The following is a 57,671-nucleotide window of genomic DNA, read 5'->3' on the forward strand; positions in this document are numbered from 1 at the left end:
CTTAACTTTTGATGTGGTGGTCGGGAAACCAACTTCATCTTATCAGTTTAGGAGGCTTTTTTACTACCACGCTGGAAGCTCTCAAGAACCCCCAGCATAGCTGGGGGTTTTCAGAACATACAAAAAAAGATTATATTGAAGACCTTTCCTTAACAGGAAACTTCAACATAATCTTTTAAACAAGATAGATAACTGCTGATCTGACCAAATTATAAATTATAATAAAAGATAGTTTATAAATAATGTCCAGCAATAGAAAATTTTAAAATGTTCTGAACCACTCATCCTTTATTCAAGTAATCAACAACAATACTGCCCATTGCTTCCGCACAAACCAGCAATGACTTTTCATTGATATCGAACTTAGGATGGTGATGTGGGTAAGCTGGCTTTCCTTCTACCTGAGCCCCCACATAAATAAATGTACTTGGCACTTTTTCAGCATAATAAGCAAAATCTTCTGAAGGCGGTAACGGCGGAGTCACTTCGACACTATCAACATTATCCATCTGACTGTTCTTCAAGATTTCCGCAACCTGTCTTGTAAATGCCGGATCGTTATATAAAACAGGATAGTCTGTTGTATATTCCAGTACACAGTTTACACTGAATGCTGCTTCCAGTCCCTCACAGATTTTTTTGATTTCTGCATCAATGATACTCCGTGCACCCTCACTCATCGCCCGTACATCTCCATCCAAAACAACTTTATCCTTAATGACATTGAACATTCCTTTAGCATCAAAGGAACCAACTGTCACAACACCCATATCAAAAGGATTGATTCGACGGCTGATAACGGTTTGCAGCATTGTCACAAAATAACTGCCGGCAACAATTGCATCATTTGCTTCATGCGGAGAAGAGCCATGCCCCCCTTTGCCCTCAATTGTCAGCTTGAAGAAGGAACGGGCAGACTGAACTTCGCCTTCTCTATAAAGAATCTTACCAAATGGAAACGTACTCATCACATGTATCCCGACCACATTGTCAACGCCTTCAAGGCATCCTGCTTTGATCATGCCCACAGCACCTCCAGGAGGAGTTTCTTCCGCAGGCTGATGAAGCACTTTGATCTTTCCATTCAGCTGATCTTTCATTTCAGCCAAAGTTTCTGCCAATACAAGCATGTAGGCAGTATGAACGTCATGACCACACGCATGCATAACACCCTCATTTTCAGAAGCAAAGGACAGTCCGGTTTCTTCTTTGATTGGGAGAGCATCAAAGTCTGCTCGAATAGCTAACGTCTTCCCGGGTTTTCCTGAATCAATGGTTACAATCACGCCATGTTCTCCACCAATATTTGTCTCAACTTGAACATCCAAACCCTTACCTTCATAAAAATCAGCAATATATTTTGCGGTTTCTGTTTCGTAAAAAGACAGCTCAGGATGTTGATGCAAGTATCTGCGAATTTCAATCATTCTGCTTTCTTTTTCACGTAATTTTTCAAATAACTGTTCTTTTAAACTCATGTTTTTTCCTCCCTCTACTCCACAGCATTTACGCTGTCAGCTTTTTGAGCACCATCAAAATATCTACGTGAAGTAACATAAGAACCAATCCAACCAAATAGTGTTAATGCAGTGAAAACAATCATAAACAGCCATGCTGTACTGTAAGAACCTGTCATATCTAAAATCCTGGCAACAAACACTGAACCGATAGCTGTCCCGAGAGTTCCTACACTGCTAACCAGACCGAAGGCTTCGGGATAATTTTTTTGACCAAAGACACTCGCTGTAATCAGTGGTGGAGAAACCGTTCCAATCGGAGTACCCAGCCCAAAAGAAAATGCCATTAGATACATTACTCCTAGATTTTGCCCAAAAAGCATCAAAATAAATGCAATAAAAAATGCACCACAGCCAAAGATACTGCTTGCTACCACGCCAAATCGATCATTGATCCAACCAAGAAGCAGTTTTCCGAAAATTCCGACAAATGAGTAAATAGAAATAATATTTGCAGATGTTGTCGGATCATGCATTTCCTGAATCGCTGCAGGAAAGTTGGACAAGGCACCTGTATTAATCAGACCATTAAGGAACATGCCAATCATGACCAGCCAGAAAAAGAATTTTCCATAAGAAGCCTTTACGGTAATCGCAGAGTCCTTACTTTCTTCAATCGCTCCCTCAGATTGCTTAGCTGGTTCAACATCAGCACCATAGGCAACCAACCCTTTTTCAGCCGGAGAGCTTTTAAATACAAAAAGTACAATTGGTAATGAACAAACCAGCGCAATCCCCGCCATCAGCTGATACGTTGTCCTCCAGCCATAATTATCCAGGAAAATAGTAACTACCTGAGAAAATATTGTTCCGCCTAAACCAATCCCTGCCATGGCAATACTCATAGCCAGTCCACGCTTTTCCTTGAACCACATTGTTACCATGTAGCTGATTGGAATAAGTGCAGAAGCCCAGAAGAAGATTCCGATAAAGAAGGAGGAAATATACAAATGCATCGTGTTTTGAGCAAAAGAATAAGTAAAATAACTAATGCAAAATCCAATGATTCCCCCAACCTGCAGCATTTTCATCTGACCTAAAGCAACTCGTTTGGATACAATCGGCGAAAGAAATATCCCAATCATTTGTACAATTGTATTCGCCAGCATAAATTGACTGCGGTTAATGCCCAACTCTTCTGTTACCGCTAAAGCGTACTTTCCTGACAACGACATGACTAAAGGCACGACAGTTGCTGTGATGACAACACATCCTGCAACAATCCACCAGCCATAAAACATTTTCTTTTTATTTTCCATAGTACGTCTCTTCCCTTTCATTGATTACTTCATACTTTGTCTCCAAAAACAAAAACAATGCTCCCCTCTCAATCAATAAAGATTTTTTAATGACTCCTAAATATCCTTTTGCCAATTGCTATTCCTGCTGCTGTTCTGGCTAATCCTCCTTCCGCTGTTTCTTTAAAAATGCTGGTTATCTGTCTCCCAACATTATTCAAGGCTTCAATTACTTCATCAGCTGGAATGACTGATTTTATTCCTGCAAGAGCCATGTCAGCTGAAATAAACGCCTGTGAAGCACTCAATGTTTCGTTGCACAGAGTACCTCCACCAGACCTGCTACAGGGTCGCATATCAACCCTAGCATATTTTTCAGCGTTATGGCAAGAGCATTTGCAGCTTGTTTTGGTGTTCCACCCATTGTTATCACAATTGCTGCGCTGACCATAGCACTGGCAGACCAAATTTTCTCTGTCATTGCCGCTGGATATAAAGCGCTTTCAAATATATCTATGCCTCATTTCTGCTATATTAAAAGAAAAAACTTGCAGAATGGATACCTGAAATAGTTTGAATTTTATTTATCAATTCTGCACTTTTTTCTTGTGAATCTACTTCCAAAACTATAATTGCCTTTTCTCCTTTTGACTCTCTTGTTATCGTCAGCATAGCAATATTAATCTGATATTCAGAAAAAGCACCGGCTGTTTTAGAAATTAAGCCCGGCATATCCCAGTGAGTAACCAGGTATGTCGGAATGGTTATGGATAAATGGCGTTTAAACCCATTGATTTCAGAAATTTGAATACTTTCGCCGCCTATTGAAATACCTGTGGGACTTAATTTGTACTCTCTTTTTTTAAGCTGATTCAAACTGTATTTGGATGATCCGCATGAGCTTTTGCTAGTGTAAGCAAAACCTCCATACCTTGTTCAGGGGCAATTTCCAAAGAGTCTGCCAGCCTACCATCATCCGGCTCCATTCCCAACAAGCCGCCTACCAGTGCACTATCTGTACCGTACCTGCGATATGTTTTAGCAAACGATTCAAACAATTAAAAATCTTGCGAACTACTTTGCCGATCCAAGCGAGATTGTGACAAAGCTTCTCCATGTGACGAGCAAGTTCTAAACTGTGCTAAGCATTTGCACGAGAAAACAAAACATTATGCCTTGATCGCTTATCTCCCTTGAACTGCTCATTTCCAGTATCATTCGACTTATTTCCAAGATGCTGCCTGCGATTACTCGGCACAGTTTAGGACCGACAAGTGCTAGTTCTACTTTGCCGCTTCTGCTTATATTCGTACTTTAGCAGAATGGTATGCGTAGTTTCGATAAGTATTCCTTGAATGAAACTAGCTCACTTGATGTAGTAGAACTGTATGCGTAGCATAGAAGAACAGCTGTCTCTACGAGTCTAACGATTCCCGAGACAAAACATTACGGGTATCCGTTTTTCTGCGTTTTCGGTTCTCACTGCACTACACTACACTTCGTTTCGATTTCATCACTTTCTAAACGGCAGAGCCATTTAGAATTGAAAGACTTCGTTCCGATCCTCGAATCATGAAGGGACTTTGCTTCTACGCTTCTTCGAATGCTCGTCGCATGTCTTAAGGTCGTGCAAGAACTTGCTTCTACGCTTCTTCGAATGCTCGGCGCATGTCTGGGGGTCATGTATGAACTTGCTCCTACGCTTCTTCGAATGCTCGTCGCATGTCTTAAGGTCGTGCAAGGACTTGCCCCAAGGCTTCTTACGAATGCTCGAATCGGAATACCGTTTATTCGGCTTGAGGGGGGCTCAGGCATACTTCTGTCAAAACCTCCTACTATAACAGGACCAATACTATCAAAAACACTTGTATACTGATTTGTCATTCGCTTTCTCCTTCAGAAAAAGTTCTGCTTTTCTGTTTTACTCATAAAGCGGATATCTCTCACATATTTCGGTAACTCCTTTTCGGATTCTCTCTGCGGAATTATCAAAATCAGTAACTGTCTGCTTAATAAAATACGCAATTTTCCGCATATCTTCTTCTTTGAGGCCTCTTGTTGTCACTGCCGGTGTACCAATACGAATTCCGCTGGTTACAAAAGGACTTTTCGGATCATTCGGAACAGCATTTTTATTTACAGTGATATACACATCATCTAATCTTTTTTCCAGCTCTTTCCCCGTAATATCAAAATTTTGGAGATCCACCAGCATCAAATGATTATCTGTTCCTCCTGAAACCAGTTGGAAGCCTTCTGAAACCATTGCTTCACCCAAAGCATTGGCATTTTTTATGACTTGTTGCTGATACACTTTGAATTCCGGTTTAAGAGCTTCACCGAAGCAGACAGCTTTAGCAGCAATAATATGCATTAGCGGTCCGCCCTGAATACCAGGGAAAACGGCTTTGTTAAATTGCCTGCCGAATTCCTCATCCTTTGTCAGTATGATTCCGCCGCGAGGACCCCTTAATGTTTTGTGGGTCGTTGATGTCACTACATCCGCATACTCTACCGGATTTTGATGAAGTCCTGCTGCGACCAGCCCGGCAATATGAGCCATATCAACAAACAAATAGGCATCTACCTCTCTTGCAATCTCAGAAAAACGTTTAAAATCAATTGCCCTTGGATAAGCTGAAGCACCAGCAACAATCATTTTGGGCTTGCATTCCAATGCAGTTTTCCTTACTTTTTCGTAGTCGATAAAACCGCTCGTTTCATCAATAGCATATGGAACAAAATTATAGTATTTACCAGAGATATTTACCGGAGAGCCATGTGTCAAATGTCCGCCATGGGCTAAGTTCATTCCCATAACTGTGTCTCCCGGTTCCAGCAATGCATAATAAACTGCAGTATTTGCCTGTGCTCCTGAATGGGGCTGTACATTTGCATAGCCCGCACCAAATAATTCCTTTAATCGTTCATTCGCAATATCCTCTACGACATCAACATGCTCACAGCCTCCGTAATACCGTTTGCCGGAATACCCTTCAGCGTATTTATTGGCAAGTACAGTGCCCATAGTCAGCATTACTGGTTCAGAAATGATATTTTCTGAAGCAATCAGCTCCAGATTTTGCTGTTGCCTTCCCAGCTCTTCAGCAATTGCCGAACCTACTGCTGAATCATAGTTTTTAATATAGTCATTAATTGTATTAATCATATCCTACCTGCTTCTTTTTAATTTTGTTAACAGCCTTATTTCCGCATCGGCATGACATGAATGGCATTCCCGAACGTATTTTCCAATGCTTCAGCGATCCCTTCACTGAATGTCGGATGCGGATAGATCACTTCAATTGCTTCTGATACCGTCACCTTCTGATGGATCATCTGTGTAAAATGCATAATCATATCCGTTGCCCGATCACACATCATCTGAGCCCCCAATAGTTCGCCTGTTTCCCCATGGCTGATTACTTTAATAAAACCCATATCGCTTTCAGCAATCATGCTTTTCCCATTGCCAGCCATGTTATATTTCCCGATTTTTATTGGAATGCCTGACACTTTTGCAGCTTTTTCATCCATCCCTGCAGAAGCAATCTCCGGTGAGGTGTAGACACAGGAGGGAATTAAAGAAAGGTCATACTCAGCAGCCTGTCCATTGATGGTTAAAACTGCATTCACTCCCTGAGCGGATGCTGCATGAGCCAGCTGAACAGCTCCGCTGACTACATCCCCGATAGCGTAAATAGACGGAATATTGGTCTGGAAATTCTCATTTACAATAATGCCGTCCTCGTCCGTATGACACATGCAGCCCTCGGCAAATAATCCATCCACATATGCTTTTCTTCCTGCAGCAATCAGAACTTTATCACATTCAACCGACTGCTCTTTATTTTTACTGGTAAATAGACACTTTAAAGAACCCGCCTGACTTTGTATTTCAGAGACACTTGCTTTCGTATGAACCGCAATTCCCTTTTTCTTAAGTGAAAGTGCCAGCTTCTTAGATATTTCTTTGTCAAAATTCGGCAACAATGTATCAAAGGCTTCAATGACTGTTACTTCACAACCGAAAGCCCGAAATGCACTTGCGAATTCAACACCTATGACCCCACCGCCCACAATAACCAGCCGCTTAAAATCAGGTACTTCTGCCAAAAGACCATCACTCGTAATAACCTTGGACAGATCGACTCCTTTGATTGGCGGTATCTGTGGAGCTGCACCAGCTGCGATCAGTATATTGTTCGCCTCCAGAATTTCTGTCCCGACAGTCACCTCATGAGGACCGGTTATTTTAGCTGTTCCCACTATTAGGTCAACACCATTAGCGCTCAATAAGTTCTCAATACCCTCTACAAGCTTAGAAACAACAGCATTTTTTCTTTGATACAATTCTTCTAAATTAATATTCGCTTCCCCAAAGCTCACCCCGCTGTTTGAAGACTTTTTCACTGCTTCGATCACCTCTGCAGCATGAAGAAGTGTTTTAGTAGGAATACACCCGCGGTTCAGGCACGTACCTCCCGCCTTCCCTTTTTCGACGACAGCAACCTTCATTCCCAGCTGAGCAGCTTTAATAGCTGACACATAGCCTCCGGGACCAGCACCAATTACAATCAAATCATACATAAACTAAACCTCCTCAGAAAATTCATAACGAATTTTTGGGCTGCGTGCGGCAGTTACTTCATCTACTCGACCAATAATGGTCGTCTTCGGGAAATCATGGAAACTCTCGCCATCCCTATAAGCCAGCTCATGCAAATCTCGATAAATCTGCAGTGCCTCATCCATTGTCTTTTTAGATTCTGTTTCCGTCGGCTCCAGCATCAGCGCCTCGGGAACAATCAGAGGGAAATACATGGTTGGCGGATGCATCCGATGATCAAGGAGTCCTTTTGCCATATCTAGTGCCGATACACCAGTTTCTTTCTTCAGCTTGTCCAAACTCAAAACAAATTCATGCATGCATCGTTCACCATACGGAACCTCAAATTTATCCTTCAATCCATTCAACAGATAATTTGCATGTAAAACAGCTGTTTTTGAAGCAGATGAGATTCCCTCAGAACCAAGGAACAGTACATAAGTTAAGGCACGTGTTAAAATAGAAAAATGTCCATAGAATCCTTTTACAGTCCCAATAGAATTTGCAGGAGTTGAAAATTCAACCCCTTCCTTTGTTTCAACCGGATAAAAATCAGGCAGAAATTCTTTCAGCAGTTCCTTACAACCAACCGGACCCAGTCCCGGTCCGCCCCCGCCATGAGGCGTAGAGAATGTCTTATGAATGTTCAAATGGACAACATCAAAGCCCATATCACCAGGTCGCACCACACCCATAATGGCATTTAAATTGGCACCATCATAATAATTTAAACCACCTGCCTGATGAATTATTTCAGTAATTTCCAGAATATTTTTATCAAAAATACCGATTGTATTTGGATTCGTCAGCATCAAGCCTGCAGTATCCTCTCCCACAGCATTCTTAAGCGCTGCCAAATCAACACAGCCGTATTCATCTGAAACAACATTTACAATCTCAAACCCAGCCATTGCTGCACTTGCCGGATTTGTACCATGCGCTGAGTCCGGAATAATGATCTTATTTCTGTGGCTGTCGCCGTTTTTCTTATGGTATGCTTTCATCATTAAGAGTGCTGTCAACTCACCATGTGCCCCTGCACCCGGCTGGAAGGTAAATGCATCCATTCCATTGATTTCTGAAAACCATTTTTCTGCCAATACATAAGTTTCCAGACAACCTTGGATAGAGTCAACCGGCTGCAGCGGATGGATATCTCTAAATCCGGAAAAATTGGCAACTTCATCATTGATTTTAGGATTATATTTCATCGTACATGAGCCCAGAGGATAGAAGCCATCATTCACACCAAAGGTCGCATTTGCAAGTTCTGTATAATGGCGGCTCAATTCATTTTGAGAAACTGTCGGCAAATTCAGTTTCTTTGTGCGACTCAACTCTTCCGGCAGTTCACATGGAGGAACTTCACTTTGACCGATCCAGTCAGTTTCATATCCCTCAATCGAACGTTCAAATATCAGCTTCATATTGCAGCCTCCTCTCTAATGAGTTCATTTACTATTGAAACGACCTCATCGATTTCTTCTTTGGTATTCATTTCAGTCACACACCACAGGAGACCTCTTTCTGTCGGCAACCCGCCAAGTATTCCTCTTTCTTCCAATCGTTGCAGCAGCTTTTCATCCTCTACCGGGAGCTTTATTACAAATTCGTGAAAAAAATCAGTATCATTTACCAGTTCAACTTCTGAAAGAGCAGAGAGTTTGTCGGCCATATAATGAGCTTTGTCATAGCACTGCATTGCTGCTTTTTTCAACCCTTCAGGTCCAACTGCACTTAAATAAATTGAAACAGTCAGCGCGCAGTGGGCCACATTGGAACAAATATTGGACGCCGCTTTTTCTCTGCGAATATGCTGTTCTCGAGCCTGCAGCGTCAGAACAAAGGAGCGTCTGCCTTTGACATCTGCAGTTTCACCGACAATCCTCCCTGGAAGACGGCGCATCATCTTATTGGTTGTCGCAATAAAACCAATATAGGCTCCGCCAAAATTCAATGGCAGTCCCAAAGGCTGTGCTTCGCCTACAGCAATATCTGCACCCATTTCTCCCGGTGTCTTCAATACTGCCATCGACAGCGGATTCACAGCTACAACTGCCTTGGCTTTGTATTCCTTCGTAACACGAATGATTTCTTCTACCTTTTCAAGGTTTCCAAAATAATTCGGCTGTTGAACCAGCACACATGCTGCAGTTTCATCCATCAATTCTTCAAGCTTATTCAAATCGACTTGACCGTCTTTTTCCGGAATGACAACAATTTCGATTCCTCTCGAATCATAGTAGGTTTTAATCGTTGATAGTGTCATTGGGTGAACAGTTGCTGCAATCAATGCTTTTTTACGTTTCTTTTCTATGCACATATTAATTGCCTCGGCAGCAGCTGTTGCACCATCATATACAGAGGCATTCGTTGCGTCCATTCCAGTCAGTTCACAAATCATTGTCTGATATTCAAAAATTGACTGCAGCAGCCCCTGACTAATCTCTGCCTGATAAGGTGTATATGCAGTAACAAATTCCTCCTTAGCTGCTATCTGATTTACAATAGCTGGAATATAATGTCTGTAAGCACCCGCACCACGGAATATTGTCGAAAACACTTTATTTTTTTCTGCAAGTTCCTGCATCTTCCTTTTAACCTCACGCTCAGAACCGCCCTTTGGAAGATTAAGTTCACTAATCTTCACTTTGTCAGGTATTTCTTCAAACAGCTTATCCAGCGTATTCAGTCCCAACAGTTTTAACATTTCCTGCTGTTCTTTTTCGGTCGTTCCCAAATAATTGCCCATCTGACAACCTCCTCAAAATTTTTGCTTATTACTTCTCTGATTCTTTTTGAACGAATACTTCGTACTCTTCTTTTGTCATCAGTTCTGCTGTCTCACCCAAATCCTTCACTTCCATAATCCAAGAATCATATGGGGCTGAGTTGATAAGCTCTGGGCTGTCTTCAAGCTCTTCATTAACTGCCGACACCGTTCCGCTGATTGGTGAATAAAGCTCTGATGCTGTCTTTACCGATTCGATATCTGCAAATCCTTCTCCTGTTGATACTTCATCATCTATATCAGGAAGATCAATATACACAATATCGCCTAATTCTTCCTGTGCATAATCAGAAATACCCACCTTCGCTGTATCCCCTTCTAGCTTTACCCACTCATGTGATTTTGTAAATTTTACTTCGCTCATTACATTTTCTCCTCTCAAATTAAACCGAATAAAACGGCATTTTTACTATTTTTGCTGGAATTCGCCTATTCCTGACTGCCAACTCAATTTCAGTACCAACAGCTGAATGGTCCTTATCAACAATTGCCATAGCAACTGCCTTTTCAATAAAAGGACAATGGGTTCCCGACGTTGTTTCTCCGATCTTGTCCCCGTCTTTTAAATAGACTTCCACATGCTCTCTTGCAATTCCACGCCCCGTCAATTCAATTCCGACACGGGTTACTGACGGCGCCTCCTTGCCAACCAGTGCTGATTTCCCAATAAAATCATCTTTTCCCATTTTAATACCAAAGTTTAAGCCCGTTTCAAAAGGAGTGATGGTTTCATCCATTTCATGTCCATAAAGAGGCATTGCTGTTTCCAGCCGCAATGTATCCCTTGCCCCTAGACCACAGGGAACCAATCCGAACTCTTCACCCGCTGCCAGTAAAGCCCGCCAAAGTTCCGGCGCCTTTTCTGATGAGCAATATAATTCGTATCCGAAAGAGCCTGTGTAGCCGGTTCGCGAAATGATACAAGAAACACCTGCCACCACTGCATTATCCGTAAATGTATAATATTTTTCCGGTATCATAGCTGCTTCAGTCAATTTCTTAATTATTTCTCTTGATGCAGGGCCCTGCAAGGCAATTTGACCATAGCTGTCTGAGACATCTTCAAAATGTACTTCTCCAAATAAATGCTCCTGCATCCATTGAATATCCTTCTCACGATTGCCTGCATTCACAACCAGCAGATATTTTTCTTCTCCCATTTTATAAACCAGCAAGTCATCCAAAACTCCGCCTTGATCATTGCACATCAGACTATACCGCACCCGTCCAATCGGCATTTTCGAAAAGTCGTTCGTCAAAAGTTTCTGGATATTCGCTGTCGCATCCTTCCCCTCATAAAGAACTTCCCCCATGTGTGAAACATCAAACAGTCCAGCCTCATTTCTTACAGCCAAATGCTCCTTGATTACTCCTGTTTCCTGATACTGTACCGGTAAAAGATAACCGGCAAAGGGAACAATTTTCCCGCCTGCTTCTACATGGCATTCATACAATGACGTCTTTTTCTCCATTCTTCACCCTCACTTTCTTTTAATTATTGCCGTCTAACTTTTTGAGCGCGACAAAAAGAGGATAACAGCAAAAAAATCCTTGCAGTTATCCTCTGTTATTAACCTGAGAGATTCTCCTTTTTCAAGGGTTGCTCCTTCGGTGCATAATGCTCTCCAGAGGTTTGTCAGATTACGGTCCTTTTACCTGAGATCTTCACAGCAAATGCCTGCGAGGTTTGCTGCTTATTCCTTCGGTGACAGATCGCCTGTTCTCTCCCGTAATCCTCAATCAATATTAGTAAGCGCTATCATTTTTTATCTTACCAATATTTTGTGAAATATACAATACAAAATTCAACTATTTTTTTCAGTCTGCCTAAATTGAACAAATTTCACAACAAAATTTAAATTTAAGATTCAAACTGAAAAACAAGAAAAAGACTGGTTTAAAGCTGTTTATCTTACAATTGTTATTGAGGAAAAATAATAAAAGTCGGTAAAAGCTTTTTCTGAAAATAAAGTTGACCCTTATTTTTTCCGAGGAGTTTTTCACAAAATCAGCAGAAATTATATTCAAAGACTCAACAATAACTTCATCAAAGAAGCTATATATCTTTTACTCATAATAAGGATAACAAGAGTACCAAAAGTTACTTATCAGAAAAATTTGAAAAAGCAGGTGCTCATAGATAATGAAAATACTGGCAGTCTTACTACTTATCACATTGTTGCTAACCTCTTGCTTCACATCAAAGGATCTAGAAGGTACTTCTAATTATAGAAAAACCAGCAATAAAGCAAACCACAGGAAATGAGTCTTATTCAAGAATGGAAGCAATCCAATATAGATGAATCAGCACTAATTCATTCCTGCTCTTCAAATGCTCGTCGCATGTCTTAGGGACATACAAGACATGCTATATACGTAGTCTTGATAAATATTCCTTGAATAGAGGCTAGCTCATCATACAAAGAGATAGCTCTGTATACAGACGACAAGCTTTGAATGTGACATATCTATCCTTGAAGTTACTCTCATATCAACCGCACGTTTCTTGGATTAGAAGCATGTCTTAGTTTTAAATCGGTTATGGCATGTCTATAAAGTCGGTGGCATTCGAATTCTTCAGTGATTTTTGTTAAAATCAAGGAAAAAAACACAGCTTATGTGGGTCATAAGCAAGTATTTATGACGATGCGTTCTATAAAAATTATCAAAATATTCGCTGCTTGAGTTTTTAGACACACCCTAATACAATGGTTGAAATTCTATTAAGCAGGATTAGCATTGTATTTTAAACTGATCCTAACCGACCGATTTTTCAGACCATTGAAAAATAATAACCAGCTGATTATATAAACATAAATAATGTACATTATCTAAATAAGATAGGACCGAAATCCATTGATCCCCCCTAACAAGTCAACAGTTTCAGTCCTATTCATTAAGATTCTATGGAGACAGCGGGAATCAATTATATATTATATAGACCCTGGTAAGATTTACTGTCTTTTTCTCGTGCCGTCAATAATGAACATTTGCTTTTTTTCTTCTTATTTGGCTGCCTGAATTGCTTTTTCAGTGATGTTTTTTATGGTCAGTCCGTAAAATTCTTTTAACACTTCCGGCTCACCAGATTGACCAAACTTGTCTTGAATTCCAATTTTGATTACTTTTGTAGGATAATTTTCAGATAAAAATTCGGAAACGGCACTGCCTAAACCGCCAATCACACTATGTTCTTCAACAACGATGAGCCATGGCGTTTCTTGCGCTGCTCGTAATACAAGCTCTTCATCCAGCGGCTTGATCGTGGAGAAATTCAACACTCGTACTTCTATTCCTTGTTGTGCCAGCTGTTCAGCAGCAGCCAGACTCTCTTGTACCATCAAACCAGTTGCAATAATCGTACCATCATTTCCCTGCCTCAGCATTTCTGCTTGCCCGATGATAAATGGCTTCTTCTGTTCATGAATACGCGCAACAGCTAAACGACCCAATCGTAAATAAACCGGCCCTTCTTGTTGCATGATCGCTTCAATCGCCGCTTCGGTTTCTAAATCATCAGACGGATTGATAATTGTCATGCCTGGTATGACTCGCATCAATGCAATATCTTCGATTGCCTGATGAGAACCGCCATCTTCACCTACTGTAATTCCGGCATGCGTCGCAGCAATCGTCACGTTTAATTTTTGGTAAGCGACTGCATTACGAATCTGCTCATAGGCTCGACCTGCCTCAAAAATTGCAAAACTGCTGGCAAATGGACGTTTGCCGCCTAAAGCCAAACCTGCCGCTGTCCCAATCATATCTGCTTCTGCAATCCCCAAATTAAAAAACTTTTCTGGTGCTTCTTTTGAAAATCCATCTGTTTTTGTTGCTGCAGATAAATCCGCATCCAACACGACTAGCTCTTTCTTGTCCTTATACTTTATCAATGTTTCACCATACGCTTGTCTAGTGGCTTTTTTCACTTAAAATACCTCCTTCAACTCAGCCAAAGCTTTTTCAGCTTCTGTCGGAGAAGGGGCTTTGCCGTGCCAGCCCACTTGATTTTCCATAAAGCTGATCCCTTTTCCTTTAACTGTTTGACATACAATAACCGACGGCCCGTCTGTAAACCTTTTTGCTGTAGTAATTGCATGAGTCAAGGAAGTGAAATCATGTCCGTCAGCTTGAATCACATGCCAATTAAACGCAGCAAATTTTTCATCAATTGACTGGACAACCATGACCTCATCGTTGGTGCCATCGATCTGCAAGCCATTGTTATCAATGAAAGCAATCACTCGATCCAATTTATAATGAGCGGCGGTCATTGCTGCTTCCCAGATTTGTCCTTCTTGTAATTCCCCATCGCCGAGCAACACATACGTGTTTTTTTCAATACTATCCAAACGTTTTGCCAAAGCTAAACCATTAGCAATTGAAAGGCCTTGCCCTAAAGAACCGCTGGACGAATCCACCCCTCTTGTTTTGATGCGATCCGGATGACCTTGTAGATGACAACCAAACTTTCTTAAATCAGTTAAATCATCTTTTGGGAAAAATCCTTTATCTGCCAATACAGTATATAAAGCAGGCGCTGCATGCCCTTTCGAAAGAATAAAATGATCCCGATCATTTTGATCATAATTATTTAATGTAATATCCATTTCTTGATAATACAAAATAGTTAAAATATCAATAGCTGAAAGAGAACCTCCGGGATGCCCTGAGCCTGCCTGTGCCAATGATTGGATCACTGCTTTACGCAGTTCATTTGCTTTTTGTTTTAAATCCGTCATGTTTTCATGCCCAATCCCTTCATTTTCTCATTTGTTCCAAGAATACATTCATCAGCATCCACGAGGATTCTGAACCGGGATCTTTATGCCCTATCGCACGTTCGCCTAAACGCATGGCGCGTCCTTTTTTGGCAATCAACGGAATCGTCGATTCGGCTCCCTCTTTCATAATTTCAATCATTTTTTCCATTACTGCCAAATAATCAGTGTCCTCTTTATGTGCTTGTAAATAGTCTATCCCTGGCAAAAGTGCATCCAGCATCGTCTTGTCACCCAACTCAGCCTTTCCCCGAAATTGGATAGCCTCAACACCATTTTTTATCATATCCGCAAACTCTGGAAAAGTGACCGTTTCTTTTCCTATATGATCTTTACCCATTTTTATAAAAAAGCTGCCGTACAATGGACCGGATGCACCCCCAACTTTACTTAATAAAATCATTCCGGATTTTTTTAAGAATGTAGCAGTATCAGGCGATTCTGCCAGTTTCTCAGCCAGCTTTTCTGAAACTTCCCGAAACCCAATGCTTAAGTTGATTCCATGATCACCATCCCCAATATCTGAATCCAGTTTTGTCCAATAGTCACGATTAGCTTCGGTCAGCTCTGCCATTTTTACTAAACTATCCGCAAAAAATTGTTTATCAAATACTTGTTCACTCATAAGTCCACCTCATTATGTTTTAAAAATCACTTTTACTTGAACTTGGCGTTCGTTAGACCCGCTGCTTTCTTGCGAATCAAATGAAAACAAGAAAGCAGCTTTGCAAATTTATCTATAATTTGTAATAAGGGGTATCGCAAGGAGCATCAAGTAATTCTTTGATCTCATCATCTAATTTCATCAGCGTTACGGACATACCTGCCATATCCATTGATGTTGCATAGTTTCCGACATCTGTCCGATGAATCACAATTCCTTTCTCATTCAAAAGTTGATCCACACGACGATAACAGATATATTGATCTAATAAAGGCAGTGCGCCTAACCCATTGACCAAAACGTAGACCTCATCATCCGCTTTTAATTGTGCATCTTCTAAGATGATTGTCATAATCTCATCAATAATCACATCTGCTTTTTCAATTTTTCGCCTTTCAATCCCGGGTTCGCCATGAAGGCCCATACCAATTTCCATATCACCTTCATCCATTTGGAAAATCGCTTCTCCAGTCACAGGTAAAGTAGAGGAAGATAAAGCAACACCTAATGAATACGTATTATCATTGGCTCTTTCCGTCACCGCTTTCACTTGATCTAAATCATACCCTTTCGCAGCAGCACTGCCTGCCACTTTGAAAACAGGCAAGTCGCCGGCTACACCTCGCCGATCTTTTTTATCCTTAGCTGAATAGACATCATCCGTTGTCGTAACTGTTTCTACACGAATGCCCTCTTCCTCCATCGCCATTTCAGCACCCATATCAAAATTCATGACATCTCCAGCATAATTTCCGTAAACGTAAAGACACCCTTTGCCGCTGTCAACAGCTTTAACAGCTTCGTAGCAAGCATCTGGAGCAGGAGACGTATTGATATTTCCAACTACTGCAGCATCGGCAAAATCTTTACCGACATAGCCCAAAAACATTGGTTCATGACCAGATCCGCCGCCAACAATCACACGTACCCGAGGTTCTTCACTCATCAGCTTACTTACAACGATCCGATTTTCTGCGTCCAAAGTAACGTATTTTTTGTTTGCTTTTGCATAGCCTGCCAACATTTCTTCTACTACATCATAGCCATCGTTAATTAATCGTTTCATTTTTTCCAGTCTCCTTTTTTATAAGAATAAAGATAATAAAAGCCCGCCAAGTACACCACCTGATACTGCTGCAATTATATTAGGAAATGATTTTTTTATATTCCCTCCAACCAATGCAGAAGCTACCCAGACACCCACACCAGCCGCAAGTCCCTGATCGACCCACGCAGCACCGGATTGTGTGATCATCGGGGTTGCAATCCCATGATTGATACACCAAATGGTACCAACGATAAATAGTGCTGCCATCCAGCCGCCGACCGGTCCCCATTTTTCAACCATTTTCCCCCAAGCCATTCTGATCACAAAGGGAAATAGAAAGCCGCCGCAAAACGTTGCAATTCCTAAACCAATAGTCACTGTATTTCCTCCTCTTCAGTCATTTGACCGCTGTTTTTTTGATTGTTTCGGTTTACTCTTCAATCGCCAGTTTTTTTAACTCTTTTTCAGTCATTCCTGGTTCTGGTGCTTGTTCTTCTGCTGCTTTTTCAACCGACATGCTTTTTTCAAAAACCGCTGCAGCCAGCCCGCCAAAAGCTGCACCTCCTGCAACTAATGCAATCGTGGGAATTGATGCAGACAGAGCAGAACCGCCATGCATAAATGTGTCTCGAGCAAGACCGCAAATTGCGATTGCCAGCCCCATGTCAACAAATGCTGCGTCCTCTTCATTACCAGTCAAATTAAGATAATGATTCATAAACCACATTGGACCAATAATAATTCCTGCTGCTAAATATCCGCCAAAAATACCAAAACTTCCCAGTTCTCCCCAAACTGCCATAACAATAATTCCAGCAATCATATAACCAACTATGCTTCTCAGAAATTTCATGTCTTTATTCCTCATTTCTTTTTATAATTAGTGTTGCTAAAAAATCATAATTGAGCTAATTCTTGTAGAATTGCTTCTTTTTCCTGGCATACTGTTGCTTGTACAGCAGCCGCAAACGCTCCCTCCACTAAAGGACAATCCATTAATTCTATCTTTCTCATCAAGTACTCGTCTTCAATCAATTCAATGGCTGTTTCAGAACTAAGTATAGCGCTTCCAATATCGCAGAAAACTAAAATATGATTACAAGCCGCCAAAGATTCGATGGCTTCCATAATCATAATTGCATTTGTTCCAAGACGTCCGTCCCCCGTGCCGCCTGCTGAGATGATCCGTACAGACCCATTGATGCCGCTCATTTCTTCGATCATTTCTTTGGTTCCATCAGTAATCTTTCGACTATGAGAAACTAAAACGATGCCAATCATTGTCAAACCCCCTTTATTTTTTTCACTATTTTAACAATCGAAGCATATTGTTTAGGCTGATGACCAAAGCGGCCCACAAAGACACCATCCACATTGTCATCAGATACAATTCGTTCACTATTTTCTTGTGAAACAGAACCACCATAGATAATTCGAATATTTTCAGCTGTTTTTTTATCAAATAATTCTGCCACGCATTCACGAATCAAAGAATGTATCTGATGCACATAAGCCGCACTAGCCGCACTAGTTTTCCCCACCGCCCAAGCTGGTTCATAAGCCAAAATAACTTTTTCAACCTGACTATTTTCCAGTTGGAATAAATCAAGAAAAAGCTGCTTTTTAATTATCGCTTTGACTTCCTGAGGATCATCTGTTTTTTCTGTTTCGCCAATACACAAAACCGGTATCACATCATGAGCTAAAGCAAGACGAACTTTTTGATTAATCATGTTATCGCTTTCACAAAAAAGCGTCCGTCGTTCAATATGTCCGATTTCAGCATAGCTGCCTCTCATATCCTTTAATGACTCCACCGAAAACTCACCCGTATATGCCCCATTTGGAGCAAAAGAGATATTTTGTGCCCCCAAACCTATTTCTGAGTCTTTTAAAATCATTGCAACAGGATAAAGAACACCCATACCAGGACACATAAATTGTTCAATTTCTTGTTTCTCACCGACTTCTTCAACAATTGCATGAGCGAAATCACGCGCATCATCTATTTGATTTTGATACATTTTTAAGCTGATTCCTACAACTGGTCTTCGCATGATTTTTTCCTCCTTCGTCTCTGTGACTTATTTTTTAAACGCCTCCCAATCTTTCAAGAACGCTTGAATTCCTGCATCGGTCAATGGGTGAGACCAGAGTTTAGGAAACAGGGTTCCTGGAATAGTCGCAATGTCTGAACCTAGTTCAGCTACCTCTTCCACATGCTTTAAGCTGCGAATGCTTGCAGAAATAATTTCCGTTTGATAGCCATATTGTGTCAGTACTTTCTTTAGATTACTAATTAATCCCAAGCTGTCTGTCGCAATATCATCAAGCCGTCCGACAAAGGGGCTAACATATGCTGCGCCAGCTTTAGCTGCCATCAAGCCTTGGGCAACAGTAAAAATTAATGTGACATTTGTCTTGATTCCTTCGCTGGACAAAATATTTACAGCACGCAGCCCTTCTTCAGTCATCGGGATTTTAACCACAACATTGTCTGCCCAGGTCGCGATCTCTCTAGCTTCTTTCACCATATTCTCTGTGTCAAGTGCGATAACTTCTGCACTGACAGGTCCGTCAATCAATTCGCAAATTTCGGTGATCACCTCTTTAAAATCACGTCCTTCTTTGGAAATAATCGTAGGATTGGTTGTGACACCGTCAACTAGTCCTAATGTATTGATTCGTTTGATCTCTTCAACATTTGCAGTATCTAAAAAGAACTTCATGGGGTATTCTCCTTTACTATTTTTTTACAAATTCTGCTTCTTTTTCCATAATTTGATTAATTTTTCTTTCGCTATTGCCCCCTTCAAATTGAACTGATAAATATTCGTCAACGATTTTCTTCGCTACATCTATACCAATAACTTTGGAGCCTAATGTGATAATTTGTGCGTTATTACTTAATTGTGCTCGCTCTGCTGAATACGTATCATGTACCTGTGCTGCACGAACACCTGGAATTTTATTTGCTGCCATTGCCATTCCTATCCCAGTACCGCAGCACAGAATCCCGCGTTCAATTTCTTGCGCCAGTACAGCATTCGCCACGTGAAAAGCAATATCTGGATAATCAACCTCTTCAGCAGAAAAACAGCCGTAATCAATCACTTCAACTCCTTTTGATTGAATATATGATTGCAATTGCCGTTTCATCTCAAACGCATTATGGTCTGAGCCAATTCCAATTTTCATTTCCATCACTTCCTTTCTTTTTATACCCTAATAATAATATCGAGATTTCGCTTTGTCAACATTTAATTTCGTTTACTTTCGATCATTTTCGATTTAACAAAAATTTACTTCAGTTAGTAATCATTCTAATTTATTATCTACATCACAAGACAAAACGAAAGGAAAAAGTTGTATGGTTTAAAGATATTGTTTATAATTTATGGAGAATAGAGAGAATTCGGAGGAATTTTTATGTATACAAGTGAGCGAAGAAATAAAATATTATCTATACTTCAAGAAACGGGATCTGTCTCTGTAAATGAACTAACAGAGGTTTTTAACGTATCAAAAGCAACGATTCGATCTGACTTGAATTATCTCGATATGAACAATATGTTGGTTCGAACGCACGGCGGTGCCGTTTGTACGAAAGAAGACGAAGTGATAAAGGTTGATAAAAACTATGATATTCGAAAACAAAAAAACATTGAAAAAAAAGCTGAAATTGCAAAGATTGCTTTTCAGCTAATCAAAACCGGCGAATGTATTATTTTGGATGCTAGTTCCACTTGTTATGAATTAGCTAAACTCATTAGTCAATCCGATTTAAGAATTACTGTTCTAACAAATGGGTTACGCACGGCTTCTTTACTCAAGGAAAATTTGAACTTGACTGTAATTTTGATTGGTGGCGTCGTAAAAGGAACCTCTAATGCAGTAGAAGGTGTGTTGGGCATTGAGATATTAAGGAAGGTAAATATTGATACACTTTTCACTTCTTCTTATGCAATTTCAACAACAGGCGGACTTTCCGATTTTAATCTTTACGAAGTCGAACTGAAAAAACGAATGGTTGAATTTGCTTCGCAAACAATTGCCTTGGTTGACAGCAGTAAATTTGAAAAAAAATCAATTGCTACTTTTGCTGCATTGGATCAATTAACTGCCTTGATCACTGATTCGCAGCTGGCTAGAGAAGTGCGTGAACAGTATAGTTCAGAGGTAAACTTTTTAAAATGAAGGGGTTACCAAAAAGATAACTATTGAAAAAACTCCCTATTTTAGAGAAACAGGGAGAGAGGAAGTTAATACTACACATTGTCAAGAAGCGATAAACTTATGGGCTAAGAAATTAAAATGTTCTAAAATAGTCTTAAATTATGCCGACATAGTGTTTGATTATAGTATTCAGATTAACTTGATATAGCCAACAATCCAACTAAATTCATTACACTGCCGATAGCTAAAAATAATAGTAATGAAAAAGAGGCGATTTATTATTCTAAAAAGAACTTTCCTTCTTTTTATCATATTTAGAAAAAATAACCCGAAAATGTACACTTTATTTAGAGTGTCAGCTTTTATCGGAATGAAAAAAGTCGAAGCTTTAGCTTTAATATGGAAAGATATAAATTTTGAAAAACAAATCATCCGAATGAACAAAACTCTAACTCGTGGTGAAGAGTCAAAACTTATCATTCAAACGCCAAAAACAAGTAATCTAAAGCGATTTATTCATGTTGACGATAAAACCCACTTGGAATACTAAAAGAATGGCGTAAAACACAAAGAAGCAGTATTTATTTTTTGGCATTAATATGATAAATAAAAATCAGCTGCTTTTCTCTAATTCTGAAAATGAATTTTTGCAGCCTGCTGTCACAAAGAAATATTTAGATCGCATATGCAAAAAAATAAGCTTAAGAAAATCATAACTCATGGTTTTAGGCGCTCTCACTGATTGAAGCCGACGCTTCAATCAAGGAAATTCAGAATCGTTCAGGACATTTAAACTACAATGAACATCTATGCTCATATGACCAAAGAACGAAAAGAAAGAACTACTGCCTTGTTTGCCAGTTACACTGGAATTTAAATGGCATTTAATATGGCATTTAGTCCGAATAAAAAGAGCTAGAAACAATTGATAAACCCTAACAAATCAACGTTTCTAGCTCTATTTTATTAAAACTCTATGGAGACGGCGGGAGTCGAACCCGCGTCCAAACATATTGCCACTTAAATATCTACGCTCATAGTTGTACTATTTAGATTTCGCTAAAGCTCATGCCGCACAACTGGCCCAAGCTTTCACTAGTCTGATGATCTCCTCTAAATTTTACAGACGGAAAAATTCAGCGTATCCCACTTAATTTGAGACCCTTACCCGAGCACATGGGCGATGCCGGGAGGATCTTCACCCGCTGGTTTTACGCAGCTAGAGCGAAAGTATTGTTTTCGTTTTTAGCAGTTATATTTAACTGTAACGTTTTTACGTAGACGTAACCTACGAAACGCAATTCAAGCTCAACTATGCCTGTCGAATCCGTAACGCCCCCAGATGGATGCTACCCTCATAGTATAACAGATTTTCTCTTTCAAATAAAGAAATTACTCCCATTTTCTAATCCATTTCTATTGAATTAAAGAACATCCATACTTCAATTGAAAAATAAGAAAAACAGCTTCCAAATCAGATTTTTTTTATAATCCAGCTATAAAATTAAACATTACTGAAATCTGGATAGCAATCCAGATTTCAGTATCAAAATTTCAACTATCTTTCCATCCCCAAGTAAACAATCTTTCCCTTACATCCCAGGAAAAAATTGTCCATTCTCCTGTTCTGTCTTCTATTGAGTTGATTCATTTCACAACGCTGCGGATTCATTTGGCTCCAGAGTTAAACATCTTCTTTATAATAAGAGAACATCCAGTTAATACCGAATTTATCTGTTACCATGCCATACTTCTTTGTCCAAAATGTTGGTCCAAGAGGCATTGTCACATTTCCACCTTCTGCCAAAAGGTTAAATTCCCGTTCAATTTTATCCTCATCATCCGTACTGACAACCAGCGAAACATTATTCCCTACAACTAAAGGAAGACCCATCCCTTCAGGAACATCAGAAAACATGACATAAGTTCCTTCAATAATCATACTTGCATTTAAAATCAGATCTTTCGCTTCTTCAGCTACTGGGTGTTCAGGATCTTCCGGCATTTCACCAAAAGTCATGATACTGGTTGTACTTGTATCAAAAACTTTTTCGTAAAATTTAATGACCTCTGCTGCTTCTGTTTTGAAATTCAAATAGATTTCCATCAGTTTACTATCTCCTATCCACTTTTCTGAATTATCTCATAAATGAGTTTACTGTGCGAAGACAATGCTTCTGTTTTTCTAAAATTCTGTATGCTCTATTAGCACTTGAACAAATCTTTCCAGATATTCCTGATCTATTCGGTCATACGCTGAGGTCACACCACTATCAATATCAAGCACACCAATAAGCATCCCCTCTTTAACCATTGGGACCACAATTTCTGATTGAGCAGCCGAGTCGCAGGAAATATAATTTCCGTGCTTCTTTACATCTTCAACAATCAGTGTTTCACGGGTTTCAGCAGCTTCACCGCAGACGCCCTTTCCCATTTTTATTCTGGTACAGGAGACTCTTCCCTGAAAGGGACCAAGAATCAATTCAGTCCCATCAAATAAATAATATCCTGCAAAAACAGTTTCCGGCAATGTCTCTCCCAGTAAAGCAGAGGAATTTGCCAAGTTTGCTATACTATTATGCTCAATTTCGGTAAGTCCGCTTAATTGCTGGAGCATCAACTCATAACTTTCTTTCTTTTGCAGCTCACTTTTCCACATAGGTACAACTCCCTTTTTTAAAAGTTCCTTTTTATCTTAGCTTATTTTTTTGTAAATGGAAAGTTAATTAAACAGAAACGAACTATAAACTTTACCCGTTTACAGTTCGTTTCTCCAATGGTTATCTATTGTTCACCCAATTTTAACTGATCATCATAAATAATTTTATCTTGAAATGCTCTTTCTTCTTTTAATACTTCTATCAGCTGTTCTTTTTGTTTCTTTGTCATAATGAAAAGCTTCGGCTTTGAAGACAATCTAGTGGAATTTATTTCAATACTTTTTATGCCTACTTTAATTGTAGAAATCTCTTCAAACGAAAGTTCTTTTTTATAAAATGGTAGTAAATACTGGATCATTATACTCTTCTCTGTTAACTTAAAATAACGCTTGATCCCTAAAAAAACAAATATAAAGAAAACGACCATGACTATATTACTAACCAAATAGGGTTTTGTATTCTCTAATGACAAAATCAGGCTCATAAACAATATTGCAAAAGTACAGGACCAATAGATAATGGTCATTGACAGCTCCGGCTGCCAAAAATATTTTTTTTGCTTCATACGCTGACCCCTTATCTAAAAATTCATATGCTATAATAGTATCACATTTAGCTGCTAATCTGAAAATTATAAGGAGATATTTATGTTACGAATTTATGTCGATGCTGCAACAAAAGGAAATCCGGGCCCAAGCGGCGGCGGAATGGTTGCCACTGGTGAAGGAATCCATGAACAACTGCATTTTCCATTAGGCGAATGCTCCAATCATGAAGCGGAATTCAGAATGTTAATTCTTGCCATAGAGTGGCTGATTGAGCATCACTACACTCAGACTACAATTCTACTGCATTCAGACAGTAAAATAGTTGTTCAAACCATCGAAAAAAAATATACAGGAAATTCTGATTTTCAGCCCTATTTAAAAAAATTTCAGGAACTGGAGCAGCAGTTTACTCTTTTAATCATTCAATGGATTCCGGAAAACAAAAATAAAGGTGCAGACAATTTAGCCAAACAGGCATTACAAAAAATAATGAAATAATCTATTTTGTTTAAATTTGGAACAGTATTCCTTCTTTACAGTCTATTACATCCGTTTTTTTCAGGTTTCCGATAACAGAGTAATATCCGACACTTCAGCATTTGTTACCTCAATAATATCTCTTGGTGACAGCTCAAACTGAAGTCCCCTTTGACCGGCAGAAACAATGATCTCTGAATACATTCCTGCTTCCACAGCAAAGTAAGTGGGAAATAGCTTTTTCATTCCAATTGGGGAACAGCCTCCACGAATATAGCCCGTTGTCTCTTCCAAATTTCGTAAAAGAAGCATTTCTACCTTCTTGTTATGACTCACCTTTGCCAGCTTTTTCAGATCCAACTCTTTGTTTCCCGGAATAACTGCAACAATCGGACCCGTTTTATTCCCTACAGCTACGAGCGTTTTAAAAATTCTGTCTTCATTGACTCCAATTAAAGCTGAAACACTATCTGTTCCCAGATGGGTTTCACTCCATGGAAATTCGTACTCTTTATAGGATATCTTTTTTTGCTCCAAAATTCTCATTGCATTTGTCTTGTGTTTTTTTTGTTTCTTTGCCATTACTCTCCACCTCGCAGATAAAATTTAACAGAAATAAAAAACAGGCAACAATTCAACTCCTGTTTTTTACCAAATAATTAGGACGTGTCTGAAAAGTTAGTAGCATTCAAATTTTTCAGTATAGTTCGACTTATTTCCAGAACTGCTGTCTCTACGAGTCTAACGATTCTCGAGACAAAACATTACGCTGTATCCGTTTTTCTGCGTCTAAGGTTCTCACTACACTTCGTTTCGATCTCATCAATTTCTAAATGTCAGAGCCATTAAGAATTGAAGGACTTCGTTCCGATCCTCGAAGCATGGAGGGGCTTTGGAACACCGTTTATTCGGTTTTAGGGATCTCAGATATACTTATGTCACAGTCCCGAGTATTTATGATGAGGAGTTCGATAAAAATCATCAAACTATTCGCCGCTTGAGTTTTCAGACACACCCTAGATTAATATAGCTTATATGCACTACAACAAGCTGTCATAGCTTCTATAACAGAAATTCCTAAGTTGAGATGCCCCTTCAGTGTATGTATCCCTGTGGTCTTTGTCCCTTAATTTTTCTCTTTTACTTTTCTATTCTCAATAATAGAACCTTTAAATAGTTCCCCTCGGAAAAATCAGGATTTACTTTAAAATCTGCTGGGAGCTGATAAATTTCTTCTATTTTATAGTGGACATTCTTATCACAGAGTGCTTCCTCCACCATCTTTTTAAATCGTTTCAGAGATATATTTGCCGCATTCGTTGAAGCGATAAGACTTCCTTTATTTGAAAGGATATCAACGGACTGCTTTACCAAGTCGCCATAATTTTTGGCAACTGTAAATACTTTCTTTTTATTTCTTGCAAAACTTGGAGGGTCCAGAATAATGCAATCAAATGTGAAAGCTTTTCTTTTCGCATAGTTGAAGTATTCAAAAACATCCATCACAACAATCTTCTGATGATCCAGCGGAAACTGATTGACAGCAAATTGCTCAGCTGTTTTAGGCGAGCTTCTTTTTGCCAAATCAACACTGGTCGTTTCAGCTGCTCCTCCCATTGCTGCAGCAACCGAGAATGCCCCGGTATAGCTGAACATATTTAATACTTGTTTGCCTGCAGCATAACCGTTAACCAGTTCACTTCGCACGTCCTTCTGATCAAGGAAAATACCGGTCATCAGCCCCTCGTTAAGATAGACAGCATATGAAACGCCATTTTCTACTATTATAAGTGGTTCTGAAGCATTCTTGCCAAACATTTTCTGAGATTCCGGCAGCTGGTCAGACGAAAAACGAATTTTCTCATAGGCTCCTTCAATATTTTTAAAAACTTTACGAAAACTGGCAATAATCATTTCCCGGTTGGCATAAATTGTATCATTATACCATGAAAAAACTGCAAATTCGTTATAACAGTCAACAGTCAAGCCGCCTAACCCATCTCCTTCTCCGTTAAACAAACGAAAAGCAGTTGTATTATCATCATTAAAATAAAAGCTGCGTGCTTCCTTGGCCTTGAGAAAAAGTTTATCAAAAAAAGAAGCAGTCAATTCATTTTTCCAGCTTAACAGCCAGCCGATTCCTTTGTTCTGATTTGCCAAATACCCGTAAGCGATAAATCGGTTTGAAGAATCTGTAAATGTGACCCATTCTTTTGGGAACTGCTCCAATGGGTGGAGAAGATCCTCTTCCTGTATCAGAGGACAGCCTTTCATCAATTTACTGACTGCCTGTTTTGTCACTTGTATTTTCATTTATTTTCACCTGGTTCTTTCCAAAGTAATTAGCCGTATCCTTCAAATAATCAGTCATAGAAATGAGAACAGCTTTGCATAAAAAAGTATAGCAAAAAAAGAAGCATATGTCTTTATTCACCCAGATTATTAAAGTTTCACAAAAATACGGACAAAACAAGCAAATACTTATACGGATAATTGACAGTAAACAGCGAAAAAGGTAAAATTATCTGTATGCAAACAACTATTTTCATGAAAACATGTTCAGTGTTTTTTTCGAACTTAATGTTGGAAAGGAATTATTATGTTAACGAAAAATAACCAATTAAACACAGAAAAAAAAGCATCCGGTCGTTTATCAGGCTGGAAAAATTTTAGATTACCGCACTTTTTAAATACGCGTCTGGGTCTTTTTACCACAGTGGGGGTTCTTTTATGGTTCAAGAACCTTTTGGCTTACACAACAGATTTTCATTTAAGACTGGAAAACTTCAACGAGTGGATCATTTTAGTAATAAATCCAATTGCCACTACATTTTTCCTATTGGCAGTCGCTCTATATGTACGTAAAACAAGGCGTGCCTATATCACAATGATGGTCATTTATTTCCTGATGACCTTGCTCTTATTCTCTAACCTAGTTTATTACAGAGAGTTTACTGACTTTATTACAGTTAACACAATGCTTGGTGCCGGAAAAGTTGCTAGTGGTCTTGGAGAAAGTGCCCTTCGGCTATTCAGAGCTTACGATATTTTCTACTGGATTGACTTTATCATTGTCGGTGGACTTCTTCTTACTAAAAAGATCAAAATGGAAGACCGACCGGTTCGAGCACGAGTCGCCGTTTCAATCAGTCTGTTATCCGCTGCCTTCTTCCTGTTCAATCTGTTTCTTGCCGAGACAGAGCGTCCTCAACTTTTAGGGAGAGAGTTCTCTCGTGACTATATCGTGAAATTTTTAGGATTAAATGCTTTTACCGTTTATGACGGAGTAAAAACTTACCAGACCAATCAGGTTCGAGCAGAAGCCAGCGACAGTGATATGGTTGCTGTTGAAGAATATGTGAATGACCACTATGCCGCTCCTAACGACGAAACCTTTGGAATTGCCAAAGGTAAAAATGTGATCTATATCCATTTGGAGAGTCTGCAGCAATTTATCATTGATTATAAATTAAAAGATGAGAATGGTGTTGAACATGAAGTAACGCCATTTTTAAACAGCCTGTATCACAGCAACAGTACCTTTAGCTTTGAAAACTTTTTCCACCAAGTAGGGCAGGGAAAAACAAGTGATGCTGAAACCTTATTTGAAAATTCATTATTCGGTTTGAGTCAGGGTTCAATGTTTACTCAAATTGGCGGGAAAAACACATTTGAAGCAGCTCCAGCCATTCTTGATCAAACACAGGGCTATACCAGCGCCGTCTTCCACGGAAATGCCGGTAACTTCTGGAACAGAAATGAAACCTATAAGCATTTAGGGTACGATTACTTTTTTGATGCCAATTATTATGATGTAACCGATGAAAATTCGTTCCAGTACGGATTGCATGACAAACCCTTCTTTGAGCAGTCTGTTCAATATCTGGAACATCTGCAACAGCCTTTCTATACAAAATTCCTGGCTGTTTCAAATCACTATCCTTATTCACAGTTTACAGATGACGAAGCAGGCTTCCCACTTGCGGACACGCCTGACGAAACAATTAACGGATATTTTGCTACAGCAAACTATCTGGACAAATCAGTTGAAGAGTTCTTTAATTATCTGAAAGCTTCCGGTTTATATGAAAACTCTGTAATCGTACTGTATGGAGATCACTACGGAATCTCTTCTTCAAGAACGAAGGATTTGGCAGAACTGTTGGGTAAATCAAAATCTTTATGGAATGACTTCGACAATGCTCAACTGCAGCGTGTTCCTTATATGATTCACATACCTGGACAAGAAGATGGAGGGATTAACACTACGTATGGTGGGCAAGTGGATGCTTTACCTACTCTGCTCCATTTGTTGGGAGTAGATACAGAGAATTATATTCTGCTTGGACAAGACCTTTTCTCTTCTGATCATGATCAGATTGTTGCCTTTAGAAACGGCAATTATGTTTCTTCCAAATATACAATGCTTGGTTCAAACATTTATGAAACAGCAACAGGCAGGTTACTTGTAGAGCCATCAGAAGAGGTGCAGCAGGAAGCAGAAGCAATGAAGGAAGCTGCGAATACACAGCTTAGCATGTCAGATCAAATTAACTCAGGTGATCTTCTACGGTTCTATACGAAGAGTGGACTTAAAACAGTTGATCCTACATCCTACAACTACAAAGGCCAATTGGAACAGATCGTAAAAATCGAGAAAGAAAAAGGCGACGAGTCAACAAGTGCCTTCAGTAAAAATGACGGGAAATCTACTGTCGATGAATATATTACTAATACGTATCAGGGATATGGCAATCAGCAATAAACAAGCTTATATTATTAAAGCGTTTCGTGATGAAAAATTACGGAACGCTTTTAAATTGTTCCAGCTTTTTTGTTAGTTCTTCATGATTAATTCATATTCTTTTTCTATAATTTTAAATATAAGCATTTAAAGAGGTGATGACTTTTGAAAAGCATTCGTTATGCTTTTGCAGATTTACTTTACTACAGAAAATCTACTGTACTTTCCATCATAGTCTTTTCTGTTTTTTTACTCACAGCAAATATATTACTCAATCTAATTGATATCAATAAGCTGGGAATTGATCGGCTAATCCTTTTTTCTCCTGATCAAGCTACAATCACCTCCTATCAAAGCTGGAATTCATTTTATCTGTACGGCTATATAGGTGTTATTTTTGTATATTTAGCAGCCCTTATCGCGGCTTCCTATTTTGGGGTTACCAGCCGCCAGTCTACGATAAAGAAATGGCGTTTACTTGGATTTTCGGAGATCTATATTATGATGCAGGTTTTGCTGGAAATCATTCTTTTACTTTTCAGTTCATTAATTCTTGTCAGTTTGCTGCTGATTATTTTTCAAAATACATACGAAGCTGTTTTACTGAAGATTCATTCTTTACTTGAACGTGAAGATTTTCGCCTGGGCATTCATGCCACAATCACAGAGTCTGTCCCCTCCAGCAGTTTGGACACAAATCAGACTGCCGAAGTGATATCAATGGGAACGCAGACACTTTCATTTAATAAAATTGGTGAACGACTTATCCAGAACAGCCTTATTCTCTTATTAATTACAGTAAGCTGTTCCATCATCTTCACTAACTGGGGTATTTATCGAAATAAAAATTTTTTTGGGAAGTGATTTAAATGATTCATGCAGCCTCTACCACAGATTACAATTATATAATTTCACAGATTGATGATTCAGATTCAACGAATCATAGTGTCTATGCTTTCTTTAAAGAAAAAGAGAACATAGAAAAAGAACGACCTCATTTCATTGAAGCAGTCCTCCAAAAGCATAGTAAGCAGATGGGACTCATTGTGGATGAAGCAGCTTTTTTCCCCCATCTTTCAATTACAGAAAATCTTTTTTTCTGCAGCTCAATCAAATTTAGTGATCATAAAGCCGTTCTCAGAGAATGGCTCTCAATATTCGATTTCTCAATGTCTACCTTTTTAGAAAAATTCGATGAGCTTTCTCTCCTTGATCAAGTTAAACTGCAGCTGCTTCAGATGATCTTATCAGGAAAAGAAAAAATCATCCTCCTCAACGATTTTTCAAAACTGACAGTATTCCAAACGCAGCTCCTTCTTCCCCTTCTCAAAGTTCTGACAAAGAAAGCAAATATTTCAATCTGGCTAGTTACCGCTGATGAAAAAATTGTTAACAGTCCTTACGTTGATAAGAAAATCAGCTAATTATATAAGGTTTAAAAAAAGTTCTGAGTTTTTGACTCAGAACTTTTTGTGTACTTCCAGCTAGTGTATTACACGTTAAAAACAAGCTATGTTTCTAATCCAAGAAACGTGGAGCCATGAGGTCGGGACAAAAGTGATCAGCTCCGAGAATTAAGAAGGAATATCCGAAAATAGCTCCTCATATTTTCAGGATAGTTCGGCTTAATTCCGAAGGAGTTGCTTTTGTCCCGCCGTTTATTCGGGGATAGATACGCGAAGAAAGTTTGGAACTTTATTTCTGTCCCATTCTCATGCGACGAGTATCCTAAGAGACGCAGGCGCAAGTTCTTGTATGACCTTAAGCTGCGACAAGCGCAGCAAGTTATACACCAGACTATTAGACATGTGCCAATATAAATGAACAACTGCTCCAATTATGGAATGAATGTTTCACATTCGAAGATCATCATTCGTCTAGCATTTTACTGAATCAAGAAAGGCAGACTCCGTTTAAATCTTGAATGTTTACACCTTCAAAGCTTGTCATCTGCATACAGCTATCTCTTCGTATATAGAATAATTTTGACGAATTTATTCCCATCATAGCTTTGCATAACTATTCCTGCACAAACGGGACTAACAGCTGCTCGTTCTTGTCATTGAAGTATACAAGCTGAAATTTTCTATCATTGAATATCATTTATAGACTATCTTTTATTATAATTTATAATGTGGTCAGACCACTAGCTTTTTAAGCTTTTTCCACTTCAATATCCGGGAAGGTTACGGTAAAGGTTGTTCCTTTGCCAATTTCACTTTCAACGGCAATCTTTCCTTTATGAAGACGAACCAGCTGCTGTACAATCGGCAATCCTAATCCGGACTCTCCATATTTCGTATTCTTTCTGGATGGATCAGCTTTGTAGTAGCGATCCCAGATATTTTTCAACTGCTCTTCTGTCATTCCTATTCCAGTATCTGAGATTTTTACGATTGTTTCCAGATATCCTTTTTCCAGACTCACATGTATTTCTCCATCCGTTGTAAACTGAATGGCATTCTGAACAATATTCACAATAACCTGAGTAAAGCGATCATAGTCAGCATAAACATCAACAGATTCCTCTGTATCCAAATACAGCGTATCTCCTGCTGCTTCAGCCTTCCCCTGCAACTGAGTAAGAATATTTTTTAATGTTTCTGTTGCATTAAATTTTTTGACGACAATACTAATCTGGTCTGTCCTTATTTTTTCGTAATCAAGATTTTCATTAACTAGTCGAATAAGTCGTGCCGTTTCATTCTGCATTAGCTTAATCGCATTTTCTTTTTGATCTTCCGGTATGGCGTTGTATTCCAAGCCCTCCAGAAGTCCGTTGATAGTCGTTAACGGAGTTCTCATTTCGTGGGAAGCATCTGCCATAAATTGTCTTCGCCGTTCTTCCTGCCGTTCAATTTCTTCCTGTGAATATGCCAGCGATTCAGCCATCTTATTAAAATCCTCAGCCAAATCATCAAACTCATCCTTATCATGGACAGGGAGCTTAATATCAAAATTACCATTAGTAATCTCACGGGTAGCTTTTCTCATACGATTAATCCGCTGCACCTGAAAGGCCGCAAACCCATAACTCACTATGACAGCAACCACACTTGAGATAATAAAGCCCTTGGATAAATTGGACGTTACTTCATTTACACTGTCAGTAACGTTTTTTGCAGGCTGAGTGACCATTAAATAACCGGCCAAATTGCTCTGCTCATTACCGCCATAACTATAAGTTACTGGTGTAATCACATATGAGGTTGCATTTTTATTTCCATAAATATCTTTGTCAATTGTTTTGTAAACCGTTTCACCTTTAGCCATCCTCTCCAGCTCAGCATCCGAAATTTTAATTTCCAAAGGCTTTTCAAGCTGCTCCGGAAATATTCTATTCATATTAGTATCCAGGTATACAAACTGAAGGTTTTGAGTTTCAAATGTATTTTCAGTAAATTGAAAAGCCAAATTTACCCGCTCAGTTTCTGTAAAAAGTGCTGGACTGAACGAATCCTTAGCTTTAAGTGCGGCTTCCGCATACCTGAAAAGCTGATCATAATTTGCATCCTGCATTGTTTTTTTCGTCATCTGTGTAAATGACGTTCCAACAATAACTATGATTAAGAGAATCAGGCCCCCAAAAGCCAAAAGCTGCTGATACAGGTATTTCATGAAGCTACCCCAGAATCATCAAATTTATACCCTACTCCCCAAACTGTTTGAATAACCTGAGGACCTACCTTTTCAATTTTTTGTCTCAGTTTTTTGATATGAGCATCCACAGTTCGCTCATCACCAAAGTATTGATAATCCCAAACCATTTCCAACAGCTGTTCTCTTGAAAAGACCTGCCTCGGCTTTTTAGCCAGTGTATAGAGCAGATCAAATTCTTTAGGTGTCAAACCTTCGATCAGCTGATCATCCAAATAAGCCTCTCTCGTCTTTGTATTCATTTTGAAATGTTGTGTCATAACATCGAACGATTCATCAGATTCTTCATCCCCAGCCACATGCTCAACAATTTCAGAACGTCGATGAAGAGCCTTTATTCTTGCAATTAGAGTCAATGGGCTGAAAGGCTTCGTTACGTAATCATCGGCTCCCATTTCCAAACCAATTACCTGATCACTTTCTGAATCTCTTGCTGTCAGCATAATAATCGGAACCGTCTGAGAAATTTTACGAATTTCCCGACACACCATCATCCCATCCATTGTAGGCAGATTCAAATCAAGTGTAATCATGTCCCATTTTTCCGGATGCTCAAGAAATGTGTCCAGACCTTTCTTTCCATCATATTCAAAGACTGCTTTCCAGCCTTCATTTAAAAAGAACATTTGCATCATTTCTGAAACTGATTCATTATCTTCTATCATTAATACGTTCATTATTCTTCATTCCTTTATCAACAATAATATTTACCTTTAGTATACTCTAAAAAGACAACCGCTCCAATAAATTCTATCTTTCTTCAAGAAAGGTTTGGTATTTATTCAATATTTGAAGTATTTTCCACAGCTTCCATCTCATTTTTTCTTAAAACAAGCAAAATAAAAACCCCAACCTTCTATTTAGAAGTCGGGATTCTCTTTTTCTTTTTACTTTGATAATAACATAATATACCACCTGTCACCTGTACCAGCAAAAGAGTGATTAAAAATCCACTGAGAAAAAACTTTTCCTGAAGAATTGCTCTCCTAAGTAAAATCACGACAATCAAACTGCTTCCTAAATACAGCGACCACTGTTTATCCATGTTCAAAAGACCCCTTTGGTTTGTTACGACAAGCATAGGACTAATTCAGTTAAAAATCAAGTATATTTTATTTGTTCTTCAGTTTCATTAAGAAATTCTAATGAATATGTGCAGACAATTATATCTTTTATTTTATAGTCCCTAAAAAAATGGTAAACTAATTTTGTTGCATCAAATTACTTTTATAGAGGTCTTTACTATGGAAAAACAAATTGATAAAGAAATAAAGCTCATACTCAATATCTGTTTGACTGCAGGCAGAATTATGATGGAAAATGGTTCTGAAGTCTACCGAACTGAAGAAATGATGGAACGCATTGCCGCCAACGCAGGATATAAGGACAGTGTCAGCCATGTAACTGTAACCGGCATTTTCATGGGCTTTAAGTCATTACCTTACACCCAATTAGAAAATATAAGAGAGCGAAGAATTAATCTCCAGAAAGTGGCTACTGTCAATCAGTTGTCCAGGGAATTTGAGCAAAAAAAGATTTCAATTGAGAAACTTCAAAAAAATTTGAACGAGATTGACTTTAATACTCCAACCTTCTCTATACCTCTGCAAATCTTGTCAGCAGGAATTGTCAGCTGTACACTGATGTATATTTTTGGCGGTTTCTGGAAAGATTTTATTCCTACTTTTTTTATTGGTATGGCTGGATTTTCAGCATCATTCGTAATCAATAAATTTTTGAAACTGAAATTTTTTGATGATTTTATTGCCGCTTTCCTAATTGGCTTTTTAGCTTATCTTTCAGTGAAGCTGAATTTAGCAGGCACTATGGATCATATCATCATTGGTTCAGTCATGCCGCTCGTTCCAGGTGTAGCAATTACAAATGCCTTTAGAGATATACTTGCCGGTCATTTAATCAGTGGAATGGCTCGGGCAACTGAAGCCATCTTTGTTGCGGGATCTATCGGGATTGGTATTTCGATGATTTTTATTTTATTTTTATAGGAGAAAAGATATGAATGTAGTGATAAATCTGGTATTCAGCTATTTGAGTACTGTTACGTTTGGTATTATTACCAATATTCCAAGAAAAGCCCTTAATGCCTGTGGAATCACAGGCGCTGCCGGCTGGATGCTTTTTATTGCAGCTAAACATTTAGAAGCTGGCGAAGTTTTTGCAAACTTTTTCAGTGCAGTCTGCATTGGTTTGCTCAGTATCTATTTTTCAAGAAAGAAAAAAATGCCGACCATACTTTTTAATATTCCCAGCATAGTTCCTCTTGTGCCTGGTGGTCCCGCCTACCAGGCTATCAGAAGCTTTGTTCTAGGGAGCTACATGTCAGGGTTTCAGTATGCAATGACAGTTATTATGACCGCAGCTTCTCTTGCAGCAGGATTTATGGTGACCAATCTAGTAGAAAGAATTTTGAAACGGTACCATACGAAAAGAACTTGATCATCTTCACAAATATTATACCCTCTGTTAATATTTGTGAAAAATTTAATTTTTAATGGAGTTTTTTGCTATCTTGATGCACTGCTTAGAAAAATAATGATAACTATAAGTACTTTTTTACAGACCGCGGTTGAACAATAATCATGTTGAAAATTGCCACACTTTCAAAACCTGAAAATGTGGCTAACCGACAGCTGTCCTTTTGAAAGTATACCAAGATAAACTGAAATATTAAAAAAACCATTTTCATCTATTCCTTCTTCATTATTGGATAAGCTCATTTTTGTCCTAACTTCGTTTCCTCATCTCAATTCTTGGTTTTCTTGAAAAAAAAAGTATACCTGTTATAAAAGCTATTAAAAATCAAAGAAATATGAAAAACTGATCAATTAAATAACCGTTGGATTTGACAAAGAACCACCATCATTGAGCACTCCGACAATAAAAAGCGCAACAAAGAAACTCGCAAGAACAATTATTGCAGCTCGGTGCCGCTCAATATAAAATGTTCGTTCCTCACCGTAAGATAACACAATTAAATTATCAAATGAAAGTTTTAGCTGAATAGATTTTAAGTTACCAAAAAACATTTGGGGTGTGAATATGAAAAACAGAGGACTAATTCTTGGTTTGCTGGCTGTGATTGGTATTACTGTTTTTTTAGCAGTAAATCAAAAAAAAGAGGTTGATAGAAAAACAATATCTTTCTCTTCCATTACTCTTGAAACAGCAGGAACAAGTATAGAAGCCACTAAGAAGCTGCCAAATTTATCCGAACTAGAAGAATAATATGGTTCACAAATAGTAGATAAAGGTGAGTTTGAAATTATTACGGTCTCTTATAAAAACCATCCACATATGCTGGCAGAAAATGATCAAAGTGAGGTATTAGAATTTACCATTTCTGCAATTCAACAAGATGGCGAAGAATCTACATTTTCTATCGATTCTCTTGAGACAGTAAGAGATCGAAAAAAATTAGGTGATCGAATCAAACTGATACAGATTAAAAATAAATACTACGAATATATGTGATATTTATTGAAATAATTTCGTAAAGATAATACAATGAAATCGTAACCAAAATGAAATATAGAAAGAGGTAAAGAAAATGAGAAGATTATCTGTCATGCTATTGACGGGATGTCTCTTTATTTTGGGAATGCTTGCAGGTTCTACGGTTTTAGCGAAGGAATGGAGCCCCAATAGTCCTGACACCATCCAAATCGTAGATGGGCAGAAGGAATATACAATGAAATGGGGTGACACCCTTTGGGCAATTGGTCAAAAAGTGAATATTAAGCATGAAAAGCTAGCGGAAGTCAATGGTATAGATCTGAAGTCAGGAGAGCAATATACATTACCTATTGGCAGAGTTCTTATGTTTAGTAAAGGTGTAGTTACTGTAAAGGATGCTGACGGTTCTATTTACTCTCAATCTGTGATAAATGAAAAGGATAAAATCAATCAGGAAAAAGAGATTGGTGAAGCTTCCGAGCAAGAAGTTTCAAGTTATCCTTATGCAGTGACCAGAGAATCCTTGAGTTATCCACTAGCTTTTTATTTTAATGGAATAAATATGCCAGATTCCGTTACGCTGGACTTTACTTACGGAAACTCAGGTAAAGTAACTTTTCTTATGGGTGAACAAACGTATGAATACAATGCCACCTTCAACACTATTTCAACAAAGTTAATCAGAATTTATAGTGCAAACAGCACATCTGGCAATAAGATTCGGACAGTAAATGTAAATACAGAAATTGCTCTACAACCAGTAGCTGAAGATACTTATTTTTTTGGTGGGAACAATAGCAACAAACTCTATCTATTTGTCAATAATAATGGTGGGCTGTCTCTGATTACATCAAATTATGCCGGGAACTATCCGATAGAAGAGGCAGACGTGATGGCCGAAGTATTGCAAGGAAATACGGCAACTGTACCCACACCATTAGCAGGCTACTCTGAAGAACAGATTGAATACGCACGTGTGACCGAAGCACTTTTGCAATACTATGGCATTACAGGGCAACCGATTGAAGTCTCAGTAACTAAAAATGCAGCCGGTGCCCAAGTCCTACCATTTAATGGTTCACAGACACTGACGGAACCAAGTTTCCAACTTAGCTTTAGTATGGATGGAACAATGGCTTCTACAGTGATTGTAACCTATCTGTCTAACCATAATGGTTCAATTCGTTTTTATAAAATTCCAAATCACTATCAAGACCCACGATATGAATCAGATCCTGACTGGGTTTCCCAAGAAACTGGTAATTTACTGAACAATATTCAAACGCTCAGCATCCCAAATGCATATGATCAACAGGCTGCCGAAATCATTGATCTGATTAGTATACGATAAGTTGTTTCCTACGAAAAGAATAAAAGCTTTGTCACGCGTAAAACAGACACAGTATTATTGACTGTGTAGTACGTAACAGATGCTGTATGAAAAAGGTAAGCTTAAGAGCAACTAAAAAAGTACTGAGTAAAAATTGATACCAGTGCTTTTTTTCAACTTAAATCAGTAGAATGAGAAGCTTAGCAGCCTAAAATTAGGTTATCTTACTGTCAAAAAATAATACTTTCTGCTTCATTACTAACCTTGTTGGAGCTACTTCAGCTTTTCGGCGCTCATCTTCTCGAAAAGCTTGGAGAAGATGACATAGGTACTCCTTTATTTCTCTACACACAAAGTATCTTCAGTAGTCGAAAAGTCCAACAATTAGCAGAATAAAATCTTTCAACTCATTGGTTAGAGGGCGGACAAACACGCATGAGTGTTTAGATATGAAGAGAGTTTGTGTCTAAACTCACAGTCACTCATTTTTGGGCATATAAAGGTTTGTTTAGATCGAACTCACTAGCACGTTCGACAGTTAAAAACGATCAATGAGAATCCGTTATCATCATTTGGAAACTAGATAGGATGTAGTTATCATCAAAAAATAAGTAAAAACGGAAATCAAAATCTGTTCAACAGATTTTTTGATTTCCGTTTTTGTTTTAGGACTATTTTTAGTCTCATCCTACTTGTAATTAATCTATTCTCTTAATGCATTTACCAACTACCAGGCAATCTTAGTCAGCTTTTTTCTTTTTCTTAGAAGCTTTTTCACGTTCATTTTTATTTAGAATTTGTTTACGCAAACGGATACTTTCCGGTGTTATTTCGCAATATTCATCGTCGTTAAGAAATTCCAGTGATTCTTCCAGTGTTAAAAGTTTTGGTCTCTTGATTACAGAAGTTTGATCTTTCGTTGCTGAACGAACGTTAGTCATTTGTTTTGCTTTGGTAATATTTACAGTCAGGTCATTATCACGATTGTTTTCTCCAATGATCATACCTTCATATACTTCTGTTCCCGGTTCTACAAAAACCGTTCCGCGTTCCTCAATACTCATAATACTGTAAGTAGTTGCTTTTCCTGTATCAATGGAAACAAGCGCGCCCTGGTGACGTCCGCCAATTGTTCCCTGAATCATAGGAAGATACTGATCAAATGTATGGTGCATGATTCCATAGCCCCTTGTCATAGACAGGAACTCTGTTGTATAACCGATCAATCCACGAGCAGGTGCAAGGAAAATCAGACGAATCTGCCCATTCCCCGTATGAATCATATCCTGCATTTCGCCCTTACGCTGGCTCAATGACTCAATAACACTTCCCATATATTCCTCAGGAGTATCGATTTGAACACGTTCAAAAGGTTCACATTTGATTCCTTCAATCTCACGTTCGATAACTTCCGGACGTGAAACCTGCAGCTCATACCCTTCCCGACGCATATTTTCAATTAAAATAGATAAATGAAGCTCCCCGCGACCTGAAACAGTCCAGGCATCCGGTGAATCTGTTGGTTCTACTCGTAAAGATACGTCTGTCTGCAATTGTGCCATCAAACGTTCTTCAATCTTTCTAGCTGTAACAAATTTTCCTTCTCTGCCGGCAAAAGGAGAATTATTAACAAGGAAAGTCATTTGCAGTGTCGGCTCATCAATATGAAGAATCGGCAAACCATCCTGATGATCAATCGGTGTAACTGTTTCACCAACGAAGATATCTTCCATCCCTGAAACAGCAATTAAATCTCCAGCTTTTGCTTCCTGAATTTCCAAACGCTGTAAACCGAAGAAGCCAAATAGTTTGGTTACTCTGAATTTTTTCACTGTTCCATCAAGCTTAAGCAAAGCAACCTGATCTCCAACTTTTATCGTACCACGGAAAATACGGCCAATTCCGATACGCCCAACATAATCGTTATAATCAAGTAAAGAAACCTGAAATTGTAACGGTTCGTCGCTATTGTCAACTGGAGCCGGAATATGTTCGATAATTGTATCAAAAATTGGTCCCATTGTTTTTTCCTGATTTGCAGGATCATCTGACAAACTGGATGTTCCATTCAAAGCAGAAGCATAAATAACAGGAAATTCAAGCTGATCTTCATCTGCTCCCAATTCAATAAACAGTTCCAGTACTTCATCTACAACATGCTCAGGTCGAGCAGAAGGTTTATCAATTTTATTTACTACAACAATTGGAGTCAAATGCTGTTCCAATGCTTTTTTCAAAACAAAACGCGTTTGAGGCATTGTTCCTTCATAGGCATCAACGACCAGTAAGACACCATCAACCATTTTCATGATTCGTTCTACTTCACCACCAAAATCCGCATGTCCTGGTGTATCCATAATGTTTATGCGAGTTCCCTGATAATCAACAGCAGTATTTTTTGCTAAAATTGTGATTCCGCGTTCTTTTTCAATTGCATTGGAATCCATTGCACGTTCTTGTAATTGAGTGTGTCCGTCTAATGTAGATGACTGCTTCAATAACTCATCTACCAGTGTTGTTTTTCCGTGGTCAACGTGGGCAATAATTGCTACGTTCCGGATATCATTTCTATAATTTACCATTGTTTGCTCCTATCCGTTTGCTTACTACACAATTTACTATCTAAATCCGACTGTTTATTATAACAAATTTTTTTCATGAAATACAGCCCAAAGTTTTCATAAATGCTGAAAACTTTAGACTGTGCATACTTTTTCTGAAAATAATCATTCATTCCTTTGCTATTCAGTCATATTTTCTTTAAACATTGCAACAATTTTCTGATGGTTCTCCGGCATTGCCGCAGCAAAATATTCTCTTCCATCAAACGACAATGCTTCCCCTGTAAGAGTAGTTGACTGATAGCCGAAAGATTCAAGCAGAACCATCCCAGGTGCATAATCCCATGGTGCCAGGTTAGAGATATACCCAACATGACTCCCTTTGAGCAGTGCAATCATTTCCAGACCGGCACATCCGCTCACCCGAATCCCCAGACTTGCATTTGCCACCGCTTTAGCCCCATGAACATTTTCCCCGTACATATAAGCATTGAAGCCTAAAAGACCGTCACGCAAATCAACGGGAGCAGGAGCCGACAGCTTTTCTTTATTTCGATAGACACCAAGCTCTTTCCCACCCCAGTACAATTCACTGCGCATCACATCATAGATAAACCCCAGTTGTCCAATACCGTCTTCAAATATACCAAGCATGATACAGAAATTTTCCTGCTCTATCACAAAATTCATCGTTCCATCAATCGGATCAATGATCCAAACACGTCCATCTAAAGAATCAATTGTACTGCAGCCCTGCTCTTCCCCAAGAATTTTATCTTTCGGATAAACTTCCTGTATTTTTTTTATAAGAAACTGTTGTGTCTCTTCATCAATATTAGTCACTAAATCTTTACGATTAGATTTTTCCTTAACTTCCAATGTTTTTGTCAAACTCTCTTTAATAAACTCGCCGGCTTCCATCAGCCAGTTTTTTACTTGTTCTACATTTACTGTCTTCATTTGATCAACCTCCCATTTTTAACTTTCCGTTTTTTCTTTTTCTGGCTTCTTGAACGGTACGGTATAATGAGTAGCCCGATGCTTTCTCAAATTCATTGCCCAATCGCTTTTCTTCACCAATGCTTTTTACTATTTCTTTGAATGCTGTATAGCTTTCCAGAAATTTTTCAACAGTAATCCCTGATTCATTTGCCTGTTCTAAGGCAGACCATAAATTGGTCACAATAACCATTTCTTCCGTTGTCCAGTCTAAGTCCAACGGATATTGATATTCCTTCATAAATTCACCCCATCCAATTTAGTGTAGCACAAGTGAAAAATCGTCGAAAGTAATCACTCAATTTTATTTACTGTAACGCTTCTTTTTCCAGTCGTCAAACAGAGGCAAAGAAAGCTGTCCCTTTCCCTGTTCAACTTTTTGTGCTGAATAAATTCCAGCATTACCTGAACACAAATAACTGACAATGCAAATCATAACAAGAAAAACAGCTGCTTCACTCCCAAACAGCTCTATCCCCATAACAGAACAGGCAATTGGTGTATTCGTGGCGCCGGAAAAAACACCAATAAAGCCGAGCGCTGCTAAAAACGGTATCGAAACATGTAAAACCTGTGCCAGACTGCTTCCTAAAGTTGCGCCAATTTCAAATAAAGGTGTAACTTCGCCTCCTTGAAACCCTGCACCCAACGAAAGGATAGTAAAGAAAAACTTTCCTGCAAAATCAAACATATAAGCATGTCCTTGAAAGGCATCCGATAATAACGGTAAACTTAATCCCAAATACCGTTGGCTCCCAAGTAAAAGAGCTGCCGTAACAACAACTGCTCCTCCTATAAAATTATATACAATAGCATTTTCAAACCAATTACTGTAGACTTTTTTTAGAAAAACAATTGAATGACTGAACCCCCACCCAATCAGACCGAAACAAATCCCCGCTATCAGCAGCTTCATAAACAACCATAGCGACCACTCTGGAATTGCCCCCATTGAATAATGACTATGTGTTATACCGTACATTTCTGTTACAGCATTTGCAAAGAATGCAGAGAAAAAACTAGGGAAAACAGCCTCTGAACGGAGCTTCCCTAAGACAAGAACTTCAATGCCAAATAAGGTTCCTGCAAGCGGAGTTCCAAAAACAGAACTAAACCCTGCACTAATACCGCTGATAAGTATCATCTCTCGTTCATAACCAGAAAGTTTAAATAGCTTGGCAATAAATTCTGCTGTTGCTCCGCCCATTTGTACCGCTGTCCCCTCTCGTCCAACAGAGCCTCCAAACAAGTGAGTTGTGATTGTTCCAAATAGAGTAAGCGGAATTAAGCGCAACGGAATCTTCTCTTCACTCCCATTGGCCCCCTTAATAACCAAGTTATTTCCGCCAACAGCAGTTTTTCCGTAATGACTATAAAGAAAAGCAACGATTGCTCCGCTAATCGGCAACAAAAACAACAGCCATTGATGACTCATTCGATAATTTGTAACCCATGTAAGGCTGGTCAGAAAAAATGCAGATAATGATCCCATTATTATGCTGATAATCACAGAAATCACCAGCCATTTCAACATATACATTCCTATTGTTATTATTTGATTCTTCATTTTCCCCATTACAAATTCCCCCCGATCCAAAATGAAAACGCCTACCAAACAGGAAAATAATTCCTAATTTAGTAGGCGTCATTAATTTATTACTGGAATAAATGCTTATCGGCGAACACCATCGCCATCTCTAGTTATTCAACTATTACTATTTTACCACAATCCTCTTTTAGAAACAGACAGAAATACTTTAAGTTAATACATATTCTAAAGCTGAATTCAAAAAGAGCTGCAGTTCGGACAAGTCAGCCCTGCAGCTCTTTCATCATGTCTTACAGCTGTGTCTCGTTTTTTATCTGTACTGGTTGTACCTGTACAGATTCTTTTCTTCCAAAGTATTGTGCCCATTTTCCTTTAACGCCCTCCAATAAAGGTGTAGAGGCTTCTTTAATGGCACAGTATTTATCAACCATCGTTACAATATAGCTTTCTTTATATTTTGGCGGAGCAATAGTTGCTCCCCACATATGCTTGATGATGATGTCACGTTCCAAGTCAGATAAGTCTGTAATTTTTTCTGCATTTCTGGCAGCAATCCTTGGATGCATATATGCATGAGAGCCTTCATCAAATTTAGTTGTACGCCAGTCATAATAAAACAAATCATGAAGCAGTCCAGCTCTTGCTGTCGCTCTGGCATCACCATTCCATCGTTTGGCAAGCTTGTAACTGTTGTAAGAAACACTGATACAATGCTCTAAACGAGTAGAATTTATATGTTGAATGTAATTTCCCAACCTCTGTACTTCTTCAGTTGCCAATAAATCTTCTACATAAGACATATATTCTTTATCTTCAGTCCAATTTTCTGTCATAGATATGGGTTCCACCTTTTTTTGAAGTTAATTCACTAAACTTGTGAAAAGTATAGCACCCTTTTTTTAAAAATACTAGATTATTTAAAAGACGTAAAAAAAGCTTAATATTTATCCTTTATGGTAATGACTTCACTAGGATTATTAAAAATACTTTATGGTAGAGCAGTCTTCAAACATGTAGGGTTGACAGTCCATTGAATTGAAATATCTATCTATTATTTATTTTTCCAAATCCATTTCAATGCTTCCTTTTCGAATTTCTTCACAAACTCATCCTTATAAGCCATGTATCCATCAATATCTGTCGGATTTTGATTGGCTGCCTCCATTTTTATTGCACCATATTCTGAAGCAACTTTCGGATGTGTACGTAAATAATCTCTAAACGCAACATGTCGTCCTATTTCTTTCAGATTATCATATTGATAAGCATGTACTTGATGGGTACGCTCATCTCCGCCATTTTGAAAGTACCTTCTTCCCGGCAACCCATACTCTCCCCAGCATTCATAGCCAAGCTCCGCCATATTATTAATGTATTGATCCAGCTGATTTATATCATCAACAATTAATGAGATATCAATGACTGGTTTTGCTGCTAAATTAGGAACAGAAGTACTTCCAATATGAATGATGTTTATAATCAAAGCTGCAGGAAGAACCTCTGTAATCTTTTTCTTCTCCTCTAAAAATTGACTTGGCCAAAACGGATTATATGGAACGACTTCAATTTTTCTTACCAATTTATTTCCACCTCTTTTAAAAAAACACCAACAACTCTTTGATTTCAAAAAAGAAGTTGTTGATGTATGACTTATTTGTTTTCAGATAGTTGGAACGTTGTTCTAGCCAACTCCTCTTTCAAAATTACTTCCAGCTTTAGATATCCATTAACTTTTTCATTAAATTAAAAACTCTGATATTTTCTGATTCGCAGCAGCCTTCATACAACGCGGCTTCCAGTAATTCTTTCATAACAGTTTCATACTCTTCATTTGTTTCCGTTCCAGCACCATAGATTAAACGAAAAGATTTAGTCTCTGTCTGGAATCCCCATAAAACAATCCTGTTACATTTCATCCGGGGCATGAAGTCCCAGCAAACGCAAGTCCTCTTTAAGTAATACAGCCATTGCTGAAACAAGAGCAAGACGAGCTTCTTTTTGTTCATCCTCAGCCAAGATTTTTACATGAGCATAGTATTTATTAAAAGCTTGAGCCAGCTGAATAGCATGCTTGGCAATCACAGAAGGTTCATATTTTTCAGCAGCCTGCAAAACAGTTTCCGGGAATTTTTGCAATAATTTAATTACTTCCCAACTGTCTTTGTCATTCAAACTATAGTCATCAGACCCATTCGCTTTAAAGTCCGCTTTTCTCAAAATACTCATGGCTCTTGCATGTGTATATTGAACATACGGTCCTGTTTCACCCTCGAATCGAACCACTTCATCTAAGACAAAATCAAAATTATTCAGGCGGTCATTTTTCAGATCATGGAAAATAACAGCCCCAATTCCGACTTGTTCTGCTACTTCCCGTCGATTTTTCAAACTAGGATTTTTCTCAAGTATTTGCTGTTCCGCAGATTCCACTGCTTCATTCAGTACTTCTTCCAAGAGAACAATTTTTCCTTTACGGGTTGAAAGCTTCTTACCGCCTTGAGTAATTAACCCGAAGGGGACATGATGCATATCATCAGACCAGTCAAAGCCCATTTCCTTTAATACTGCTTTAAGCTGTCTGAAATGATTAGACTGTTCGTTTCCTACAACATAGACTGATTGCGCAAAATTGTATGTCCGTTTTCTATAAACGGCAGCCGCCAAATCTCTGGTAATATAAAGTGTTGCCCCATCTGATTTACGAATTAAAGCAGGATTTAAGTTATAAGCTGTTAAATCAACAATGTCTGCACCCTTGTCTTCTTTTAACAAGTGCTTTTCTTCCAATAATGTAACGATCTCATCCATTTTGTCATTGAAAAATGCTTCTCCATTGAAAGAGTCAAAAGAAACTTCCAGCATATCATAGATTTTATTGAATTCCTTTAATGATTCATCTCTGAACCATTGCCACAGCTGAATAGCTCCTTCATCTCCATCTTCAAGCTTTTTAAACCATGCTCTTGCTTCTTCTTCCAATTCTGGTTCTGTTTCTGCTGCCTCATGAAAATGAACGTATAAACGCAGAAGCTCATTAATTGGTTCCTCTTTCACAGCTTCTTCTGAACCCCATTTTTTATATGCAACAATCAATTTTCCGAATTGTGTTCCCCAGTCGCCCAGATGATTAATCTTGACAGGCTTATAGCCGATTTTTTCGAGAATATTTGCAATTGCATTTCCAATTACTGTAGACCGAAGATGCCCCATCGAAATAGGCTTGGCAATATTTGGAGAAGACATATCGATTGTAATATTTCCGTTATTTCCAATTGAAGCCTCACCAAAGTCAGCCCCTTTTTCAATAACTTCTTTGATTACTGATCCACTGACTACTTTTTTATTCATGAAAAAATTTAGATATGGACCAACCACTTCAATTTTTTCGAATGAAGCTGGATCTATTTTTTCTGCCAGCTCTGCTGCAATCTGCTGAGGTGCTTTTCTGAAAACCTTCGCCAGTGAAAAAGCCGGAAAGGCAACATCTCCATGATCTGATGTTTTGGGATTTTCCAGCAGACTTAAGACCTGCTCAAAACTCAATTCTTCTTTTACAGCAGTGAAGATCGCTTCTGCTACAATTTGCTTATTGTTCATTTATTTCCCTCCTAAATATAAATAAAAAACGCCTCTAATAAATCCATTAAAGGATTATTAGAGACGAGAAATTCCCGCGGTACCACTCTGATTGTCTGTCTATAAACAGACCTGCTTTGACAGATAACGGCTGTCAGCCGACTGTTTTTATTCAGTAACTACAAAGTGCGCTTCCCAATTTCCTCCATTCCCGGCTTACACCTTCCCGGGATCGCTGATCTGAATGCCGAAACTAGTACTCTCTTTGACTGTAAATTTTCTATTCAATTCATTGCAAAGTATAGCAAAAAATTTGCTCCTTGGCTAGAGGCTGTCTGAAAACTATTGAGGAAAACGGGTTGTCAACGCTTTTCCAACCAGACGCGTTTGTATCGAGAATCGAACACGATCCTCGAAGCATGGAGGGGCTTTGCTCCTACGCTTCTTCGAATGCTCGAATCATACAAAGACTGGAACACCGTGTATTCGGTTTTAGGGATCTCAGACATACTTTTGTCACAGTCCCATATATATTGGCGTGTGTCTTATGACTTTTTACATAACTTGCTCCTGCGCTTCTTCCGATGCTCGTCGCATGAAGGGCTTTGCTCCTGCGATTACTCGTCGCATGAAGAGATTTGCTCCTGTGCTTCTTCTGCTGCTAAAAACTGAGGCCCGGCACTGCATTTAAATGATAATCTGCAAACTTGCCTTTTTTCTGTTCAATAAACGCTGCGGCTCCAATCATTGCCGCATTATCTCCACAAAGCTTTAATGGCGGGATGATCAGCTGAACATTTGGAAGCTGATCTGCTGTTTCCTGTTCCAATACTGTCCTCAAGCCCTGATTTGCGGCAACTCCTCCTGCCACAATCAGCTGCTTTACCTGATACTCCTGACAGGCTCGTATTGTCTTGGAAACTAAAACTTCAATTACGCTGGCCTGAAAACTAGCAGCTAGATCTTCTTTATTCAACACTTCTTCACGTTGTTCTGCATTATGAACGGTATTGATAAAAGCACTCTTTAGTCCGCTGAAGCTGAAATCATAATTAGATTCTTTCATCATTGCTCTTGGAAAATGAAAAGTATCTGACCCTTGATGGGCCAATATATCAATTTCTCTTCCACTTGGATAGGCAAGACCAAGTACTCGTCCAACTTTGTCATAGGCTTCCCCGGCAGCATCATCTCGTGTTTCACCGATAATTTCGTACTCGCCATCTTCTTTCATATAGACAAGCTCCGTATGTCCGCCGCTGACCAGCAAAGCCATTAACGGAAATTCCAAAGGCTGTACCAGTTTTGCAGCATATATATGACCTGCCATATGGTTGACAGGAACCAGCGGCAAGTCATGAGCCCAAGCAAAGGCCTTGGCTGCCGACACGCCAATCAGCAAAGCACCAACTAATCCCGGACCATAAGTAACAGCAACCGCAGAAAGTTCATCCGGCGAAACGGCTGCTTCTGTCAACGCTTCATCTATGCAAATAGTAATTTGTTCTACATGATGACGGCTGGCCACTTCAGGAACAACACCGCCAAATCTCTGATGGCTTTTAATTTGAGAAGCAATAACATTGGAAAGAATTTCACCGCCGTTTTTTATGACAGAAACACTCGTTTCATCACAGCTGCTTTCGATAGCCAAAAGCAAATTGTTTTCTTTTTCAGAAACAGTCATTTAATTCAACTCCTCCATTCTCATTTCCATCACCATTCCATCTTCAGTTGGCTGATGATAATAATTTTTTCGTTTGCCAATCTGCCGGAAGCCAAGTGATTTATAGAGTTTTTTTGCAGGCTCATTCGATTCTCTGACCTCCAGAAAGACTGTTTTCACACCACTTTCTTTCATACATTGAATGACACTCTTTAACATCCTTTTGCCAACACCGCTGCTTTGTCTGGATTTTTCAACCACCACATGTGTGATATCCGCTTCATCAAACGTCTGATAATAGCTCACAAAACCTAACCAAACCTCATTTGCAGTATAAATCAGGTAATGACTGTTGGGTTGAGAAATGTCTTCTTTAAATTGATCCTTTGTCCAGGGAGAGCCATGGAAGTAACTGTTTTCACTTAAAAGCCACAGCTTTTCTTCTGATTGAGAGACACTTGGCAATTCTTTTAATTCACTCATCATTTACACATCTCACAAGTCCATTTTCATTTCCAGTGCATGCTCACCATCATCATAATAGCCCTCAGTGATTTTATTGGATGAAAATCCCAACTTACGATAGATTCCCTGAGCATGTTTATTGCTCAGCCTCACTTCCAATGACATATTTGTACATTGATGATTTTTAGAGAAGGCTATCGCTTCTTTTAATAAGTATACAGCAATCCCTTTTCCCTGTTCTTTTTTTGCCACTGCAACATTTGTAATGTGTCCATCCGCTTCAATGACCCTACAGCCGATGAATCCGACAGTTTTCCCCTCTTTTTGAACAAGGATATATAAATGCGGATTTTTTGAATGCAGTTCATTCAAAAACGCAGAGCGTGTCCAGGGAACCTCTCCTTCATAGACTTCTCGTTCAATCATCAGAAGATCCTTGATATCATCCTGCGTAATTTCTCTTACAAAGTATTCATTGTTTCCAATCGCAATAACAGCACTTTCATACTCTTTCGGCAGTTCCTTTTTTCCAAATAATTTTTCTATAAAATTAAATTTTTTCAACATAGTTCTCATCTCCCGGAAAATGATCTTTCAACCAGTTTTCTTCAGCTTCCACCCGTTTAAGATATTCGGGCAGAAAGTGATGAACTTCTTTTACTGGTTCTTTACCAGCCCCTAATTGAGCCAAAACAGCTCCAGAAGGAATCTGCCACTGAGGATGCTTATTTATTTCAGCATTGTCCAACTTCTCTTCAATAGTTATTCGAAATTTCTCAACATCTTCCCCAACAAAATAGATGGATGGAAAATCTTTTAATTTTTCAAGCCATTGATTCATTGAGATATGCTGATCAGGGATCACTGTTTCCCAATTTTCATTTACTTTGTCATATTGATAAGCACCACTGTAGACATTGTTTCTCCGCGCATCGAATAGAGGAACAATCAGACTATCCATGTTCAGGCAGTTAGCTGCTAAAGTCAACAAACTGGAAATCCCCACCAAATCAATCGATAAAGAATAAGCCAGAGTTTTGGCTGTGGTTACTCCAATTCTCAAGCCTGTGTATGAGCCGGGTCCCTGAGCTACCACAATTCGATCCAGATCCTTTGGCTTCAGTTGACTATCCTCCATCACTTTCGATATTGCCGGCATTAATGTTGTACTGTGATTTTTCTGTACAGTGCTGGTATATGCACCTAGTATTCGGTTGTTTTCACATACAGCTACACTTAATGTTTGATTTGATGTATCAATTGCTAAAATGCGCACAAAAAATCCGCCTTTCCCTCTTGTTGTCGATTTATTGTAGCATATTTTTGATTGAAGGTAAAAAAACAAAAAACATCTTTTTTAAAGGTTGAACTGGTTACAAAATATGCCCTGATTTATCTGCTTATTTTTATTTATAAGTTAAGTATTCTTCATGTCTTTCCATTCAACAGCTATGGTATAATAAAACGAAAAGTCTTTTTCAAGGAGGAATAATAATGGGAATTATTAAAGCAGCAATTGATTCAGTTACTGGTGGCTTGGCAGATCAGTGGGTTGAAATTATTGAACCAAGTGATATGTCAGATACTACCGTCATGACTAAAGGTATTTTTGCCAGAAAAAATGATCGTCGGGGATCAAATACTAAAGGAACAAGTGACGTAATCACAGACAATTCTGTTGTCCACGTATATCCTAATATGATGATGATCCTTGTAGATGGCGGAAAAGTCATCGACTATACAGCAGAAGAAGGCTATTATATCGTTAAAAATGATTCTGCCCCTTCTCTATTTAACGGAAGTCTGAAAGAAGCTGTTAAGGAAACCTTCAGCCGGGTAAAATTTGGCGGAACAACTCCTCAAAAACAACAAGTTTATTATATCAATTTACAGGAAATCAAAGGAATCAAATTCGGTACTTCTTCACCAATTAACTATTTTGATAACTTTTATAACGCAGAGCTGTTTTTAAGAGCTCATGGAACCTATTCAATTAAGATTACTGATCCTCTGCTGTTCTTCACCAATGCGATTCCAAGAAACAAAGACCGGGTTGAAATCAGCGATATCAATGAACAGTATTTGGCAGAATTTTTAACAGCTCTTCAATCAGCTATCAATAAAATGTCAGCTGACGGTGAAAGAATTTCCTATGTCCCTTCAAAAAGTATGGAGCTGAGCAGCTATTTATCCAATATTTTGGATGATAACTGGCGTGCTTTGAGAGGAATGGAAATTGTTTCGGCGGCAGTCTCCAGTATCTCCTATACAGATGACTCTACAAAACTGATTAACATGAGAAATCAGGGAGCAATGCTAGGTGATGCTAGTGTACGTGAAGGATATGTTCAAGGCTCTATAGCTCGTGGAATAGAGGAAGCCGGGAAAAACCCTGGTGGTTCAATGTCCGGGTTTATGGGAGTCGGCATGGGGATGAATACTACCGGAAACTATTTCAGTCAGGCCTCTCAAACAAATCAGCAGCAGATGCAACAACAGCAAGCTGCCCAACAAAATCAGGCAGCTGAAAATAGCACCGGCGTCAGCTGGGTCTGCCCTCAGTGTGGTACTGAGAACACCGGAAAATTCTGTTCTAACTGCGGGACACCTAAACCGACAGATGAAAAACCAAAATTAGAAATGAAATGCAGCGAATGTGGGGAAATTGTTGATTTAGCAGGCGGGATTCCTAAATTCTGCCCTAATTGCGGCAAACCTTTCCAAGGTGTCCCTATTTAATTTGTGGATATGCAGCATACTTGAAAGAGGAGCAGTGAACATTTCCTGCTCTCTTTCTTATTAACGATAGAAAGGGAAATTGCAATGGACTCTTTTACTCATAAATGCCCTAATTGCGGCGGTCCGCTGTTATTTGATCCGAAAGATCAAAAATTTCATTGTGAATATTGCTTAAATATTTATACAGAGGAAGAAGTTACTGCTTATGAGCGGGCACAGCGTGAGGCAAAGCTGGAAGAAAATACGAACAATTCAGCAAACGATACTACTCAACCAATCGAAACACCTGATTCTTCAGATAGTCAGACACAACAGGCTGAATCTGAAAATATGGAACTTTTTATTTGTAACAGCTGTGGTGCTGAAATCGTTACTGATGCAACCACAGCAGCAACATACTGTTATTACTGTCATAATCCAGTCGTTCTTTCCGGCAGACTCAGCGGAAAATTTTTACCTGACAAAGTGCTGCCTTTTTCCATTGAAAAAGAAGAAGCTGTTGAACAATTTTTAGCTTGGACTAAAAAGAAGTGGTTTATTCCTAAAGATTTTTTCAACAAACAGCAGATTGAAAAATTGACTGGAGTCTATTTTCCCTATTGGTCTGTTGATTCTGAGATTAGCGGAGAAATGGATGCAGCTGGAACAGCGATTCGAATTTGGCGGGTTGGAGATATTGAATTTACTGAAACAAAGCAATTTGCAGTAGGAAGAAAAGGAAAATTGAACTTTCGGGAACTGCTGAAAAATGCTTTATCTAAAAATACTCAGCAAAAAATGATGGAGGGGGTTCAGCCCTTCCCGATCAATCAAGCTGTTGATTTTAAAAGCCAATATCTGGCAGGGTTTCAAGCCGAGAAAAGGGATATTGAATATGAAGCAATCAAAGATCAGGTAAACAAGGAACTGAAGGGTTATTCGGAATCTTTGCTAAAAGATTCCGCAGCAGGTTATACAACGCTCTCAAATGTCCGAACATCCATTTCTGTTGATAGGCAAAAATCCAATTATGTCTTACTTCCGATGTGGCTGGTCACGTATCGTAATCAATCCGGCGGTGATCAGGTTTATTACTACGCAATGAACGGTCGAACAGGTAAAGTGAACGGTGTACTGCCAATCAGCGGCAAACGATTAGGCTTGTTCAGTTTGGGTATGTTTGCAGTTCTTCTGATTCTCTTTTTGATTGGGGGCTACATGATATGAGAAAGCACTTTATACTTTTTATAGCGCTGATCGGCTCTTTGTTTCTGCTTCCTTCCTTTGCTCTAGCTGGAAATAATACCGTTGATGATCAGGCAGGATTGCTAACTGCTGAACAGATTCAACAATTGAATAAAGCAGCGGAAGAAATCGAAACGAAAGCAAAAGCTTCAGTCTTTATAGTGACTAATACAACGAATACAGATGATTCTACCCGTTTTGCCGACTTGTATATGATGGACAGAATTGGAAAAAACGAGAATGGGATCACCTTCTATATTGATATGAACAACCGGAAATTTATTATTTCCACTTCCGGCAACATGATTGACTACATGACTGACAGCAGAATCGAAAACACCCTGGATGATATAGAGCCTTACATGATCGATGGGAACTACTTTCAGGCAGCACAAAGCTTCCTGAAAAATGTCAGCCGTTACGTTGATGCCGGAGTTCCTAAAGGGCACTACCGAATTGACAGTGAAACCGGGAAAATTACGTATTATAAAACATTGACTATAACCGAAATTATTATTGCAGTTGCTGCAGCTCTGGTTATTACAGGAATTTTTGTCGGAATTGCTGTTTCGCGCTATCGCCTGAAATTTGATTCCTACAATTATCCATATCGTGAGAAATCCGCTTTGCAGCTTACTAGTAAAGAAGATCGTCTCACAAATTCATTTGTTACACAGCGAAGAATTCCAAAAAGCAATGGCGGCTCCGGCGGCAGCAGTGGTGGTGGTGGAAGTACTACCCACTCGACCGGTGGAGGAACCTTCGGCGGCGGAGGCAGAAGCTTTTAAAAAATAAAAGTAGTTGGCTAAAATAGAAAGAAAGGATTTCTCTATCAAGGACAAGAGAAATCCTTTCTTTCTATTTGTACTTCTTAATTTGACTCTTCCTCAAATTTCTTCAAAGTGTCTCAATACATAATCTTCTGCTTGTCTTGACCAAATTCCTTGATTTTCTGCCACAATTTTAGCCAATTCGTTGTCAAGATCTTCCAGCTCAGATAATTCTGTACGTTCAAAATTTTTATGTGTATAAACAAGCTTTTTCCCGCCGCCTACTTCCGGCTGATTAAGCGTTGTTTCTCCTACCGCATTTAGCCCCAATATATGTGTAACAACATTGGCAACATTTACTTTTTTGGCTTCAATTAATTCGACTGCTTTTCGCATATCCTCTGTGTTGCCCCCGGAAGTTCCAACATAATGGGTGAAGGAATAATGCAGATCATAAAAGTTGATTTCTGCTGAAAAAGTTTTATCCTGTGGTCCAGCAAAGAAATTCAAACAGCCATCAGGATTCAGCAGTGCTGACGCTTCACTCAGGACTTTAGACACCGGAATCATCACAAAGATATCATCAAATTTCCCTCCGACTGTCTTTTTCAAGAATTCAGTCTGATCTGACTCATCTTTCACATTTACATAAAATACTTCAATCCCATTTTGGCTTGGGTAAAGTGCTTCCGCCCGCTTTAGTTTCTCTTCATTCACATCGGTAACAACGATCTTTTTCGGGTTGACGGGCCCATGAAGTGCATAGTCAATCGCCAACAGCCCCATTGGTCCGGTACCTCCCATAATTAATAATGTTCCATCCTCTTTAATTCCCATTTTATGTTCATAGCTGTTATCAATTAGATGATAGTTCGCTTCAAAAGCACCTATAACGCAGGACAATGGTTCAATCAACGAACCTTCAAAATACGTTTCGCCATTATAAGGAATTAAACAATCCTGTACCATAACGTCTTTTGACAAGATAATGTACGTCGCATCTCCGCCCGTAAATGGATATGAGTACCCTGGACAATCCGGGCGATCCGGCAACTGTAAATTTGCCTGAACAACATATTTTTCACCCGGTTTGTATTTACTTTGCCAACTTGCACCTACCTCTAAAATCTCACCACAGAATTCATGTCCAACAATAATTGGCTGTTCTGCCAAATTATCCGGCGCCTTTTTGTGATCTGCTCCCTGGTTTGACAGTTTCCATGTGGACATACAAATGCTGTCGGTAATAACTGAAGCCAGTATTTCATCTTCATTAATTTTTGGCAGTTCAAATTCTTCCAGACGAAGATCTTTTTTCCCATATAGTCGCACTGCTTTTGTCTTCATTTTTCTTATGCTTCCCTTCTACTGTAAAATACCTGCACCATAACCAATAATTCCAATTGCAAATAAAATAAAGATTAATAAGATTGGACTGATTTTTTTCTTCAACAATTTCATCATCAGCAAAGTTAATCCCAGTGCCAGCAAGCCCGGAACTAAGTCGTCCAAAATATTTTGAACAGTCGTTACAACCATTTCTCCATCTGTTCCCGGTGTTTCTGAAACAACTAAAGGAATGTTGATAGTGGTCCATTTAGTTACTAGAACACCCATAATAAACAGCCCGAGTATTGTTGCTCCTTCCGTTAATTTCTGCAGAAGACTGCCAGATAAATCCTGAACAATGTCCAGACCTTTTTTAAAGCCATAGGTCAAACCGAACCATTTCATTGCCAGACGAACCGTGTTAAAGGCAATAAAGAAAATTACAGGACCTAGTATACTTCCAGTCAAAGCCAATGAAGCACCGATTGCAGCTGTAATGGGTCGTAAAGTTCCCCAGACTAACGGATCGCCGACACCGGCCAGAGGTCCCATCAATCCAACCTTCAAACTGTTAATTGTTCCGTCATCAATATCAGCTCCGCTGGCTTTTGCCTCTTCCATGGCGATGGTCACGCCAATAACCGGACCGCAGACTGCAGGAGTCGTATTAAAAAAAGTCAGATGTCTTTTTAATGCTTCTGCCTGCTCCTCTTTCGTTTTATACACTCGCTTTATCGTTGGAATCATATCTACACAAAAAGCCAGGGCATGGATTCTTTCATAGTTGAATGAAGCCTGTTGGAAATTTGAAAAAACAAAGGTCGTAAGTAAATCTCTTTTTGTAATTAAAGACTGTATTTGTTTTTCTGTATTTACTTCTGTTTCTGCTGCTTCCATTACTCTTCCTCCTTAATCTTCCAGTTCATCTTCTGCTATAGAAGAAATACCAGCTGCTGCTACCGTTGCTTCAGACTGAGGCTGTCCCTGCTGTCGAAAATTTGGATTCAGCTGAACGTAGACAAGTGCAGTAATCAGACCCACCACCCCAAAGGAAAGCAGACTAAAATCCAGATAACCGCCTAAAACAAACCCCAGATAGAAAAACGGCATTAGGTATTTTACACTCATCATGTTTAGAACCATTGCATATCCAACAACAACAATAAAACCCCCTGCTGCTGCAAGTCCGCCTGTCACAACCTCTGGAATCATGGATAACATACTATCAACCATTTCTGCACTGACAAATGCCGCCACAATAGTAGCCGGAACAGCCACCCGCATTGCCTGAACAAACAGTGCACTGAAATGCAGGAAAATAATTTTGTTAAATGCCGCTTTCTCCGCTTCTCGATCTGCAGCATGTTGAAAAGCAACAGTAATTGTTCGAGCGATGACAGTTAACACCTGTCCAGCTGCTGCAACCGGCAATGCAATCGCAATTCCAGCTTGAATATCCTGCTGCCCCACAACAACTAAAATAGTTGAGATTACACTTGCCAATGCAGAATCAGGTGATTGAGCTGCACCAATATTCATCCAGCCTAATGCAATCAGTTCCAGAGTACCGCCTAAGATAATACCTGTTGTCATATCTCCTAAAATCAATCCTGTTACTGTACAGGCAATTAACGGTCGATGTGTCTGAAATTCATCCAAAACACTGCCCATCCCTGAAACAGCTGAAAAAACAAAGATTAGAATAATTTGAATTACTGAAAGTTCCACCTTTTCTCCTCCTCATAAAATATATTTGTAAGCATCAAATTTGATACAAGTACTTGATCATCGATAATTAAATAAAATAACTAGTAGTCTTTCCCTCCTTGATTCCCGGTGAAGCCGCCTGGTGAGGAACATTACGATGGCCAGTTGATGATTCTTAAAATCAACGAAGGTGCTTTCTCTCCCACGCTTTTTACAATACAGCCTCACTCAATTTAGCTTCAAAGTTTATCTTTGGATCTGTTGCAACCACCCGGCAATCCAGTTCAACCCCTGCACGTTTCAACTTCTTAAATGCCTCCACATCTTCAGCACTGACTGAAATCGCCTTGGTTATCTGTGTTTTTCCAGTCTTAAATTGCATTCCTCCAATATTGATTGACGTTATGGGAACTCCTCCTTCAACAAGTTCAAAAACTTCACTTGGATTTGTAAATAAATAAAAAACTGTTTCCTCATCATATTTCGGATTATTAAAAACTTTAATTGCTTTTTCAACATCCACAATATTCACTTTAATTCCCGGAGGTGCTGCCTGCTTCACAAGTGTTTTTCGAATGGTGTCTTCATTCACTTCTTTGCTCACAACGATGATCCGGCCCGCACCTGCTTCTTTTGCCCAGACTGTTGCAACCTGTCCATGAATCAGACGATCGTCAATTCTTGCCAATTTAATTTTCATTAAAAATCTTCCTCCTCCTCTTCTTCTATTTTTCCACTAAAAGATTGTACCGTTTCCTCTGCCATTTTTTTTACTATGCATACGATTTCATTTATCGGCAGTGTTTCAATCAAGCTTGCTATTTCCAAAACTAATGGTAACGACATGCCTGACAAGACTTGAATATTCTTTTTCGGTTCTTTCATCGCCAGACTGCAGCTTGCATTATAGGGCGTGCCGCAAAAGAGATCAGCCAGAATTAATGTTTCTCCTGTTGCCTGATTCAGGACATTGCTCAACTTCTCTTCCAAACTCTCCAATCCATCCTGCTGATCAAAAGCAACTGGGTAAAATCGGTCTGCTGTTCCAAATATCATTTCCAGAGAATGCTTCATTTCCACCGCCAAACGTCCATGAGCAACCAGAATTACATTTGCCATTTTAGTTTCTCCTATCCTCTTGTTTTTCCTCCAGCTACATTGATCGTAACCCCGCTGATATAACTTGCCTTGTCTGAAATCAAGTACGCTACTGTGTCAGCGATCTCAGATAATTTCCCGCTCCTTCCCAAAGGAATCGTACTGGTTTGACTGTAGCCTTTTCGAATATCCTCAACCGTTTTCCCCCTGGTGTAAGCTAATGCGGTTTCATAATTCAGTGTTCTAAGACCGGTCTCTTCCATGATCCCCG

Annotated in this window: 57 protein-coding genes, 1 other RNA gene, 3 pseudogenes, 2 riboswitches and 1 other annotated feature (1 of these 64 running past the window's edge); of the genes and pseudogenes, 13 read left to right on the forward strand and 48 right to left on the reverse strand. The window is 39.0% G+C overall.

The genetic code is table 11. The annotated features are described in order from the left end of the window. Positions 1 to 281 precede the first annotated feature (281 nt). The 21 genes and pseudogenes from IW492_RS14470 to rpiB form a co-directional block, all read right to left on the reverse strand. Positions 282 to 1,478, reverse strand: coding sequence for an amidohydrolase (locus tag IW492_RS14470; protein WP_202068461.1), 1,197 nt, complete (start codon positions 1,476 to 1,478; stop codon positions 282 to 284). 14 nt (positions 1,479 to 1,492) lie between these two features. Then, on the reverse strand, positions 1,493 to 2,776 hold the full coding sequence (locus IW492_RS14475; RefSeq protein ID WP_202068463.1) for an MFS transporter: 1,284 nt from the start codon (positions 2,774 to 2,776) through the stop codon (positions 1,493 to 1,495). 86 nt (positions 2,777 to 2,862) lie between these two features. Beyond that, positions 2,863 to 3,227: pseudogene (locus IW492_RS14480) on the reverse strand (L-serine ammonia-lyase, iron-sulfur-dependent, subunit beta); the annotation flags it as partial. A gap of 62 nt (positions 3,228 to 3,289) precedes the next feature. After that, the gene (locus IW492_RS14485; protein ID WP_202068465.1) at positions 3,290 to 3,631 is read right to left on the reverse strand and encodes an ACT domain-containing protein; all 342 of its coding nucleotides are present in this window, start codon (positions 3,629 to 3,631) and stop codon (positions 3,290 to 3,292) included. Then, the gene (locus IW492_RS14490; RefSeq protein WP_202068466.1) at positions 3,628 to 3,813 is read right to left on the reverse strand and encodes a hypothetical protein; all 186 of its coding nucleotides are present in this window, start codon (positions 3,811 to 3,813) and stop codon (positions 3,628 to 3,630) included. The genes IW492_RS14485 and IW492_RS14490 overlap by 4 nt, the downstream gene beginning before the upstream one ends. A gap of 863 nt (positions 3,814 to 4,676) precedes the next feature. Beyond that, positions 4,677 to 5,924, reverse strand: coding sequence for a serine hydroxymethyltransferase (gene glyA, locus IW492_RS14495; RefSeq protein WP_202068467.1), 1,248 nt, complete (start codon positions 5,922 to 5,924; stop codon positions 4,677 to 4,679). Positions 5,925 to 5,959: 35 nt separating this feature from the next. Further along, entirely contained in the window at positions 5,960 to 7,345 is a 1,386-nt protein-coding gene (lpdA, locus tag IW492_RS14500; protein ID WP_202068468.1) for a dihydrolipoyl dehydrogenase, read from the reverse strand. Positions 7,346 to 7,348: 3 nt separating this feature from the next. Continuing rightward, positions 7,349 to 8,791, reverse strand: a complete 1,443-nt coding sequence (gcvPB, locus tag IW492_RS14505) for an aminomethyl-transferring glycine dehydrogenase subunit GcvPB (RefSeq protein ID WP_202068469.1) — start codon at positions 8,789 to 8,791, stop codon at positions 7,349 to 7,351. Continuing rightward, complete coding sequence (gcvPA, locus tag IW492_RS14510) at positions 8,788 to 10,116, reverse strand: aminomethyl-transferring glycine dehydrogenase subunit GcvPA (protein WP_202068470.1); 1,329 nt, start codon at positions 10,114 to 10,116, stop codon at positions 8,788 to 8,790. Before gcvPA ends, gcvPB begins: the two co-directional genes overlap by 4 nt. Before the next feature lie 28 nt (positions 10,117 to 10,144). Further along, on the reverse strand, positions 10,145 to 10,519 hold the full coding sequence (gcvH, locus tag IW492_RS14515; protein ID WP_202068471.1) for a glycine cleavage system protein GcvH: 375 nt from the start codon (positions 10,517 to 10,519) through the stop codon (positions 10,145 to 10,147). A 19-nt stretch (positions 10,520 to 10,538) separates the two neighbouring features. After that, on the reverse strand, positions 10,539 to 11,627 hold the full coding sequence (gene gcvT / locus IW492_RS14520; RefSeq protein WP_202068472.1) for a glycine cleavage system aminomethyltransferase GcvT: 1,089 nt from the start codon (positions 11,625 to 11,627) through the stop codon (positions 10,539 to 10,541). Between the two features lie 162 nt (positions 11,628 to 11,789). Beyond that, positions 11,790 to 11,895: riboswitch (glycine riboswitch) on the reverse strand. A gap of 1,265 nt (positions 11,896 to 13,160) precedes the next feature. Continuing rightward, positions 13,161 to 14,084 carry a transketolase family protein gene (locus IW492_RS18555; RefSeq protein ID WP_202068473.1) on the reverse strand — a complete coding sequence of 308 codons (924 nt, stop codon included), beginning with the start codon at positions 14,082 to 14,084 and terminating at the stop codon, positions 13,161 to 13,163. Next, the gene (locus IW492_RS14530; RefSeq protein ID WP_202068474.1) at positions 14,085 to 14,897 is read right to left on the reverse strand and encodes a transketolase; all 813 of its coding nucleotides are present in this window, start codon (positions 14,895 to 14,897) and stop codon (positions 14,085 to 14,087) included. A gap of 19 nt (positions 14,898 to 14,916) precedes the next feature. Beyond that, positions 14,917 to 15,561: a dihydroxyacetone kinase subunit DhaL gene (dhaL, locus tag IW492_RS14535; protein WP_202068476.1), complete on the reverse strand. Its 645-nt coding sequence runs from the start codon at positions 15,559 to 15,561 to the stop codon at positions 14,917 to 14,919. A gap of 112 nt (positions 15,562 to 15,673) precedes the next feature. Continuing rightward, positions 15,674 to 16,666 carry a dihydroxyacetone kinase subunit DhaK gene (locus IW492_RS14540; protein ID WP_202068477.1) on the reverse strand — a complete coding sequence of 331 codons (993 nt, stop codon included), beginning with the start codon at positions 16,664 to 16,666 and terminating at the stop codon, positions 15,674 to 15,676. Positions 16,667 to 16,684: 18 nt separating this feature from the next. Further along, the gene (locus IW492_RS14545; protein ID WP_202068479.1) at positions 16,685 to 17,026 is read right to left on the reverse strand and encodes a Lin0368 family putative glycerol transporter subunit; all 342 of its coding nucleotides are present in this window, start codon (positions 17,024 to 17,026) and stop codon (positions 16,685 to 16,687) included. Positions 17,027 to 17,078: 52 nt separating this feature from the next. Further along, the gene (locus tag IW492_RS14550) at positions 17,079 to 17,501 is read right to left on the reverse strand and encodes a Lin0368 family putative glycerol transporter subunit (protein WP_202068480.1); all 423 of its coding nucleotides are present in this window, start codon (positions 17,499 to 17,501) and stop codon (positions 17,079 to 17,081) included. 44 nt (positions 17,502 to 17,545) lie between these two features. Then, complete coding sequence (gene dhaM / locus IW492_RS14555) at positions 17,546 to 17,929, reverse strand: dihydroxyacetone kinase phosphoryl donor subunit DhaM (RefSeq protein ID WP_202068481.1); 384 nt, start codon at positions 17,927 to 17,929, stop codon at positions 17,546 to 17,548. Between the two features lie 2 nt (positions 17,930 to 17,931). Next, the gene (locus IW492_RS14560; RefSeq protein ID WP_202068482.1) at positions 17,932 to 18,705 is read right to left on the reverse strand and encodes a triose-phosphate isomerase family protein; all 774 of its coding nucleotides are present in this window, start codon (positions 18,703 to 18,705) and stop codon (positions 17,932 to 17,934) included. Between the two features lie 27 nt (positions 18,706 to 18,732). Then, entirely contained in the window at positions 18,733 to 19,377 is a 645-nt protein-coding gene (gene fsa, locus IW492_RS14565; RefSeq protein ID WP_202068484.1) for a fructose-6-phosphate aldolase, read from the reverse strand. A gap of 16 nt (positions 19,378 to 19,393) precedes the next feature. After that, positions 19,394 to 19,846 carry a ribose 5-phosphate isomerase B gene (gene rpiB, locus IW492_RS14570; RefSeq protein ID WP_202068486.1) on the reverse strand — a complete coding sequence of 151 codons (453 nt, stop codon included), beginning with the start codon at positions 19,844 to 19,846 and terminating at the stop codon, positions 19,394 to 19,396. Between the two features lie 231 nt (positions 19,847 to 20,077). On the opposite strand from rpiB, the gene IW492_RS14575 reads away from it, so the two are divergent. Continuing rightward, positions 20,078 to 20,845, forward strand: a complete 768-nt coding sequence (locus IW492_RS14575) for a DeoR/GlpR family DNA-binding transcription regulator (protein WP_202068489.1) — start codon at positions 20,078 to 20,080, stop codon at positions 20,843 to 20,845. Between the two features lie 953 nt (positions 20,846 to 21,798). Here IW492_RS14575 and ssrA read toward each other — a convergent pair. The 4 genes from ssrA to IW492_RS14595 all read right to left on the reverse strand — a co-directional run bounded on the left by ssrA (position 21,799) and on the right by IW492_RS14595 (position 24,052). Beyond that, positions 21,799 to 22,164, reverse strand: a transfer-messenger RNA (tmRNA) gene (gene ssrA / locus IW492_RS14580). 344 nt (positions 22,165 to 22,508) lie between these two features. After that, the gene (locus tag IW492_RS14585; RefSeq protein ID WP_202068490.1) at positions 22,509 to 22,931 is read right to left on the reverse strand and encodes a VOC family protein; all 423 of its coding nucleotides are present in this window, start codon (positions 22,929 to 22,931) and stop codon (positions 22,509 to 22,511) included. 78 nt (positions 22,932 to 23,009) lie between these two features. Further along, positions 23,010 to 23,486 carry a GAF domain-containing protein gene (locus IW492_RS14590; protein ID WP_202068491.1) on the reverse strand — a complete coding sequence of 159 codons (477 nt, stop codon included), beginning with the start codon at positions 23,484 to 23,486 and terminating at the stop codon, positions 23,010 to 23,012. 125 nt (positions 23,487 to 23,611) lie between these two features. After that, positions 23,612 to 24,052 (reverse strand): EbsA family protein, encoded by a 441-nt coding sequence (locus IW492_RS14595; protein ID WP_202068492.1) that lies wholly within the window; start codon positions 24,050 to 24,052, stop codon positions 23,612 to 23,614. Between the two features lie 82 nt (positions 24,053 to 24,134). On the opposite strand from IW492_RS14595, the gene IW492_RS14600 reads away from it, so the two are divergent. Continuing rightward, complete coding sequence (locus IW492_RS14600; protein WP_202068493.1) at positions 24,135 to 24,533, forward strand: ribonuclease HI family protein; 399 nt, start codon at positions 24,135 to 24,137, stop codon at positions 24,531 to 24,533. 60 nt (positions 24,534 to 24,593) lie between these two features. Here IW492_RS14600 and ybaK read toward each other — a convergent pair whose 3' ends face one another. Both ybaK and IW492_RS14610 read right to left on the reverse strand, forming a co-directional pair. Next, complete coding sequence (ybaK, locus tag IW492_RS14605; RefSeq protein ID WP_202068497.1) at positions 24,594 to 25,094, reverse strand: Cys-tRNA(Pro) deacylase; 501 nt, start codon at positions 25,092 to 25,094, stop codon at positions 24,594 to 24,596. Positions 25,095 to 25,652: 558 nt separating this feature from the next. Continuing rightward, positions 25,653 to 26,825 (reverse strand): class I SAM-dependent rRNA methyltransferase, encoded by a 1,173-nt coding sequence (locus IW492_RS14610; RefSeq protein ID WP_202068498.1) that lies wholly within the window; start codon positions 26,823 to 26,825, stop codon positions 25,653 to 25,655. Positions 26,826 to 27,111: 286 nt separating this feature from the next. Between IW492_RS14610 and IW492_RS14615 the strand changes: the two genes are divergently transcribed. The 3 genes from IW492_RS14615 (at position 27,112) to IW492_RS14625 (ending at position 30,680) form a co-directional block, all read left to right on the forward strand. Then, complete coding sequence (locus IW492_RS14615) at positions 27,112 to 29,277, forward strand: LTA synthase family protein (protein ID WP_202068499.1); 2,166 nt, start codon at positions 27,112 to 27,114, stop codon at positions 29,275 to 29,277. A 144-nt stretch (positions 29,278 to 29,421) separates the two neighbouring features. Then, complete coding sequence (locus tag IW492_RS14620; RefSeq protein ID WP_202068501.1) at positions 29,422 to 30,120, forward strand: hypothetical protein; 699 nt, start codon at positions 29,422 to 29,424, stop codon at positions 30,118 to 30,120. 5 nt (positions 30,121 to 30,125) lie between these two features. Then, on the forward strand, positions 30,126 to 30,680 hold the full coding sequence (locus IW492_RS14625) for a hypothetical protein (protein ID WP_202068502.1): 555 nt from the start codon (positions 30,126 to 30,128) through the stop codon (positions 30,678 to 30,680). A 730-nt stretch (positions 30,681 to 31,410) separates the two neighbouring features. Here IW492_RS14625 and IW492_RS14630 read toward each other — a convergent pair. From IW492_RS14630 to IW492_RS14640, 3 genes are all read right to left on the reverse strand, one after another. Continuing rightward, positions 31,411 to 32,874, reverse strand: coding sequence for a sensor histidine kinase (locus tag IW492_RS14630; protein WP_202068503.1), 1,464 nt, complete (start codon positions 32,872 to 32,874; stop codon positions 31,411 to 31,413). Then, positions 32,871 to 33,590 carry a response regulator transcription factor gene (locus IW492_RS14635; protein ID WP_202068504.1) on the reverse strand — a complete coding sequence of 240 codons (720 nt, stop codon included), beginning with the start codon at positions 33,588 to 33,590 and terminating at the stop codon, positions 32,871 to 32,873. Before IW492_RS14635 ends, IW492_RS14630 begins: the two co-directional genes overlap by 4 nt. A gap of 179 nt (positions 33,591 to 33,769) precedes the next feature. Next, positions 33,770 to 33,958: a hypothetical protein gene (locus tag IW492_RS14640; RefSeq protein ID WP_202068505.1), complete on the reverse strand. Its 189-nt coding sequence runs from the start codon at positions 33,956 to 33,958 to the stop codon at positions 33,770 to 33,772. A gap of 199 nt (positions 33,959 to 34,157) precedes the next feature. On the opposite strand from IW492_RS14640, the gene IW492_RS14645 reads away from it, so the two are divergent. The 4 genes from IW492_RS14645 to IW492_RS18155 all read left to right on the forward strand — a co-directional run bounded on the left by IW492_RS14645 (position 34,158) and on the right by IW492_RS18155 (position 37,738). Further along, positions 34,158 to 34,919 carry a threonine/serine exporter family protein gene (locus IW492_RS14645; protein ID WP_202068507.1) on the forward strand — a complete coding sequence of 254 codons (762 nt, stop codon included), beginning with the start codon at positions 34,158 to 34,160 and terminating at the stop codon, positions 34,917 to 34,919. Positions 34,920 to 34,929: 10 nt separating this feature from the next. Continuing rightward, positions 34,930 to 35,370, forward strand: a complete 441-nt coding sequence (locus tag IW492_RS14650; RefSeq protein ID WP_202068509.1) for a threonine/serine exporter family protein — start codon at positions 34,930 to 34,932, stop codon at positions 35,368 to 35,370. A 603-nt stretch (positions 35,371 to 35,973) separates the two neighbouring features. Continuing rightward, positions 35,974 to 36,159 carry a hypothetical protein gene (locus tag IW492_RS14655; protein WP_202068511.1) on the forward strand — a complete coding sequence of 62 codons (186 nt, stop codon included), beginning with the start codon at positions 35,974 to 35,976 and terminating at the stop codon, positions 36,157 to 36,159. 322 nt (positions 36,160 to 36,481) lie between these two features. Beyond that, the gene (locus IW492_RS18155; RefSeq protein ID WP_229444383.1) at positions 36,482 to 37,738 is read left to right on the forward strand and encodes a LysM peptidoglycan-binding domain-containing protein; all 1,257 of its coding nucleotides are present in this window, start codon (positions 36,482 to 36,484) and stop codon (positions 37,736 to 37,738) included. Positions 37,739 to 38,457: 719 nt separating this feature from the next. On the opposite strand, the gene typA is transcribed toward IW492_RS18155, so the two are convergent. The 12 genes from typA to tsaB form a co-directional block, all read right to left on the reverse strand. Beyond that, positions 38,458 to 40,299, reverse strand: coding sequence for a translational GTPase TypA (gene typA / locus IW492_RS14670; RefSeq protein ID WP_202068513.1), 1,842 nt, complete (start codon positions 40,297 to 40,299; stop codon positions 38,458 to 38,460). Between the two features lie 159 nt (positions 40,300 to 40,458). Beyond that, the gene (locus tag IW492_RS14675; protein WP_202068515.1) at positions 40,459 to 41,238 is read right to left on the reverse strand and encodes an inositol monophosphatase family protein; all 780 of its coding nucleotides are present in this window, start codon (positions 41,236 to 41,238) and stop codon (positions 40,459 to 40,461) included. A 4-nt stretch (positions 41,239 to 41,242) separates the two neighbouring features. Next, entirely contained in the window at positions 41,243 to 41,518 is a 276-nt protein-coding gene (locus tag IW492_RS14680) for a UPF0223 family protein (RefSeq protein WP_202068517.1), read from the reverse strand. Positions 41,519 to 41,581: 63 nt separating this feature from the next. Then, entirely contained in the window at positions 41,582 to 42,853 is a 1,272-nt protein-coding gene (locus IW492_RS14685) for a voltage-gated chloride channel family protein (protein WP_420705975.1), read from the reverse strand. 56 nt (positions 42,854 to 42,909) lie between these two features. Continuing rightward, positions 42,910 to 42,979, reverse strand: a riboswitch (Fluoride riboswitch). A 137-nt stretch (positions 42,980 to 43,116) separates the two neighbouring features. Then, a complete protein-coding gene (locus IW492_RS14690) occupies positions 43,117 to 43,659 on the reverse strand; it encodes an HD domain-containing protein (protein ID WP_202068518.1) in 543 nt (180 codons plus the stop codon). 218 nt (positions 43,660 to 43,877) lie between these two features. Beyond that, positions 43,878 to 44,405: a GrpB family protein gene (locus IW492_RS14695; protein ID WP_236671937.1), complete on the reverse strand. Its 528-nt coding sequence runs from the start codon at positions 44,403 to 44,405 to the stop codon at positions 43,878 to 43,880. A 136-nt stretch (positions 44,406 to 44,541) separates the two neighbouring features. Next, positions 44,542 to 44,742: a hypothetical protein gene (locus IW492_RS14700; protein WP_202068519.1), complete on the reverse strand. Its 201-nt coding sequence runs from the start codon at positions 44,740 to 44,742 to the stop codon at positions 44,542 to 44,544. Further along, positions 44,732 to 46,423, reverse strand: a complete 1,692-nt coding sequence (gene argS / locus IW492_RS14705) for an arginine--tRNA ligase (protein WP_202068520.1) — start codon at positions 46,421 to 46,423, stop codon at positions 44,732 to 44,734. Before argS ends, IW492_RS14700 begins: the two co-directional genes overlap by 11 nt. Before the next feature lie 56 nt (positions 46,424 to 46,479). Continuing rightward, positions 46,480 to 46,681: a binding site (T-box leader), on the reverse strand. 382 nt (positions 46,682 to 47,063) lie between these two features. Then, entirely contained in the window at positions 47,064 to 48,089 is a 1,026-nt protein-coding gene (gene tsaD / locus IW492_RS14710) for a tRNA (adenosine(37)-N6)-threonylcarbamoyltransferase complex transferase subunit TsaD (RefSeq protein ID WP_202068521.1), read from the reverse strand. Beyond that, positions 48,090 to 48,551 (reverse strand): ribosomal protein S18-alanine N-acetyltransferase, encoded by a 462-nt coding sequence (rimI, locus tag IW492_RS14715; RefSeq protein WP_202068522.1) that lies wholly within the window; start codon positions 48,549 to 48,551, stop codon positions 48,090 to 48,092. Positions 48,552 to 48,563: 12 nt separating this feature from the next. Continuing rightward, positions 48,564 to 49,100 carry a ribosomal protein S18-alanine N-acetyltransferase gene (gene rimI, locus IW492_RS14720; RefSeq protein WP_202068524.1) on the reverse strand — a complete coding sequence of 179 codons (537 nt, stop codon included), beginning with the start codon at positions 49,098 to 49,100 and terminating at the stop codon, positions 48,564 to 48,566. Beyond that, positions 49,084 to 49,809 carry a tRNA (adenosine(37)-N6)-threonylcarbamoyltransferase complex dimerization subunit type 1 TsaB gene (gene tsaB / locus IW492_RS14725; protein WP_202068526.1) on the reverse strand — a complete coding sequence of 242 codons (726 nt, stop codon included), beginning with the start codon at positions 49,807 to 49,809 and terminating at the stop codon, positions 49,084 to 49,086. Before tsaB ends, rimI (IW492_RS14720) begins: the two co-directional genes overlap by 17 nt. A gap of 218 nt (positions 49,810 to 50,027) precedes the next feature. Between tsaB and IW492_RS14730 the strand changes: the two genes are divergently transcribed. The 4 genes and pseudogenes from IW492_RS14730 to IW492_RS14740 all read left to right on the forward strand — a co-directional run bounded on the left by IW492_RS14730 (position 50,028) and on the right by IW492_RS14740 (position 53,284). Continuing rightward, complete coding sequence (locus IW492_RS14730; RefSeq protein ID WP_202068528.1) at positions 50,028 to 51,272, forward strand: SPFH domain-containing protein; 1,245 nt, start codon at positions 50,028 to 50,030, stop codon at positions 51,270 to 51,272. A gap of 84 nt (positions 51,273 to 51,356) precedes the next feature. After that, positions 51,357 to 51,501 (forward strand): annotated as a pseudogene (locus IW492_RS18745) (TFIIB-type zinc ribbon-containing protein); the annotation flags it as partial. Between the two features lie 101 nt (positions 51,502 to 51,602). Continuing rightward, positions 51,603 to 52,478: pseudogene (locus IW492_RS14735) on the forward strand (TFIIB-type zinc ribbon-containing protein); the annotation flags it as partial. After that, complete coding sequence (locus tag IW492_RS14740) at positions 52,475 to 53,284, forward strand: TPM domain-containing protein (RefSeq protein ID WP_202068530.1); 810 nt, start codon at positions 52,475 to 52,477, stop codon at positions 53,282 to 53,284. The pseudogene IW492_RS14735 and the gene IW492_RS14740, both read left to right, overlap by 4 nt. A 99-nt stretch (positions 53,285 to 53,383) precedes the next feature. On the opposite strand, the gene IW492_RS14745 is transcribed toward IW492_RS14740, so the two are convergent. The 6 genes from IW492_RS14745 to IW492_RS14770 form a co-directional block, all read right to left on the reverse strand. Beyond that, positions 53,384 to 54,613 (reverse strand): zinc-binding dehydrogenase, encoded by a 1,230-nt coding sequence (locus tag IW492_RS14745; protein ID WP_202068531.1) that lies wholly within the window; start codon positions 54,611 to 54,613, stop codon positions 53,384 to 53,386. An 18-nt stretch (positions 54,614 to 54,631) separates the two neighbouring features. Continuing rightward, positions 54,632 to 55,492, reverse strand: a complete 861-nt coding sequence (locus IW492_RS14750) for a mannose/fructose/sorbose PTS transporter subunit IID (protein WP_202068532.1) — start codon at positions 55,490 to 55,492, stop codon at positions 54,632 to 54,634. A 12-nt stretch (positions 55,493 to 55,504) separates the two neighbouring features. Continuing rightward, positions 55,505 to 56,323: a PTS mannose/fructose/sorbose transporter subunit IIC gene (locus IW492_RS14755; RefSeq protein WP_202068534.1), complete on the reverse strand. Its 819-nt coding sequence runs from the start codon at positions 56,321 to 56,323 to the stop codon at positions 55,505 to 55,507. Between the two features lie 190 nt (positions 56,324 to 56,513). Further along, positions 56,514 to 57,002 carry a mannose/fructose/sorbose PTS transporter subunit IIB gene (locus tag IW492_RS14760; protein ID WP_202068537.1) on the reverse strand — a complete coding sequence of 163 codons (489 nt, stop codon included), beginning with the start codon at positions 57,000 to 57,002 and terminating at the stop codon, positions 56,514 to 56,516. After that, entirely contained in the window at positions 57,002 to 57,421 is a 420-nt protein-coding gene (locus IW492_RS14765; RefSeq protein ID WP_202068538.1) for a PTS sugar transporter subunit IIA, read from the reverse strand. The genes IW492_RS14760 and IW492_RS14765 overlap by 1 nt, the downstream gene beginning before the upstream one ends. 11 nt (positions 57,422 to 57,432) lie before the next feature. After that, positions 57,433 to 57,671, reverse strand: partial view of an SDR family oxidoreductase gene (locus tag IW492_RS14770; RefSeq protein ID WP_202068539.1) — the end only. The gene runs 556 nt beyond the window's last position; 239 of the gene's 795 nt are visible here — the last part of the coding sequence; its start codon lies off the right edge, out of view; it ends in the stop codon at positions 57,433 to 57,435.

Source organism: Enterococcus sp. BWB1-3 (assembly GCF_016745275.1).
GTDB lineage: Bacteria > Bacillota > Bacilli > Lactobacillales > Enterococcaceae > Enterococcus_L.

Coding starts and splice junctions, on each gene's coding strand:
- IW492_RS18155 (WP_229444383.1), top strand. CDS start 36,482: ATGAGAAGATTATCTGTCATGCTATTGACGGGATGTCTCTTTATTTTG.
- gcvPA (WP_202068470.1), bottom strand. CDS start 10,116: ATGGGCAATTATTTGGGAACGACCGAAAAAGAACAGCAGGAAATGTTA.
- IW492_RS14540 (WP_202068477.1), bottom strand. CDS start 16,666: ATGAAACGATTAATTAACGATGGCTATGATGTAGTAGAAGAAATGTTG.
- IW492_RS14585 (WP_202068490.1), bottom strand. CDS start 22,931: ATGGAAATCTATTTGAATTTCAAAACAGAAGCAGCAGAGGTCATTAAA.
- gcvH (WP_202068471.1), bottom strand. CDS start 10,519: ATGAGCGAAGTAAAATTTACAAAATCACATGAGTGGGTAAAGCTAGAA.
- IW492_RS14750 (WP_202068532.1), bottom strand. CDS start 55,492: ATGGAAGCAGCAGAAACAGAAGTAAATACAGAAAAACAAATACAGTCT.
- IW492_RS14610 (WP_202068498.1), bottom strand. CDS start 26,825: ATGAAAATACAAGTGACAAAACAGGCAGTCAGTAAATTGATGAAAGGC.
- IW492_RS14645 (WP_202068507.1), top strand. CDS start 34,158: ATGGAAAAACAAATTGATAAAGAAATAAAGCTCATACTCAATATCTGT.
- tsaD (WP_202068521.1), bottom strand. CDS start 48,089: ATGACTGTTTCTGAAAAAGAAAACAATTTGCTTTTGGCTATCGAAAGC.
- rpiB (WP_202068486.1), bottom strand. CDS start 19,846: ATGAAAATTGGAATTGGCTCAGACCATAATGCGTTTGAGATGAAACGG.
- IW492_RS14760 (WP_202068537.1), bottom strand. CDS start 57,002: ATGAAAATTAAATTGGCAAGAATTGACGATCGTCTGATTCATGGACAG.
- IW492_RS14615 (WP_202068499.1), top strand. CDS start 27,112: ATGTTAACGAAAAATAACCAATTAAACACAGAAAAAAAAGCATCCGGT.
- IW492_RS14625 (WP_202068502.1), top strand. CDS start 30,126: ATGATTCATGCAGCCTCTACCACAGATTACAATTATATAATTTCACAG.
- gcvPB (WP_202068469.1), bottom strand. CDS start 8,791: ATGAAGCTGATATTTGAACGTTCGATTGAGGGATATGAAACTGACTGG.
- typA (WP_202068513.1), bottom strand. CDS start 40,299: ATGGTAAATTATAGAAATGATATCCGGAACGTAGCAATTATTGCCCAC.
- dhaM (WP_202068481.1), bottom strand. CDS start 17,929: ATGATTGGCATCGTTTTAGTTTCTCATAGTCGAAAGATTACTGATGGA.
- IW492_RS14765 (WP_202068538.1), bottom strand. CDS start 57,421: ATGGCAAATGTAATTCTGGTTGCTCATGGACGTTTGGCGGTGGAAATG.
- IW492_RS14675 (WP_202068515.1), bottom strand. CDS start 41,238: ATGAAGACAGTAAATGTAGAACAAGTAAAAAACTGGCTGATGGAAGCC.
- gcvT (WP_202068472.1), bottom strand. CDS start 11,627: ATGGAGAAAAAGACGTCATTGTATGAATGCCATGTAGAAGCAGGCGGG.
- IW492_RS14690 (WP_202068518.1), bottom strand. CDS start 43,659: ATGACAGAAAATTGGACTGAAGATAAAGAATATATGTCTTATGTAGAA.
- dhaL (WP_202068476.1), bottom strand. CDS start 15,561: ATGAGTGAACAAGTATTTGATAAACAATTTTTTGCGGATAGTTTAGTA.
- IW492_RS14590 (WP_202068491.1), bottom strand. CDS start 23,486: ATGTGGAAAAGTGAGCTGCAAAAGAAAGAAAGTTATGAGTTGATGCTC.
- IW492_RS14530 (WP_202068474.1), bottom strand. CDS start 14,897: ATGACGGATTTAAAACAAAAAGCAAATGAACTGCGTAAAGCAGTGATC.
- IW492_RS14650 (WP_202068509.1), top strand. CDS start 34,930: ATGAATGTAGTGATAAATCTGGTATTCAGCTATTTGAGTACTGTTACG.
- IW492_RS14630 (WP_202068503.1), bottom strand. CDS start 32,874: ATGAAATACCTGTATCAGCAGCTTTTGGCTTTTGGGGGCCTGATTCTC.
- IW492_RS14640 (WP_202068505.1), bottom strand. CDS start 33,958: ATGGATAAACAGTGGTCGCTGTATTTAGGAAGCAGTTTGATTGTCGTG.
- argS (WP_202068520.1), bottom strand. CDS start 46,423: ATGAACAATAAGCAAATTGTAGCAGAAGCGATCTTCACTGCTGTAAAA.
- IW492_RS14475 (WP_202068463.1), bottom strand. CDS start 2,776: ATGGAAAATAAAAAGAAAATGTTTTATGGCTGGTGGATTGTTGCAGGA.
- IW492_RS14730 (WP_202068528.1), top strand. CDS start 50,028: ATGGGAATTATTAAAGCAGCAATTGATTCAGTTACTGGTGGCTTGGCA.
- IW492_RS14745 (WP_202068531.1), bottom strand. CDS start 54,613: ATGAAGACAAAAGCAGTGCGACTATATGGGAAAAAAGATCTTCGTCTG.
- IW492_RS14550 (WP_202068480.1), bottom strand. CDS start 17,501: ATGAAATTTCTGAGAAGCATAGTTGGTTATATGATTGCTGGAATTATT.
- glyA (WP_202068467.1), bottom strand. CDS start 5,924: ATGATTAATACAATTAATGACTATATTAAAAACTATGATTCAGCAGTA.
- IW492_RS14740 (WP_202068530.1), top strand. CDS start 52,475: ATGAGAAAGCACTTTATACTTTTTATAGCGCTGATCGGCTCTTTGTTT.
- rimI (WP_202068524.1), bottom strand. CDS start 49,100: ATGTTGAAAAAATTTAATTTTATAGAAAAATTATTTGGAAAAAAGGAA.
- IW492_RS14575 (WP_202068489.1), top strand. CDS start 20,078: ATGTATACAAGTGAGCGAAGAAATAAAATATTATCTATACTTCAAGAA.
- IW492_RS14685 (WP_420705975.1), bottom strand. CDS start 42,853: ATGGGGAAAATGAAGAATCAAATAATAACAATAGGAATGTATATGTTG.
- fsa (WP_202068484.1), bottom strand. CDS start 19,377: ATGAAGTTCTTTTTAGATACTGCAAATGTTGAAGAGATCAAACGAATC.
- IW492_RS14635 (WP_202068504.1), bottom strand. CDS start 33,590: ATGAACGTATTAATGATAGAAGATAATGAATCAGTTTCAGAAATGATG.
- lpdA (WP_202068468.1), bottom strand. CDS start 7,345: ATGTATGATTTGATTGTAATTGGTGCTGGTCCCGGAGGCTATGTGTCA.
- IW492_RS14470 (WP_202068461.1), bottom strand. CDS start 1,478: ATGAGTTTAAAAGAACAGTTATTTGAAAAATTACGTGAAAAAGAAAGC.
- ybaK (WP_202068497.1), bottom strand. CDS start 25,094: ATGGCAAAGAAACAAAAAAAACACAAGACAAATGCAATGAGAATTTTG.
- IW492_RS14700 (WP_202068519.1), bottom strand. CDS start 44,742: ATGAAATGTAACAGGATTGTTTTATGGGGATTCCAGACAGAGACTAAA.
- IW492_RS14595 (WP_202068492.1), bottom strand. CDS start 24,052: ATGAAGCAAAAAAAATATTTTTGGCAGCCGGAGCTGTCAATGACCATT.
- IW492_RS14655 (WP_202068511.1), top strand. CDS start 35,974: ATGAAAAACAGAGGACTAATTCTTGGTTTGCTGGCTGTGATTGGTATT.
- rimI (WP_202068522.1), bottom strand. CDS start 48,551: ATGAGTGAATTAAAAGAATTGCCAAGTGTCTCTCAATCAGAAGAAAAG.
- IW492_RS14560 (WP_202068482.1), bottom strand. CDS start 18,705: ATGCGAAGACCAGTTGTAGGAATCAGCTTAAAAATGTATCAAAATCAA.
- IW492_RS14600 (WP_202068493.1), top strand. CDS start 24,135: ATGTTACGAATTTATGTCGATGCTGCAACAAAAGGAAATCCGGGCCCA.
- IW492_RS14680 (WP_202068517.1), bottom strand. CDS start 41,518: ATGAAGGAATATCAATATCCGTTGGACTTAGACTGGACAACGGAAGAA.